The following is a 57,671-nucleotide window of genomic DNA, read 5'->3' as shown; positions in this document are numbered from 1 at the left end:
TGTCCGCATAGAGGCTGCCTTGGGTTCTTATCCAGCTATTGACGTACACATAATCACTGAGTGTACGGCCTATGGCCATTGCCTGAGTTTGCGCGGCAAAGACATCATGCAGTGTTACTCTTAGCCCTGTGACCTGATGGTCAGCCATTGAAAAAGCCGATTGCAACCTAGACATAGGCAGGTAAATCAATTGCTTATCAAGCGGCCCATGGCTGTTTAGCATGGCCACCACCCGACCTTGTATGCGGATCGGTGCAGACAGTCCTTTGCTTTTATTCGTCACATCACTCATTAGCAAAGTGATATCATCACCAATATTAACCGCCAGTTGTTTTGCTAGCTGCTGGCCGATAATAACCTCATTGCCTGCGAGTTGTGCTAAAGGTTTACCATCAATAAACTCATCGGCGATTGATACTTGGCTTTCAAACTCAGGCACAATCCCCCTAAGCTGAGCGGCGGCCAGTTCACCTCGATATTGCGCCATAGCATTGGCAGCAACAAAGGGCGCCGCGCTGGCTACCGCATCCTGCTCTGCCAGTTGCTGGCGTTTCGCTTGCCAGTTATCAATAGGGGTATCAGCGGCGACATACTCTACATGGGGCACCAAGGCTAGCAGCCGCTCTACCAACTGCTGCTGAAACCCATTAACCACCGAGAGCGCTAATATCAGTACCGCCACACCGAGGATAATGCCAAGACTGGAGCTTTTCGCCATAAAGCCCATAAATCCCGAGTGATGCTGAGATTTACGAAACCGCCGCGCAAGTTGGTAGCTTAGCTGTAGGGCATTCATTGTGCTTTGCCCACCACAGATTCATGAAGCACCCCTTCATCGAGTTCCACCTGGCGACTCAACTTCCCTGCTAACTCCAAATCATGGGTTACCACCACAAAGCTGGTTCCCAAATCTTGTTGTAACTGAGCAATAAGTTCATAAATACGCTGGGCATTATGTTTGTCTAAATTACCTGTGGGCTCATCGGCCAAGACTAAGGCAGGCTCGTTGACGATGGCCCGAGCAATAGCAACCCGTTGGCGCTCTCCGCCGGATAGCTTGGCGGGCTTGTGGCTCAAGCGGTGTGAGAGGCCAACGCGCTCAAGCATAGCTGCTGCCTTTTGCTGGGCTTGTTTAGCGTTGACCCCAGCGATGAGCAGTGGCATAGCGACATTTTCTAGTGCGGTAAACTCCATCAATAGGTGATGAAACTGATAAATAAAACCGAGGTGCTTGTTACGAAATTGGGCCTGTTGCTTACGGCTAAGCGCCGCAACATCGGTATCACAAATACGTAATTGGCCGCTACTTGGTACATCTAAGGTACCAAGAATATGCAGCAAAGTGCTTTTTCCAGACCCAGAGGCGCCAACAATGGCAACACTTTCGCCGCGCTCTAAAGATAAATCGATGCCTTTTAAAACAGTAATCTCTTCTGCTGCATCGGCATATGTTTTGATTAGGCTTTCACAGCGTAATACTGCATTACTCATATCGTAGAACCTCTGCCGGGCGGACCTGCGCCGCTTTTTTTGCTGGGTATAGCGTTGCTAAAAAGCTCATAAAAATTGCTCCGGCAACAATCGCTAATAAATTAATAGAGGATACCACCACCGGCAGCTCCTGCTGCCCTAGAAGCTGGATTCCTATACTCGCTAAAAGTGTATTCAAATTGCTCACCACCAACAGTGCCAATACGGCGCCGATAATGCTACCCACTACACCGTTGTACATACCCTGAACCATAAACACGCGAGCCACTTGGCGGTAGTTAAGCCCTAATGTCTGCAAAATAGCGACCTCGCCTTGTTTCTCTCGCACCATCATGGTCAACGACGAAACAATATTAAATACCGCCACCAATATAATCAGTCCTAGCAGTAGGCTCATGATACGCTTTTCCATTGCCACTGCTGAGAACAGGCTTCCCTGACTTTGCCGCCAATCGGTTATGCCTTCACGCTGGTCGATGGGGAGTTTACGTAGCACCTCATCCACTAAGAAAGGGTCCTTGAGCATCACTTCTAATGGCGCGTGCGCTTGCTCACGGATGCGCATCACGCGTTGTAATGATTCGCCGGAGGTAAATAAAGTATGCATATCAAGCTCAGACCCAGTGCGATAGATGGCGTTAATGGTAAACAATCGCTGTGCGGGAATACGCCCCATAGGGGTATAGGTCGAGACACTGGGAATAGTCACACGCAACGTGTCTCCCAAGCCGACCTGCAAAGAACGAGCAAGGTAACGGCTAATGGCGATCGTGTAGCGCTGGGCAAAAACCTGTCTACTATCGCCTACTTCAACATGTTCAGTGACATGCTCAGGAAGCGCTTCATAGGGAGCTTGCAGCAATACACCTTGGATATCGGCGCCGCTTTGCACAATCGCCTGCGCTTGATGGTAACGGTTGATAGCTTTGACCTCAGGCATTTGCTGCAACCTTGTTTGCAGTGCTTGTTGCTGCGCTTCATTGCGTTGCTGCATATCGATTTGCAGATGAGGGATCATCGATAACATTGAGCGTTTGAGGTTGTTTTCAAAGCCATCCATCACCGACATAACCGTAAACAAGGCGGTGATCCCTAAGGCGATGCCAGCGATGGAGAAAAACGACACAAAAGACACAAAGGCACTGCCTTTGGAGAGTCGCGAATATCGCAGGCCAATAAATAAACTGACAGGCTTATACATCAACAGGTTAACAGTCCAATTGCAAAGCGATGATGCTAACACAGGGGCCGGCGAATAGGTATCCCAACGCGCCCATCACCTGTGTTTGCATAGAGCTGGGCTTAAAAATTAGGCTTGAGCGTTTCACTGAGGTGATCGGCAAAGTAATCTAGCAAGGTTTTGGTGGCATTCGCCAAGTAAAGGTTAGCCGGGGTGACGGCCCAAATGGGCTCTTTGCGTATCGCAAATGGTTGCAGTACCTCATGCAAACGCCCCTGTTGTAAATCGCTGCGCACGTAGTAATCAGGTAGTTGCACCAATCCTAGCCCTTGCTTGGCGGCATCCGCTAGTGCCCAACCGCTATTACAACGCAGCCGGGTTTTACTGATTTTCACATGGCGCACCCGTTGTTGCTCAGCAAAGCGCCAATAATCCGAATGACCAACCAGGCAGTGATGATAGTTGAGTTCGCTTAAAGCATAAGGCTCACCCTGCTGCTCAAGGTATGAAGGTGCGCCACAAACCACCACAGCGCGGGCACCAATGCGTCGTGCAGTGAGGTTGGAGTCAGCCAGCTCACCGATACGGATGGCCAAGTCGATATGTTCTGATATCAAATCTAGAGATTGGTTACTGAGCATCATATTGACGCTCACTTTGGGGTATTTAGCCATAAATCGATGCACCAAAGGCATAATAAATTGCTCACCAAACATCACCGGTGCGGTAATTTTAAGTTGCCCACTGGGCTGCGCTTGTTGCTCTTTGAGAGCCCACTCCCCTTGCTCCAATACCGCTTGCGCCTTTTTAGCATGATGCAACAACAGCTCACCTTGCTGCGTTAGCACCACTTTACGTGTGCTGCGGATAAACAGCTGAGTATTGTAGTACTCCTCCAAAGCGCTTACCGAGCGGCTTATATGCGCCACGGATGTGCCTAGTTGTTTGGCTGCTTGGGTGAAAGAAGCCGCTTGCGCAGCAGCGACAAACTCGACCATACCTTGCCAGCGCATTATTACCTCTGTGTAAAAGTATATTAATCTGGGCCAAAAAGTATCATATTGTGTAATAATTTCACCACTTTTACATAAACGGGAACACAAAAATGGCCGAATTTATTAAATCAAAAGCTGCTGTAGCCTGGGGTCCAAAGCAACCACTTAAAATTGAAGAAGTGGATGTCATGATGCCTAAGGCCGGTGAGGTGCTGGTTAAAGTCCATGCATCTGGCGTATGCCACACTGACGCATTCACTCTTTCTGGTGAAGATCCAGAAGGCATATTCCCTGCCATTTTGGGCCATGAAGGAGGCGGTGTTGTTGAAGCCGTCGGCGAAGGAGTCACTAGTGTGGCGGTAGGCGATCATGTTATTCCACTTTATACGCCAGAGTGTGGTGAGTGTAAATTCTGTACTTCTGGCAAAACCAACCTATGCCAGAAAATTCGCGAAACTCAAGGTAAAGGCCTGATGCCAGATGGCACCACACGCTTTTATAAAGACGGTGAGCCAATTTATCACTACATGGGCACCTCTACCTTTTCGGAATACACGGTTTTACCGGAAATCTCATTAGCAAAAGTGAATAAAGAAGCGCCTTTGGAAGAAGTGTGTTTACTTGGTTGCGGCGTTACCACCGGGATGGGTGCGGTGCTCAATACTGCAAAAGTACAGCCGGGTGATACCGTCGCTATTTTTGGTCTCGGTGGCATTGGCTTGTCAGCCATCATTGGCGCGAAAATGGCTGGTGCGAGCCGTATTATCGGCATTGATATCAACGAGAGCAAATTCGCCCTGGCAGAAAAACTGGGTGCCACTGACTTGGTTAATTCCAATGATTACGACAAGCCTATCCAAGAGGTCATTGTCGAGATGACCGACGGCGGCGTTGATTTCTCATTTGAGTGTATTGGTAACGTCAATGTTATGCGCAGTGCTCTAGAGTGCTGTCATAAAGGCTGGGGTGAGTCCGTAGTCATTGGTGTTGCCGGTGCTGGACAAGAGATTTCTACCCGTCCTTTCCAATTGGTTACCGGTCGTGTGTGGCGCGGAAGTGCCTTTGGTGGCGTTAAGGGACGCTCAGAGTTACCAGAAATTGTAGAGCGTTACCTAAACAACGAATTCGCTCTCAATGATTTCATAACCCACACCATGGGCCTTGAGGATATCAACGAGGCGTTTGATCTGATGCATCAAGGCAAGAGCATTCGCAGCGTCATCCATTTTGATAAGTAGAGGGTACTATGAGCCTTGAACTGATCTCAAAGAACAAGGTTCACGGCGGTTGGCATAAACGCTACCGCCATGAATCTGCCGTCAACAACTGCACGATGACGTTCGCTATCTATTTACCACCCGGGGTGGATGAAAGTCAGCGCGCGCCGGTGCTGTATTGGCTTTCCGGTTTAACCTGCAGCGATGAGAACTTTATGCAAAAAGCAGCAGCATTCAAAAGTGCTGCTGAGCTTGGTCTTATTATCGTTGCCGCTGATACCAGCCCTCGTGGCGAGCAAGTTGCGGACGATAAAGAAGGTGCCTATGATTTCGGCCTGGGTGCTGGGTTTTACGTTAATGCCACGCAAGCACCTTATGATCAGCACTACCAGATGTATGATTATATCAATGAGGAACTACCGGCGCTTATTAACGAGCATTTCCCGGTCAGTGGTAAGCAAAGCATCAGCGGCCACTCCATGGGCGGTCACGGCGCGTTGGTATTAGGGCTGCGTAATAGCGATAAGTTTGCCAGTATCAGTGCCTTTGCACCGATAGCGAGCCCCACTCGGTGTCCTTGGGGTGAAAAAGCCTTAGCCGGCTATTTGGGCAATGATAAGCAGACATGGCGCGAATATGACAGTAGCTTATTACTGGCAGAGACCAACGCCGAGCAGTGTCCCCCGCTCCTGATCAGTCAGGGCTTGGCGGACGATTTCCTGCAACAGCAGCTTAAACCTGAGCTGCTACAAGCAAGCGCTGATGAAGCGGGCATTGCGCTTATTCTCGAGCAACATCCCGGTTACGATCATAGCTACTTCTTTATTAGCAGCTTTATTGATCAACATTTGCGTTTTCACGCCAAGCACTTAGCTTAATTCCAACCCCCTCCTGAGTGTCATTACTCGGGAGGGGGTTGCTGCGAGTCGTCAAGCAACTCTTGCGTAAAGGCGCGAATAAACCCCACAAGTTGCACAATAAAGATCAGTAAAAAAGGAATACCACCAATTACCGCAATATTGCGGTTAAGCGGTTCATCGGCAATAAGCAGTAATGCAAGGCTTATCACCGCCATCGCTGATGACCACAAAAAGAGTGAGGCGCGCGAGTGCACGCTTTCACAGAGCTGGCGGATCACCAGCAGCGCAGAATCGGCACTGGTGGCCACAAACACCATGAGTAATAGCAAACTTAGCCACGCCAATAGTTCACCAACGCCACCAAGTTGCGAGAAGAAAATAAACACACCTTGAGTGTAATCGGCGCTGATCACGGCAGCTAAATCCGCTTGGGTCTGGCTATCCAATGCCAGTGCTGAGCCCCCTAATACGCTGAACCACACTAAGCTGACCATAGTTGGGATGGTAGTCACACCGAGAATGTATTGCCATAGTGGTCGACCTCGAGATATACGCGCTAAAAACAGCCCTACAAAGGGCCCCCACGCCAACCACCAAAAATAGTAATTATAGGTCCAGGTTGAGGCCCAATCAGCATCTTTTAATTGCGAGTCAAACTGCCATGCACCTGAAACCACCAGCAACAGGTACTCTTTTAGACCATTCCACAAAGTGCTCAAAATAGGCGTTAGCGGCACCGTCAATATCACCAAAGCCATCATAATAAACGCTAGATAGACATTGAATTTACTGAGCACCTGAATACCACGGCGCAGCCCAAAACGAGCTGAAGTAACATACAACGCGGTGATCGCGAGCAGCATTAAGGCACCGACCCAATGTGCATTTAAACTCAAGCCGTAATGCTCAAGTTTAATGGTGACGCCATTTTTCAATAACATACTGGCATTGGCAATGGTGCCCACCACGCCAAAAAAGATGGCGATAATGGCAACAAAATAAATAACTCGTTTGATGCGTACTTTATGCTTTACTCCTAAGGAGCCCGGTAAGGCGTGTAATACCGGCGCACTGAGATCATCCGCGTTTTTTATCGCCCGCGTAACACCGCCTAGCATCAAACCAAATACCGCGTAAAGTGCCCATGCATGAAAGCCCCAGTTGAGCATAGTTAAGGCCATACTGGCGGCAACTGGCTCGGGATACATGCTGTGCTTAAGAGGCATTTGATGGCTGTGCAATACCGGCTCAGCGACGCCCCAAAACACCAACCCCGAGCCCATGCCTGCGGCAAACAGCATGGCCAACCAGCCGAAAGTGGAAAACTCTTTTTGGGCATCAGCCCCACCCATTTTCCTTCCCGCCAAGGGACTAAAGCACAACATCAACAAAGCGAGCAGGAGCGCGTTTACAAACAGGAAAAAGCCGCTGCCCAAGTAGGCAATAGCTGTTTGAATGGCAGGTTGAATTAACGTTTTTAGGCCCTGGGGCCATAACGCGGTGATCGCCGCAATAGCGACACACACCACCAGCGCTTTACGTTCTAGGGAGTTTTTCACTACGCACCGAGCAATAAAGACAAACGCGTATTTTAGCTACAGGCTGCGCCCGAGGCAATTGCTTTACCGTGATAAAGCAGGCCACCTGAGTGACCTGCTGGTATATTGCGCAAATCTCCAAGGATTATGGCAGCAGCCCATAATCAATGAACAATGGTTACGCTATTTCATATCTGCAAAAGGGTTTTCAATGTTAAGTTTCACCGAGTTTGTAAACCCGGGAATGCGCATTTGCTGCTGATCAAAGTGAATATCTTCCTCATCGATTAGGCTTTCACCAAAGCGATAGATGATGTTGAATTCACCTTGCTGTGCTTGTTGCCAGTAAATTTGCTGCTGAGCGAGGGTACTTTGCAAGCGCTTGTGGTGTTCGCTCATCGCCTGCTCTCCATGGCGTTTAGCCAACATCTTTTTGGTCAATTCGGGGCTTAGCACGGGCGCAGTAGCGTTGTTACCACCAAAGCCCTTCGAGTTAATAAAGGCAACGTCCTGCGCATCACAGTGACGATGGGTCAAACTGATATGTAAGCGGTCATCGTGCACATCATCAGCCACTTTATCGATGGTCGTGATCCCCGGCATGATGTTGGTATCAAACACCCCTAATGCAAAGGCGAGCTGATCGCCACTGGCTGGCGCGATGGTATGGCCCACATAGGCTTTCGGGGCTACGATAGGCCATTGCTCAATACCATAGGCGCTGGCAATACGGTCGTAAATAGCAGACTCAGTGACACGATTTTGCGGCGTACTTGAGCCATGGGCCAATACAAAGCTGCGCTGTGTTAAAGATTCATCGCCAACCATGGCTTGGGCTAAGGCCACAGATTTGGCCATGGTGATGTAATTACCCGGCCCTGGCGCAGTTATTGACTTTTTATACCCATCGGCATTTACAAATACCTCTGGCACACTGCCACGTATTTGCGCACCCAGCTCTAAGGCTAGGGCGTCATCCATAAGAATGGTGACTTGTGCCCCCTCACCTATGGTGAAACCGCAGTTGTCACCGAACGGGCGGGAAGTACGGCGATAATCTACTTCATCGGTGTTATCAAGCTTTTTCAAATTATCATCGTTGGCCAACGCACCCATATTCCCGAAGCCTTCAATAATCTCCGGCTCGATGGCACACTCACTTGAAGCAACAATAGCCACGCGCGTACGCCCAGCGGTAATATCATTCACCGCAGCGCGCAGATTATATAAAAACGTGGCACAGGCACCCGATGTGGTAAACGTCGTGCCGACACTGCCGGTTACGTAGGCATTGATAAAATCCGTCGACATGGTGTTTAAACCAAGCGCTAACTGCTTAGTACTGACGCGATCACCTTGTAAGCGGGAACGAAATAGACCGCCTAAGCCTTCGCTATTGACCTGCCCCGCAACCGAAGCGCTGTAAGTACCAATTTGATCGGGCGCTACAGCACTCATTACTTTTTGCCAATCAAGGCCACTGGAATGAATAGCATCACTGGCTGCAAAAATTGTCGCTTGCAGCCCCCGAGGCTGATAACGGCTGTTATATAACACCGACGGGTCAAAGCCCGTTGGCAATTGCCCCGCCGCTTTAATCGGGTTATCTCGGAAACTATCATGCTTAAAGGTAAATTCGCCGTTGATACGTACTTCAACTTGGCCTTTATCTAGCTCAGTTATTTGCCAGTTACTAGGCACTGGCGAAGGTAATTGCCGTGCTCGCGTGGTAAAGGTGATCGCTTGTTCGCTGTGACCAGTTAACTTTTGCTGCCAGTGAGTCGCATCCACATCGAAGTGCGTCGCCTCAATACGGCGAATAAGCGTACCCGATAAAATTTGTTCGCCAAGCTGGCTCTCAACATTGTCAAGAGTAATGGTATTTCCATCGCCATCAACTAATTGCTCTTCTTGCTTACTCACCAAATTCATAAGCGCAGCAAGACCAAGCAAGGTTTCTTGGCGCTGTTGCTGCCCTAAAGCATCGAGGACAACACGACGAAACCCTTGGTTAAACGAAGTACGGCCAGCGGCATTGATGCCACCCATAGCGACAATGACAGGTAATGCTTTCATAATAACTCTAAGACGTTAAGACTTTATATGCCTCTAGTGTAAGTGGAACTACACCAAGTCTTTGTGCTTTAATGGCCATATATTTATTAAAAATAGCCAAATTAAAGTGGTCGGAGCTTTGTATGTCCCCTTACAACGTCATGATTGCCCTCTATCCGCATATGCTGGCCACCAGCTTAACTTTGCCGTTTGAGATGCTTCAGGCTGGCTACGCTTATGCCAAGCGCCATGTGCCAAATTGCCGGGCACTGAGTATTGAGCTGCTTAGCCATAACCGAGAGCCGGTTACCGCACACAGCGGATTGCCGTTTTTTCCAGGCCGTAACTATGATGATATTTCGCATTGTGATTTATTGATTTTACCGAGCCTGTGGCGTAACCCCAGACCAGTATTGCGCCAACAAAATGCATTAGTAGCGGCATTACGGGCGATGAACTGCAAGCACACAGCCATGATAGGAGTGGGCACTGGCAATTGCTTTTTAGCGGAGGCTGGGTTGCTGGATGGTCACCCTGCCACCACGCACTGGCATTATGCTGCGCAGTTCAAACGTGACTACCCCAAGGTTGATCTAAAACCGGAATACTTCATCACTCAAGCCGAAGGGCTATACAGTGTTGCCAGCCTTAACGCACTCGCAGATGTGATTGTTCATCTATTAGAAAGCCTCTACGGTCGCGCATGTGCTTTACATGTGCAGCGTAACTTCTCACATGAGGTCCGTAAGCCCTATGAACAGCAGCGTTATCTAGAGGGGATGAATGAACGTCACCCTGATGAGCTGATAGCGCAAATCCAATTTTGGATGAAAAACAACTTAAGCGCTGAGCTGAGTATTACAGAACTTGCAAGCTCCTTTGATATTTCTCAGCGCAGCCTCACCCGGCGTTTTAAACAGGCCGCAGGCCTCAGCCCCAAGCAATATTGGCGTAAACTGAAAATTCAAAGTGCTCAAGAGCTGCTCGCCAGCTCGAACTTAACGATTAACGACATCGCAATGGAGTTAGGCTTTAGTAATCAAGCCCTTCTTAATCGCCTATTTCGTCAAGAGCTGGGGCAAAGCCCCAGTGAGTATCGAGCCTTGGTGCGCAAAAAGCTGTTCGACAGCAGTGGCTGAGACATTGTTACGAACGCCCGTTAAATTCATCCCGAGGCAAAAACTCTAACACCGTCGCATTGATACAATAGCGCGCCTTGCCATCAGGCCCCTCATTGGGAAACACATGACCCAGATGAATGCCCGACGACTTAGAGCGGATCTCAATGCGCTGCATACCGAAGCTATTGTCTTGATGACGAGTCACTTGCCCTGCCACCGGCTGAGTGAAAGACAACCAACCGGTGCCGGAATTGAAGCGGTCGCGAGTATCGAACAGTGGTGCCCCTGATAGTTTATCAACAAACACTCCGTCCGGCGTGTTTTTGAACACCTCATATTGCTTACAAAATCGGCTGTCTGTCCCTTTGGCGAATGCTACCCGGTACGCTTCTGAATCACCCAGTTTAAAGGCGCCGAGTGCTTTGTAGAATAACTCAGGTGGCATATAACCTTGGTGCGCAGCTACTTCTTGGCCATTTTCTATAAATAAAATGGTGGGGGTGGCGTAAGTCTCGGAAGTAATGGTGAGGCCTTGAAGCTGCGAGGCGTAACGTAAATGTACGTCAATCGTGCCCTGATAACTTGCCAACACCTCTTGTTTAAACTTTTCACAATAAGGGCAATAGTTTGGTGAGTCTAAAACGACAATGTGTTTGCCCTCAAGCAGCTGAGTGTTGTCTTGGTGCTCTGTCTCCTTGGCGTTAAACACCACGCCGGTGGAGTGATCCGGACAGTATCCATTGGGATTCTTACGCAAGTAGTCTTGATGATAGCGCTCAGCCATATGGAATTTATCCAGCGGTTTGATGACCGTGGCTATCTTACCGTAACCCGCCTCGCTCAATAATGCTTGGTATTGTGCTTTTACTCGCTGCGCAAGTTCAGTTTGTTCGTTGCTGTAAGTGAGTATGGTCGAGCGATATTGCGTACCTCGGTCATTCCCTTGGCGATTGACTTGGGTGGGGTCATGTTGCTCAAAATAAAACTGTAAAATACGCTCTAATGAGATGGCATTGGCAGTAAAGGTCACTCTAACCACCTCAGCATAGTTGTTCTCATCATAGCGCCGCTTAGCAGCAATGATATTTTTGTATGTCGGTTTGAAACCACGCCCATCGGCATAGCCTGACTGAGCATCGAGCACTCCGGGGAGAGCTTCAAAGCGTTTTTCAACCCCCCAGAAGCACCCTGCTCCGAGCACGACGCGTTCTTTCGCGACACTCATTTGTGCGTCATTGTTGTCTGTGCCCATGGCTGCTGTGCTGGTCACGAGAAAAATAAGAAGAAAAAACAACTTGTTAAACATGCTAGCCTCATTAAACTAAATGATCATAGAAGCCCTGTAAGTACGTAGAGTGAATACAACGGTACCGCCAGACCTATGCTATTGCTTTACGCAGTAGCGTGTCTTTTAGTTGACCGTTCACACCAATAAATTTATTCATTGAGTACACGCATGAAAGACAAACTGACCAAAGAAGCCATATATGAACGCCTCGCCAACGTCGAAGATGCACGCGCTTGTAAAGCCATCGACGAAAATGCCTGCAAAGTGGTGCCCGGCAATTACTTAACCTTGCTACTGGCACAAATTCTCAGCAAGTTTGCTGATGCGCTGCTCAACCCTAAAGTCACCCTGCCTTGGTTGATGCAAAGTTTGCAGGTTCCCAGTGCACTGATCGCGTGGCTGGTGCCTATTCGCGAGTCAGGCTCATTATTACCGCAGTTAGCAATTGCCGACTTTATTCGTACTTTAGCGGTGCGCAAGTGGGTGTGGGTGCTAGGTGCCATAGTGCAAAGTCTTTGTATATTTGCCATGGTCGCAGTGGGGTTAACCTTGCAAGGCACCACAGCGGGGCTTGCTATCATCGCTTTGCTGGTGGTGTTTTCCTTAGCGCGCGGGTTTAATTCCGTCGCTGCGAAAGATGTACTGGGCAAGGTCATCCCCAAGCAGCAACGGGGCAGTTTATCGGGTTTTGCGGCAAGTGCAGCTGGGCTTGCGACCATTACCTTTGGCCTAGGTTTATGGTTTTATCAACAGCAAGGGGATAAATCAGCGGTACTCATTGCCTTAACCTGTGGTGCCCTTGTATGGCTAATGGCCGCCCTCACCTATGGTCGTATTCGTGAATACAGCGGCGCTACAGAAGGAGGTCGAAATGGCCTTCGCCATGCACTGGGCAAGCTCACTTTACTTAAGACTGACAAACAATTTGCGCACTTTGTGCTAACCCGAGCATTGCTATTGTGTTCAGCGTTAAGCGCCCCTTTTTATATTGTGTTGGCCAGTGAACAGCAGTTCGACTTTTCATTACTTGCTTTATTTATGGGAATTTCCGGCGTCGCCAGCTTAATCTCTGCACCCACTTGGGGACGTCTCAGTGATTTATCCAGTAAGCATGTGCTCGTCTTAGGTGCCACCTTAGTTAGCATCAATGGTTTTGCCGTTTATCTGGTCGCGACCTATTACCCTGGTTTGTTGAGTCATATTGCCTTTTTGCCAGCAATGTATCTGGTATTAACCATTGCCCACCAAGGCGTGCGTTTAGGACGCAAAACCTACGTGGTTGATATGGCAGAGGGCAATAAACGTACAGATTATGTGGCGGTAAGCAACACGGTTATAGGGGTCTGTTTATTGGCGTTTGGCAGTTTGGGCTTGTTAAGCCACTGGCTCAACAATGCTGAACTAATTTTAATTTACAGCATTCTCGGCATTGCAGGGGCTATTAGCGCTTTGATGTTGCCACGGGTTTAACTTTATCGCACGCGGTACTTAATTATCCGCATTTATGCTAATTTGCTAGCACAATAACAACAACTCAGTGAGGAGTTTATGGCCACAGCGAGACCTGATCCGCGCTTTTATCATATTGATACCCATACCTTGGTACTCGATTGCAGTGCCATAGACAGCATTGAGCATCAACACAAGCAGCGCATGGTCAATCACTTGGCCAACACATATATAAATCAAGGCTGTTGTATTGATGTCGTCAGCGCCCATCAATGTTTGACTCTGTATTGTGCTCAAGGCACTGATGTTGTGCAGTTGCAACAGCAATTACTAACAGCGTGGCATCAGCTTGACGAAACGACACTCAGTCACGCACACCACGACATCCCCGTGCACTATGGGGGCGAATACGGTATTGATTTAGAAGCCGTAGCTGAGGCCAGCAAGATGAGCGTCAAGGAAGTCATAGAGCTACACAGCAGCGCCTTGTACGAGGTCGATTTTCTTGGCTTTCAACCTGGCTTCGCTTATATCAGTGGGCTCCCCAAAGCACTGCATTTACCGCGCCTAGACACGCCCCGTACTGAGGTGAAAAAAGGCACCGTCGCCATCGCTCACGATAAAACCGCCATTTATCCTGCGCAATCCCCGGGGGGATGGAACCTGATTGGCTACACTGATCTGTGTTTATTCGACAAACATAATACCCCCCCTGCTTTATTTGCACCCGGTGATACTATTCGCTTTGTGGAGGTAGACCATGATTGAAGTGATAAAAAGCGGCCCACAGCTAAGTATTCAGGATTTGGGGCGATTCAATTATCGCCATTTGGGTGTATCGCAAGCAGGCGCTGCCGACAGTGATGCCCTGCGTATTGCCAACCGATTGGTGGGGAACCCAGATAATACGCCAGCGCTTGAAGTGACCTTAGGCATGGCGCAGCTAAAATTTTGCAGTAGCCAGTGCTTTTCACTCAGTGGCGCCGACATGAGTGCTAATCTCAATGGTGCCCGAGTTGACCCAGGCTGGAGTTATCAAGCACAGCCTGGTGACATACTGACTTTCGCTTCCAGCGCACTGAACCTGCGCTGTTACCTTGCTTTTGCCGGAGGCATTGTCGCCACTGCGGAACTGGGTAGCTACAGCACCGATATCATGGCCGGTTTGGGCGCCAATCACGGTCGTGCACTCAGTGCGGGTGAGCGAATAGCCATCCACCCTAGCAACTTTCACCCGCAGGGTTTTGGGGCCCGCTTACCGACCCGCCAAGGGCCTATTCATTTTATCCCGGAACAACGCGATCATGGTTTAACCGCATCAATAAAAAGCGCTTTTATTGAAGGCCGTTGGCAAGTTGCACCGCAAAGTAACCGCATGGGATTGCGGCTGCATTGGCCACAGCATGAGCGCCTAAGCCACTACCTCGGGATCGCCAGCACAGCGGTGAGCCCCGGTACCATCCAATTACCTGGCAATGGCGAGCCCATTGTGTTGCTTAATGATTGTCAGACAACGGGCGGCTACCCTATTCTCGGTCACGTGATCAGTGCAGACTTGCCCCGCTTAGGGCAGGCTCGTGCCGGCGCTGAGTTGCAGTTCGAGGCCGTGAGCCTAGCACAAGCAGAAGCGATCAATGCAGCCCACCAGCATGAACTTAACCGCCTTGAGATTGCCATGCGGGGGCGCCAACACGCTCACTAAGGTATCGCGCTTTGGTTTTCGACACAGTGCACCCCTCACCCTATCTAAGGCGCACCACTTTGGTGCGTCGTGGTTACAGCTATCGACCGAAAATGTGCTAAAGCTGTTGCTTTTTTCCCGCAACAAACTCACTCCGACCTATCATGGTGCATAACAGCTTTTTTATGACTTATTTCAGTGCATTAAATTTGCATTAAAGAGGTAAATTGCGGTGTGACTTGGCAAAATTTTTCTGATACAACAAAGGTGAAGTAACAGGAATGAGGAAAAACCATGTGTTCAATCTTTGCCGTGCTGGATATAAAATCTGGCGCACAAAAGCTGCGCGAGCAAGCCATAGATATGTCCAAGCTATTACGTCATCGGGGCCCCGATTGGTCTGGTGTTTACAGTAGCGATAATGCCATTTTGGTGCATGAACGACTGGCTATCGTCGGTGTTCAAAGCGGTGCCCAACCTTTGTATAACGCCGATCGAAGTCATGTTTTGGCAGTCAACGGCGAAATTTATAACCACCAACAGCTCGCTGAGACGCTAACAATCGATTTTGACTTTCAAACGCAAAGCGATTGCGAGGTGATCTTAGCCTTGTACGAACAACAAGGCAGTGACTTTTTAGATGACTTAAACGGTATCTTTGCCTTTTGTTTGTACGATGAGCGCAAAAATAAATACCTGATTGGCCGCGATCATATCGGTATCGTGCCCCTTTACACTGGTCGCGATGAGCAAGGCAATTTTTATGTTGCCAGTGAGCTCAAAGCACTGTCCCCTATTTGCAATCATATTGAAGAATTCCCTCCGGGCCACTACCTTGACAGTGATATCGGAGAGTATCGCCCTTACTATCAACGCGATTGGCAGCATTTTGACAACGTCAAGGATAACCCTGCAGAAGCCAAAGCCGTACGTGAAGGTTTGGAAGCAGCGGTAAAGCGCCAGTTAATGTGTGATGTTCCCTACGGCGTATTGCTATCTGGCGGGCTGGACTCGTCGGTGATCTCGGCAATAACACAAAAATTTGCTAGTAAACGCATAGAAGACAATGACGCCAGTGATGCATGGTGGCCTCGCCTACATTCATTCTCCATTGGTCTAGAAGGGTCGCCCGACTTAGCTGCCGCAGAGCAAGTTGCCAAACAAATAGGCACCATTCATCACCCCATCCACTTTACCGTGCAACAAGGCATTGATGCCTTAAAAGAAGTGATCTATCACTTAGAGACCTATGATGTCACCACAGTACGCGCGTCCACGCCCATGTACCTAATGGCTCGGCAAATTAAAGCCATGGGCATAAAAATGGTGCTCTCCGGAGAAGGCGCCGATGAGCTATTTGGTGGCTATTTGTATTTTCATAAAGCCCCCAATGCGCAAGAGTTCCATGAAGAGCTTAATCGTAAAGTCTCTAAATTGCATATGTTCGACTGCCTGCGAGCGAATAAATCAATGGCAGCATGGGGGGTGGAAGCCAGAGTGCCGTTTTTGGATAAAGAATTTGTCGATACTGCCATGCGCATTAACCCTGAGGCGAAAATGTGTAAAGACGGGAAAATAGAAAAACACATTATTCGCCAAGCCTTCGAAGGCTATTTACCCGACGATGTGCTGTGGCGACAAAAAGAGCAGTTCTCCGACGGCGTTGGCTATAGTTGGATAGACTCACTGAAGGACTATGTCGATACCCAGGTCAGTGATATTGATATGGCCAATGCCCACTATCGTTTCCCACTAAACACGCCACAAACCAAAGAGGCGTATTTCTATCGCAGTATTTTCAGTCAACACTTCCCAGGAGAAGCGCCAACCCGGTGTGTGCCTCATGGCAAATCCGTGGCCTGTTCAACCCCTGAGGCTTTAGCTTGGGACGCATCTTTTGCCGATAACGCTGACCCGTCAGGTCGAGCAGCCAACACTCACCAAGCGGCCTATGCAACGCCCAAAGCATAGGCTGTATCCGGCAAAATCAAAGCTTGCGCTGCGCTTGAGTAAACGCTTTGGCTGCAGCGCCCTTTACTTTGCCAAGGTATTCAGTCAGCTATCGGGCCGGGGAGCCAACCCCAGTTGGGTGTTTGATGGGCCACGCTTACAAGCCCATCACTGCCGTCATATTTCAATGCGCTTAGCGCCTGTGATGTGCACCTTTGTGGCTAACCACGCTCGTTCACAAGTGATCCAATGGTGGCAAAATGGCCATGCTGTGCGCCGCTGCGGTCACGGCACTCTCGCTCACATTGCGTGCAGCGCCAATGGCAAATCAATGTGCTCCAAAACAGAGCCTCTTAGCGGCGGACTCGCTGTCAATTCTCAAGCGATGTTAACCTTTGACGCGCTTGAAGCAAGCCCTTGCAATGACAACAGCTTATCAAAAATCGTAAACCTGCCTTTGACCTTCACTGGCAGCGAACCTTTTGGCTATGATTTCATGCAATGCGACAGCGACGATCTTCGTTTCCTTGAAGTGGATTTAGAGCACCTTGCTACGCGCCGCAACGCGCTGATCGTCATCAATAAGCCGAGTCACCTTCAACGACATTGGCAATGTCGCTACTTTGCGCCGCAATTCGGTAACCCGGAGGACTTGGCAACCGCATCTGCCCTCGCTGTGATAGCGCCCTGGCTGCACCGTCATTATGGTCTTAATAGCGCAGTCATCCACCAGGGTTCGAGTCGCCTAAACTATAAGTTATCGGGTCAATATGTGCGTATTTTTGCCAAGGTATTAGCGCTGCGGCTTCACTAAGCACAGCGCAAAATCCCCTTGCGAATCGCACCAACTATCTACCAAGGTCAATCCGGCATTGCCAATCAAAGAACTAAAGCTCGCTAACGTGTACTTATGCGAATTTTCGGTATGAATGGACTCTCCTGCACGAAGCGTAAAACGATGATCTCGCACACTGATGCAGGTGTCTTGATTCGCCACCAAATGCATTTCAACGCGGTGTTGTTCACTGTTGAAGCGGGCCTCATGGCGAAAGTGCTCTAAGCACAGATGTGCGCCTAACTCGCGCGCAATACGCGTCAGTAGATTACGATTAAACGCAGCGGTCACCCCTTCTTTATCATCATAGGCGGCCAATAACCGTGGTGTCGCTTTAATTAAATCAATACCAATGAGCACACGGCCGTTGTGACCACACAGAGTACGTAAATTATGCAGCACTTCAATTGCATGGATGGGGGAAAAGTTGCCTAAGGTTGAGCCTGGGAAAAACACCACATTATTGCTGCCATTCAGGCCATGCTGTTGCACTAACGCCTTGATAGTCGGGCCATGGGTAAAGTCACCATGCAGTGGGTGGATGTTCACGTGGGCAAAGCGCTGGCGCAAACGCTGCTGAGTATACAGCAACATTTCTGTGGAAATTTCCAGTGGTATAAAGCCATTTACGTCAGGCATGTTATCCAGTAAATACGCGACTTTCTGGCCCGAGCCGCAGCCGGGTTCGATCACGGTTGCCTGTGTCGGCAAGTGCGCGACGATGCCCTGCGCATACTGTGCCAGCAAGGCCAATTCTGTGCGCGTAAGATAGTACTCTTGCAGCGCCGTGATCTGCTCAAACAATTGCGCACCAAAGTCGTCGTACAGGTATTTGCATGGCAGCGTTTTTTGACTTCGCGATAGGCCATCAATAACGTCATCCAAAAAGCTCTGACGGCAGGTGAATGGCAATGCATGGTTACTCATAGATTCTGTCCTTGGCGAGGCGAATGCCACTACACATCCACCGTTGATGGGGGTAAAAAAAGTTGCGATACGTTAATCGCGTATGCTGCTTGGGGGTGAAATACGACCCACCTCTGAGCACCTGCTGATTCACCATAAACTTTCCGTTATATTCCCCGGCATCGCCCGCAAATGGCCGAAACCCAGGGTATGGCTGATAGCTACTTAAAGTCCACTGCCAAGCGCAGTCATCAATTTGCGCGATATCACAATGACCTGCTTGAGCTTGCTCCATGGCCCACTCCCACTCAAACTCACTTGGCAACCGCGCACCTTTAAATTGGGCGAAGGCACTGGCTTCATAAAAGCTGATGTGACGCACTGGTGCATTCATCGCAAGCGGGATTAACCCTTGGGGGGTGAATTCATACCAATTGTTATTCTGGTAGCGCCAATACAGCGGCGCTTTTATCTGCTGGCGCTGTAACCAACTAAAGCCATCACTGTGCCAAAACTCGCTGCGCTGATAGCCATCTGCGTCGATAAAGGCCAGATAGTCTGCGTTGGTGACAAGATGTGATGCAATGGAAAACTCATTAATATAGACGCGGTGACGGGGCCGCTCATTGTCAAAACTAAAGCCCGCTTGCGCCCCTATTTGCGCATCTGTGTTAGCAAAATCCAGCCACTGTCTGGGTTGCTCGTTCGAGGGACACACTAAGTGTTCGTCTAAAGTCGGGAACAGCGGATTAACACTGAAGTTATAAAGCATATCCATACGCATTAACTCTTGGTGCTGCTGCTCGTGCGCAATCCCTAAATTGACCCACTCTGCGCACTCATCGCTATCATGCTCAAGGGCGGCAACAACGTGGTTATCAACCCAGTGGCGATAATCCATCACTTGGCGCAATGAAGGACGAGATAATACGCCCCGTTGAGGGCGTGAGAACTGCTCACCGATACCTTGATAATAGGAATTGAACAGCACCTTGAAATCAGGATGCAAAGGCGCAGAAATAATCTTTTTTGGCGCAAGTAAAAATGTTTCAAAGAACCAACTGGTGTGCGCCAAGTGCCATTTCATTGGGCTCACATCAGCCATTGCTTGAATTTGACAATCTTCAGCACTGAGGTTTGCCACCAAGGCTTCGCTGTTTTCACGACACTGGCGGTACTGCTCTATCAACGCTTGGGTTGTTTTGGTCACGACACGGACACCTCAAATTATTGTTGTTGTGTTTGAGCTTGGTTCCTAAAGCCTAGACGAGCCTCAGTAATTTTCCATTCCCTTGTTTGTAATCGATTATTTACACATCAGTTGTGAACTTAGCAGCAAAAAGTTGCACCGAGGTGGCAGCTAAGAGACACTTTTGTGGCACTAAAATAACAACTAGGAACTCTTGATTATGCGTTTTCGCTCTCTAAGCGCCCTTGCGCTCGCTGTTGCTGCCTCACCGGCACTGGCAGACGAAGGTATGTGGCAACCTCACCAGCTTCCGGAATTGGAATCTGTGTTAAAGCAAAAAGGGTTAGAAATAGACCCTAAGAACATCTCTAAGCTCACCGAATTCCCGATGAATGCAGTTATCAGCTTAGGGGGGTGTACAGCCTCATTTGTGTCGCCTAAAGGTTTAGTCGTCACCAACCATCACTGTGCGTACGGCTCCATTCAATATAATTCCAGTGCCGATAACAATATTCTGGAAAACGGCTTTTTAGCGAAAAAGCCTGAACAGGAATTACCTGCCGCCCCAGGCTCTCGAGTGTATGTAACCGAGCAAGTCACTAATGTCACTGACAAGGTGAACGCCCAGTTAAACGATGATATGGATGGTAATACACGCTACAAAGCCATCGAAAAAGCAGAAAAATCGCTGGTGGCTGAATGTGAAAAAGACGTCGGTTACCGCTGTAACGTCTATACCTTCCATGGTGGATTGGAATATTACCTGATTAAAGCACTGGAAATTAAAGATGTGCGTTTGGTTTATAACCCAGCCATGGGCGTCGGTAAATATGGCGGTGATATTGATAACTGGATGTGGCCACGGCACACCGGCGACTATTCATTTTACCGTGCCTACGTCAGTAAAGACGGTCAACCTGCAGAGTACAGTGAAGATAATGTGCCGTTCACTCCAGATTCTTACCTGAAAGTCAGTGCCAAAGGCGTTAAAGAGGGTGATTTTGTGATGGTTACCGGCTACCCGGGGCGCACCAACCGTTACCGCACTGCCTCCGAAGTGGCACACCAATTTACCCATGTGTACCCTACTGCTAAAGCCTATCGTGAGCAAAGCATTGATATCATAAAGGCGCAGGCTCCGGAAGGCTCACAAGCACGTATAGCCTACGAGAGTACTTTGGCTGGACTGGCTAATTATGCGAAAAACTATGGTGGCATGATTGACTCCTATCAAAACACTGATATGCAAACACGCAAAGATGCTTTGGCGCAAAAACTTGCGACTTGGATCAAGGCGGACAGCGCGCGTCAGTCGCGCTACGGCGATACCCTTACCCAGCTCAATGAGCTGGTAAAGCAATCGCAAGCAACCAGTGAGCTGGACTTGATTTTAGGCTACATGGGCCGCAGTGCCATGCTCTCTAGTGCGCAGCGTTTATACCGCCTAGCCAATGAGAAGCAATTGCCTGATGCTGAGCGTGAACCTGGCTACCAACAGCGCGATCAAGCTCGTTTTGAAGCGCGCATGACCAGCCTATCTCGTCGTTACGACGACACCGTCGATAGCGCCATCCTCGCCCACTTTATCGACCTTTATGCACAACTGCCGCAAGCGCAGCGTATTGCATCTTTAGATAAAGCCTTAGGGATTGATAAGGGTTATGATAGCGAGGCCATGCGCCAGCGCATCGACTCTTGGTATGCTAAGACCGAGCTTAACGAACAGCAAGCTCGTATCGATTGGATGAACAAATCAGTATCAGAGTTCAAACAAAGCGACGATCCGTTTTTGGCCATCGCTGTAGCCACCTATGATGATATGCGCAGCCGAGAAAAGGCGAAAAAGGCGCTCAGCGGTGAACTGGCTAAAGTACGTCCCCAATATATGGCGGCCATTATTGCCTTTTACCAAGAGCAAGGGTTACCCGTCTATGCTGATGCTAATAGCACCTTACGTGTGACTTATGGCACAGTGAAAGGCTACTCGCCTAAAGACACACTGACCTATACGCCATTTACAACCTTAGAGGGCATCGCGCAAAAGTACACTGGCGAAGCGCCTTTTGATGCACCGAAAAAGCAAATGCAGCTAATTGCCGACAAACAATATGGTGAATACCAAATGTCGTCGCTTGGCTCAGTGCCGGTCAACTTTCTAAGCACCGTTGATACCACAGGTGGTAACTCAGGCTCACCGACGTTAAATGGTAAAGCTGAATTAGTCGGCCTGCTGTTTGACGGTGTAAGTGAGAGTATTATCGGTGATTGGGACTATGATCCTAACCTCAACCGCTCCATTCATGTAGACACTCGCTATATGCTGTGGGTCATGGAGCATGTGGATAACGCCGATAACCTACTTGCTGAAATGGATATCGTTCGATAATTTGCAGTGAAATTATTTTTACTCATAAGCGCCTTCGGGCGCTTTTTTGATCGCCCCTTGAAACATCCCCGTAATGTATAAGATTCAAGCTGTTAGACAATTGGTGATTTACATTTACATTTTTGCTTCTAAACTAGTGTAAGTGATATGGGGCCTATTTTAGTTAGTCTACAAACCACCTTTCTGTGCGCTGGCACGCAGGGTAACTCACATAGGTCTAAGCTCTAAGGGCATTATGACAATAACTAGAGGTATGCATGAGTGAACATCATGATAAGTATAGTATAGAAAATACCGACTACACCGTCGGCCAGGACAACGTGCAAAAATGGGGATTTGATGTCCATAACCCTGTTTTTGGCGTGAGTGCTGGCCTTATTTTGGTGTTTTTAATCGCCATTTTAGTGACCGACCCGGCCACCGCCAAAGGGGCGCTAGATGGTATCAAATGGGATATTATCGGCAACTTTGACGCCTTGTTTATGTGGGCGGCAAACATTTTTGTCATCTTCTGTTTAGCATTAATTGTCTCTCCTTACGGAAATATCCGCTTAGGTGGTGAAAGCGCCAGACCAACTCACTCACGTATTTCTTGGTTAGCGATGTTATTTGCAGCCGGTATGGGGATTGGCTTGATGTTTTGGGGCGTTGCAGAGCCGGTTGCCTATTTCACAGGCTGGTATGAAACTCCCCTTGGTGTTGAAGCAAACACACCTGAAGCAGCGAAGGTCGCTATGGGGGCAACCATGTTCCATTGGGGTTTACACCCTTGGGCTATCTATGCAGTTGTCGCGTTATCTTTAGCTTTCTTCGCCTACAACAAGGGCTTACCTCTCTCTATTCGCTCTATTTTCTACCCGTTACTGGGCGATCGCGCTTGGGGCTGGCCTGGTCACATCATTGATATTTTAGCTGTTCTTGCAACTTTATTCGGTCTTGCTACCTCACTGGGTTTAGGCGCTCAACAAGCCTCCGCAGGGATTAACCATGTGTTTGGCAGCGACGGCGATATTGGCATGCAAGTGGCCGTTATCGCGGGCGTCACCTTGTTAGCCATTGTCTCAGTAGTGCGCGGTATCGATGGCGGCGTAAAACTGCTCAGTAACGTCAATATGGCCATTGCCTTTGCATTACTGGTGTTCGTTGGTTTGGTGGGCTTTGCCGCAGCAATGGGCAATGTGCCTAATACCATTATGGGGTATGTTGAAAACATTATTCCACTTAGTAATCCGCACGGTCGCGAAGACGAAGCCTGGCTCCATGGTTGGACTGTGTTCTACTGGGCATGGTGGATTTCTTGGTCACCGTTCGTTGGCATGTTCATCGCGCGTGTATCCGAAGGCCGTACAATTCGTGAATTCTTAACAGCGGTACTGCTGATCCCGACGCTCGTAACCGTATTGTGGATGTCTATCTACGGTGGTATTGCTATTGAACAAGTTATTGATGGGGTTGGTACCTTAGGTGAGAAAGGCTTGACGGAAGTTCCTCTGGCGATGTTCCAGATGTTTGAACAACTGCCTATGGCAAGTGTCCTTTCTTTTATCGCCATTGTTTTAGTATTGGTATTTTTCATCACCTCATCTGACTCTGGCTCTTTGGTTATCGACTCGATTACCGCTGGCGGTAAAGTAGATGCACCTGTTCCTCAGCGTATATTCTGGGCAACCGTGGAAGGCGCCATTGCCGCTGCACTGCTATGGATTGGTGGTACTGAGGCCATAGAGGCGCTGCAAGCCGGCGCTATATCCACAGGCCTCCCCTTTACCATTGTGCTACTGCTAATGTGTGTAAGCTTAATTTTAGGCCTGCGCACCGAGCCTCGCCCTGGTAAATAGTTAACCTTAACCTAAGTAAAACGCCGCAATATTGCGGCGTTTTTTGTATCTAGGGTGTCACTTCCATAACTGCGACAGCGGTGTGTCAGGGCGATAATGATAACGCAACTGCGCTTGCAGTAATTCGGCGGTCGCAAGAGCATCTGTCAATGCGTTATGACCCTGATAGGCCGGCAGGTTATAGCGCAGCCGAGTGTCCCCCAAGCGCAAAGAGCCAATCTTATCTTTAAATAGCCGACCTAATAAGCCACGACGTGCTAGTAGCGCTTGGTGCTCAACATCCATGGTATCAATCAACGCAAACTCGATCCCCTCACCTATGCGCCGCTCTAATGCATTAAAGAAAAACGGCCGCTCAATCGCATGGTAATGAACCACGGCTACATGCCCGGCGAGAGCCTCAAGTACAGGCTCTAATACGGCGGTTAAATCCGGAGCATTGGCAATTTCAGAATGAGTTATACCATGAATAACAATGGACGATTCTGCTAGCTGCTGGCTTGGCTTGACCAACCAATGCCCCGATCGTTGGCAATAAATGCGATGCCAACTAAACGGCACCACACCAATGCTGACAATATCATCGTTGCGAGCATCTAAACCTGTGGTTTCAAAATCTAAAGCCGCAAAGGGCACATGTTCTAAAGGGGTATCTCCAGCGGGGATACCAGCTTGATAAAACTGCCTCAGTTGCGGCGACTGGCATTGCTTCGCTAGTGCTTGATAGCGTGATGGCCAATCAAGCAAAGACGCTTTGTTAGCCATTACTTCAACCCTGCGCCGTTTTGATAACGGAATTTTAAGAAGCTTTGTGCTTTTTCTAAAATCGCAAAAGCCTCTTTGAGGTTTCGTTGCTCGAAAGGCGACAGCAAATGCGGGTCTAGGTGATTGTCCGGTGCTTCGCCTTGCTCTATTTGCCATGCTTGGTGACGAATACGGGTCATGGCAATGTATTCAAGTGCATCGCGCAGATCCTGTGCCTTGCCCTCAGGCAATAACTTGGCTTCAATAATATCTTCTAGGCGTTCAAAAGAGTTTTGCTTACGCGAGCTGACCGCTAAGGCATGGACCCGCACCACGTCAGTCAACGGCGCTGTACCACGGCGTTTAAGGTTAATTGAGCGCTTGTGTTCACCATCATGTTCGAGTACGAACCCTTTAAAGAACCCCAGTGGCGGAGTTCTATTTCGCGCATTAGAGGCGATGTTGGCAAGGAAGCGACGGTTTGCTTTGGCTTCTTTAGCAATAAAGGATTTTAGTGCGTCGGCCCATTTAGTTTTGCCCCACACGCCATCGAGGTCAAAAAAGATAGAGCAATGCAATAGCGCCTGAGGTTTAGGCTCGGCTATCCACGAGGCAAATGTGTCTCGCCACTGCGAGCGTGTAAGGCGCCATTTTTTAAACGATGCCATAATTTCACCGTCGCAATAGCTGTACCCGCACGCAGCGAGCCCATCACAAACAAAGTCCGCTAGCGCTTGAAAGTACTCGTCATGCTGCGCTTCATCAAAGCTGTCATCGAGAATAATGGCATTGTCTTGGTCCGTCACTATCAATTGTTCATCTCGCGCCATTGAACCTAAGGCGATAAAACAATAAGGGATAGGAGGAGGTCCTAGCTTTTCTTCTGCTAATGCTAACAGCCGCTGTTTAAACGTACGACCAATCACCGCCATAGCTGTGCCTATCATGTGTGAATTGGCATCTTCATTAACCATACGCACAAATACAGAGGGTAATTGCCGAGCATAATGAGTGAGGTCTTCAACGCTTTGCTGCGCAAGGATACCGCGCACTAACAATAGGCTACTTTGCGATTCATAGCGCAAAATATCAGAAAGTGAAATGACACCGATGGGCCGACGTTTATGCAAAACCGGCAAATGGTGCAAGTTATCACGCAGCATCGCTAAAACGGCTTCAAAGACATAGTCATTGGCGTCTAACAGCGTAAGGTTAGTCGACATAACTTGCTCAGCAGCAATAGCTAAAGACTGCCCCTGCGCCACAACCTTAGTGCGTATATCGCGGTCTGTAATAATACCCACGACTTGCCCATCATCTTCTTCTGGGTCATCGCTAAGAGGCTTGTTGGCATCAGTGACCAACACACTGGATACGCTCTCTTGGGTCATCAAAGCCGCAACCTCCTGCACACTGGCAGTGGTGCTGACAGTAACCACATCACGATGTAGTAAAACCTTGAGTTTAGCGGTAGTCAAATCATTACTATCAGCTTGCTCAACAACGGCTTGGTGCAAACGAACATTGCCATCTGCTTCAAAATAATCCGCAAATGGCTCAAATTTATCGCAATAGTCACTAAATAGCTCAACACTAATGCAATACACCAGGGTGTCTTCCATTGCTTTGACGGGAAAGCGCACTTTGCGGTTCATCAATAAGCCCATTTGGCCAAAGATGCCGCCTTCGTCCATACGGTTGTACAAGTCCCCATTGCGCCGATACGACTCCACTGAGCCACTGCGGATCACGTACAAATCGGAAATGTCATCGCCATAATTGAGAATGTCAGAGCCGGCGCGGAAATACGCTACCTCGACCTGTTGAGCAAGATTATTAAGGGCATCTTCGGGGAGATCGTCAAAGGGTGGATGGGCACTCAAAAATTGTGCAATTTCGATTTGCTCAGCTTGCATAGTGCTGCCTTTAAAGGTGCTAATATACTGAGCTTAATACAAAATTGCTGAAAAAAAAATGTCCGCACCGGGTGCGGACATTTATTTATTAATGCGCTTGTTCTAATTCCTGCGCCAGTTGTTTGCTTTCATCACCTCGGGGCGAGGTGAAACGCGCCAGTCCTAAGTAAATCACCGGAGTGAGGAATAAAGTAAACAGCACCGCTAACGCCAGACCACCGAAAACCACCCAACCGATGGCGTTACGTGCTTCCGCCCCTGCGCCGGTGGATAAAATCAGCGGTAAGGCCCCCAGTAAGGTGGACACTAAGGTCATCGCAATGGGACGTAAACGCACCAGCGCAGCGCGCTCAACCGCCTCTCGCACAGGGTGTCCCCGGTCACGCAGTTGGTCGGCAAATTCCACCAACAAGATTGCGTTTTTAGCAATCAAGCCAATCAGCATCACTAAACCAATCTGCGAATAGATATTCAGCGATGTACCGGTTAGATACAGTGCTAAAATCGCCGACGTGATACCGAAAGGTACTGTGATCATCACCACCACAGCACTATTAACACTTTCGAATTGCGCCGCAAGAACCAGTAACACAATGACAAAGGCCAATACATAGGTCATCAGTACTTCATTGGCCGTTTCTTCAAAGGTCAATGCCTCGCCTTTGAATGCCAAAGTGATGCCACTGGGCAAGTGCTGCTGCGATAAATCTCGCAACTGATCAACGAGCTGCGCCATTGGCATTTCCGGTGGCAACTCCATATCCATTTCTATGGCGCGGCGCTGCGCATGGCGCTCCAGCTCTGCAGCCACCCCTTCTTCGCTGATATTAGCAACAGAGCTCAACGGCACCAATTGACCATTGCTGGCGCCAACATACAGGTTTGCTAGGTCGTTAGGAGAATTGATAGTACGATTTTGTGCTTGCAGCATAATCGGGATAGATTGGTCACCGACATTTAAATCCGCCACGTCGTCGCCATTGATGGCTGCGCGTAAGGTGATGGCAATGTCACTTAGATCAACACCCAGCTCTTGTGCCCGACGGCGGTCGATATTAACTCGCAGCTGCGGCTGCGACGGCTGATAAGAAATGCGTACTGGCGCCACTTGTGGGATAGCCTTTTCCACTTCAGCGGCGAATTGTTGGGCAGCAATAAAAATTTGCTCATAATCTTGGCCCAATAATGCCAGCTCGACCCCACCCCCTTGACCGCGCAAATTCAAACTATTAGAACCAAATGCGCGCGCAGGTGCGCCGGGTATATCGCCTAATGGCCCGCGAATTTTGTTAATAATTTCCTGTTGGCTAAAATGACGCTCATCCCAATGCTTTAATGGCACAGTGATAAAAGTAATATTCGGATCCCACTGCCCAACCACGGTATAGATAGATTCTATTTCGCCACTTTCGACGTAGGGCAACAGTATGTCTTCCATTTCCTTGGCTTGGCGGTCCATAAAGTTGAGACCGACGCCATCAGGTCCACGAGCAAAAATACGGATTTTACCCCTGTCTTCACTCGGTAAAAGCTCATTTTCTAATTGCGAATAAAGTGCCCCCGACGCCACAGCCACCAAAGCACAGGCAATTAACGTAAGCCAAGCATGGTTCAGTACTTTGTGAATACACCACTTGTAAACGTTCGCCAGCGCATGCCCTACTTTACCAAACACATGTTTGCCGCCGCTTTTTAGTTTTAGTTTCGATGTCAAAGCAGGCACTAAAGACAACGCCACAAAGCTGGATATAATCACTGCCCCAGCTAATACACCCCCAAATTCACGAAATAATTTTCCTGCGGTAGAGGGTAAAAATGCGATGGGTACGAAAACAGCGGCTAACACGGCGGTTGTCGCCACCACCGCAAAGAACACCTCGCGCGTTCCCACTACAGCAGCCGCACGACGCCCAAGGCCTAAGCTTCGTTGGCGCTGAATATTTTCACTGACAACAATGGCATCATCAACTATCAACCCGGTCGCTAATACCAAGGCCAGCAAGGTCAAAATATTAATAGAAAAGCCCAGTGCCCAAATCAGCGCTAACGACCCCACCAGCGCCACAGGGATGGCGAAGGCCGGAACTAAGGTGGCACGCCATGAACCAATAAACACCCATAAAGTAATGACCACCAAAATGACGGTGAGCACCAAAGAGTTTAACACCTCATCCACTGAGCTGCGGATAAACTGTGCATCATCTGAAGTCAGCGTGAAAGTCATCTCAGGGAAGCGCTCACGCATTTGAGTTAATAGCGATAGCACTTCATCAGAAATTTCGATGGTATTAGACTGGGCTTGGCGGATCACTTCCATGCCTATTACAGGCTGGCCATCTAAGCGCACCATGGAGCGTGGGTCGGCCGGGCCAAAATAGACCGCTGCGATATCGGCAATGCGGGTATCATCGCCGACGATAATATCCCCCACTTGCTCGGCCGTGACCGAGGTGGCATCGGCGCGCACGATTAATTGCTGATCATTCGATTTTAAACTCCCCGCCGGCACATCAAAGGGCGCTTGGCGCAGGGCATCAGCAACATCGGGGACAGTCAGGTTAAAGCTGCTCAGTTTAAGTGGGTCGATACGCACTCGCAGCACCCGCTCTCGATCGCCATTGAGGCGCACATCAGCGACACCGGGAATGGTCAGAAATTGCGGTGCTAAATCAGTCTCAACTCGCTCTGTTAGCGCTTCCAGTGACAACGCCTCACTGCTGACCGTCAATGACACCACCGCCTCGGCGTCATTATCGGCTTTGATTATTGAGACACGCTCGACCTCTTCAGGGAGTTCGCGTTGAACCCGTGCCACCGATTCTCGCGTTTCGTTGGCGGCATCATCGAGGTTCACGCCTGGGCGAAATTCGACTACGATTCGAGAACTGCCTTCCTCACTTTGCGCGCGAATCGACTTCACGCCGCTTACGCGGGCTACCGCGCCCTCAAGCTTGCTCGTCACTTCCGTATCGACCGTTTCTGGAGAGCCACCAGGGAAAGACGCTGACACAGTAATACGAGGGCGGTCGACATCGGGTAGCTCACGCACTTCAACGCCTGCAATAGCGGCAATGCCGGCAATAATAATGAGTAAGTTGAGTACCACAATGAGGACCGGCCGGCGAATCGCCATCGACGGCAAGTCTTGGATATGGGCAGATGTTTGCTCGCTCATCACTTACTCCTTGCGTGCCAATGCAGGTTGTTCAAAGCGCACACTTTGCTGAGGTCGTAAGCTTTGTACCCCTTCGACTATGAGGTAATCACCGGCATTTAAATCACCGCTTACAAGCAAACGCCCGGATAACCGTTGTGCTATTTTTACATCGACGCGAGTGGCCTTGTTATCGACGCTTTTCCACACATACGGGCCCGTTGCCCCCCATAAAAGAGCGGCTTCAGGGACAACCGAATAAGCCTGCCCTTGCATGTTTAGATTGACACGAAAACCCATGCCCGGGATAAACTGCTCATTGTCGTTGGCTATTTTTGCTTTGACACGAATAGTGCGGTTTTGCGCATCGATTCGCGAGTCCATATAAGCGATATCGGCACTGAGCTGTTTTTGCGTGTGCCAAGGCACTACGGTGACACTGGCACCACCGCGCAGCATAGGCACAGCCGCTTCTGGGGCTTTAAAGTTGATGTACAACGCACTGATATCATCAATACTCGCAATCGCGGTTTGCTCGGTGATGCGATCGCCAACTTCCACGTCGGTCAGCCCCATTACACCACTGAAAGGAGCGCGCACTTGACGGTCTTGCAACTCTGCTTTTGCCACTTGCAGCGCCACTTTGGCTAAGTCTCGCTGCGTCAGCGCGTCGTCACGTTCGCTTTTAGGGATAGCGCCTTTAGCGAAGCTGTCTTCTAAGCGTTTTAATGTTCGCTCTGCATCGGCTAATTGTATTTGCGCTTCTTGAAGCGCCGCGCTTTGTAAGCGTGAATCAAGCTCCAATAGCAAGTCGCCAGCCTGCACTTCATCCCCAGGCTGAAAATACACACCGGTGACGCGATCACCCACTGCTGGGTAAAGCACAACCGAGCGAATCGCCTCCGTACTGCCGACCGCCTGAACTTGCTGCTGTGCTCGCTCTTGGCTCACGGCATTGACGACCACACGCTTGCCCTCAGCGGCCAGCGCATTGCTAGATACTATGAAACTACAAATTAATGCACAAAATACCTGCTTCAAGGAACTCCACCTTCATTATTGTTGTTGGCCACAACCATTGGCCGCTTTAAATTAATACTCTGTGTACGTAGTGTAACAGCTCTGTGATCAGCCTTGACGCTAAGCTCGATCAGTGACCACTGTAATGCGACTAATCGCTTCCCCTTTTTGGGAAATACAATACATAGCGTTATTTAATCACATAGAGCTGCGGACTCATGCTGACTTTGCATATCTTTACTTTGTGGATAATCAAGGGATGGTTGTTAGGCTCAACGCCAAGTGGATGCTGAAATAGGCGCAGCTTTGAGCCAATAACTTAGCTCAAAGCACGTCCTCTTTTGTCACTGGCTTTTGCGCCGCTATCTCCTGCGCTTGTTGCTTATCTTGTGCATCTGCGTTTATTCCCTGCTGCTGGCGGCCCTGCTGCGGGGAGAAAGTAAGTGAAGCGTATAATGGGAAATGATCTGAGCCAATATTAGGCAGTGGCCGAATCTCATTTAAGGTGAAATGGCGAGAGTGAAATAAGTGGTCCAACGGCCAGCGCACCAAGGGGTAATCAGCATGAAAGGTATTAAATAACCCTCGACCTATACGCGGGTCTAAAAGGCCACTGACTTTTCTAAATAACCGTGTAGTACGCGACCAAGCCACATCGTTTAGGTCGCCGGTTATAAGCGTCGGTATCGATTGCTCAGCCACACGTCGAGCCACCACCAATAATTCAGCATCACGGGGAGTAGAATGGCTATTTTCAGTGGGACTCGGTGGCGCTGGATGAAGGAAATGCACCCGCACTTTGTTCCCTGAGCGCAGTACCAAGTCGCCATGAATAGATGGCACATCATCCTCGACTAAATAACGTATTTCACTGTTTTCTATGGCTAAGCGCGAATAAACATGCATACCATAGAGGTTATCCAACGGACACTTTATACTGTACGGCCTTTGCGCTAACAACACATCCAGTTGGTCCTGCCACCATTGGTCAGACTCCAAAGTGATCACCACGTCCGGGTTATGTTCATGAATAAGCGCAAGCAGAGCTTTGCTATTGCGGTTGGTCATGAGAACGTTAGAAACCAAAATACTTAGGCTGTTGTCACTATCTTGGCTCTGACAACTATGCACTTCTTTACGCCACACTGGCGTATACGGTAACACCCACCATAATTGCCATAGCAAGCAACCGAGCGTCGCAGTGACCATGAGCCAGGATGCAATGCTTGCAAAAGAAAGAAAGTATGCTTGCAGTATTAGTAAAAGAGTCGCCATGGCCGCAAACTGTAAACGCGGGAAATCAAAACCCCGAACACTCCAATGACCGATAGGTAATAGGGGTAAACAGGTCGCTAAAACGAGAAACAAAGTGACTGCCCCAAGCGCCTCAAACATGGCCTTTCCTTCTAATTGTTTTAATTCGGCTTTGCGCCCTGCACAGCTTTTTATAAAAGCACATAAGCTTATGAAAAAAAAGTGTGTTGTATATAGTTGATGGTGATAGGTAGGTCGTTGTGGTCGTCACGACGATAAAGACTGCTCACTGATTAATAGGCTCTTTACTTTATGTGCTTTTTCAAAATGATCGAGCCGATGGGTGTGAATCCACCAAGTAGCCGCCTCCATCAGCAGCTCTGGGTCATCATTTTTATTTTTGAAAAAAGCGTAGAAAGATAACCCTACCTGCTCCCCTTTGCGCGCGATTTGTTGCTCGCATTTAGCTATCATTGTGCTGCGTAGTGTCGCTCTCATCATCCTTGCTCTTTAAAACGAAAAAGGAAGTGTTCAACACTTCCTTTTCGGTGGCTAATTATTTGCTAGCAGCGCGTTGCTGCTCTTTGAGCTTTTGCTTTTGCTCTTTGCGCTTTTGTAACATTTCTTGGGCCTCATGGCCAATATGACCCTCACCACGCTGCTTCGCCAAATCGATTTGCTTTTGGCGCTCTGCAAAACGTTGGCGCTGCTCCTCGCTCAAACTGTCATGACAGTGATGACAAGACACACCCTGCATGTACTGCGGCTTTTGCTTATCGTCTTCGGTAATAGGCATACGACAGGCATGACATTGGTCGTATTGACCCTTGTTTAGGTCATGATCCACAGCAACACGGTTGTCGAATACAAAGCACTCACCTTCCCACATGGTTTCTTCCTTAGGCACTTCTTCTAAGTACTTAAGAATACCGCCTTCAAGGTGGTAGACCTCTTCAAACCCCTGCTCTTTCATATAAGCTGTGGATTTTTCGCAGCGAATGCCGCCAGTACAGAACATGGCTACTTTTTTGTGCTTTTTAGGGTCAAGGTTTTGTTCGGCCCAATTTGGAAATTCGCGGAACGTTTTCGTTTGCGGATCAACGGCATTTTTAAAGGTACCAATTTCTATCTCGTAATCGTTACGGGTATCCACCAACACCACTTCAGGGTCGCTTATCAACGCGTTCCAATCCTTGGGTTTCACATAGGTGCCCACCACTTCTCGTGGGTCAATACCTTCAACACCCATGGTGACTATTTCTTTTTTCAGCTTCACTTTGGTGCGGTAGAAAGGACATTCATCGTCAAAAGACTCTTTGGTAACGATATTAGCGAGGTTAGGTTGCTTATCAAGCCACCCAAGTAAGGCATCAATCCCTTCGCGTTTACCCGCGACCGTACCGTTGATACCCTCTTTGGCAAGCAGTAACGTACCACGTACGTCATTAGCAAGCATGACATCTAAAAGAGGTTGGCGAAGTTGTTCGAAATCAGGCAGCGCAACAAACTTATACAGCGCGCACACGACGTATTGATCAGACATAGTAACTGTTACCTTCAGTGCTTTTAAAACGAAACCGAATCGTAAATCCGGCGCAATGGTCGGCGTATTTTACTGATTGTGGTGAAAAACGCAAAATTCACTGCCAGTGAACTGTCTCATTACGTTATAATAGCGATGGATAAACTGTAATTTTGGAGAGTTAATTTGCAATTTAGTGATTTGGGTATCGATTCTCGACTGTGTGGGCAACTAACGCATCAAGGTATTACCACGCCCACCGATATCCAAGCGCAGGCCATACCCTTGGCACTCGCTGGCCATGACTTATTTGCGCAATCAAAAACCGGATCAGGTAAGACGCTTGCCTTCTTGTTGCCTGCAGTACAACGGGTTATGAAGCAGCGGGCCCTATCAAAGCGCGACCCCCGTGTAGTAATTGTCACCCCGACTCGCGAGTTAGCGTCGCAAGTATACTCACAGCTACGTTTACTGATAGCCGGAACGGCGCTGTCGGGAACAAAAGTGATTGGCGGTGAAAACTTTAATGACCAAGTTAAGGCGCTGCGCAAGAATCCACATTTTGTGGTTGGCACGCCAGGGCGAATTGCCGACCACCTTGACGGCCGCTCATTACAATTAGGCGGCCTGGAATTGCTCATTTTTGATGAAGCTGACCGCATCCTTGACCTCGGTTTTACCGAGCAAGTTGAGCGTATCAATGCGGCCGCAGATCATCGTCTGCGCCAAAGCCTTTTGTTTTCAGCTACTTTGGAGCACGCTCAGGTCGGAGCGCTCTCGCGTAACCTATTACGCAACCCTAAGGGCGTGACCATTAGTGCCGCCACTGATGAGCATAGCGATATCTCACAGCATCTGTACTTAGCGGATCACCTCGACCATAAAGAGGCCCTGCTCGATCACTTTATTGCCCAAGAGAATGTTGGTCAGTGTATTATTTTTACCGCCACACGAGATGATACCGAGCGCTTGTGTAACAAGCTCACGGCGCAAGGCTTTAAGGCCGTCGCTCTCGCAGGCACGCTGGCGCAAAGCAAACGACTGGATATTATGGATGCCTTTAGCCGTGGGCTATACCAAGTGTTGGTTACCACCGACGTGGCGTCACGGGGCCTCGATTTACTTAACGTCACCCATGTAATCAATTTTGACTTGCCAAAACATGCGGAAGAATACATTCACCGTATTGGTCGTACTGGCCGCGCGGGCTTTAAAGGTCATGCCATTTCATTAGTGGGGCCGAAAGATTGGCAAAGCTACCTGGCGATAAACCAATTTATGCGCCGTCCTTTGCCGTTCAGTGAAGTGGAGGGGCTAGTCGGCAAGTTTAAAGGCTTTACTCGTCCAAAACCGCCAGCGAATACAAAGAAAAAGCCCCAGGATAAAACGAAGCCAGCAACATCTAAAAAACCTCTTGCTAAGCGCAAGAAAAGTAAACCCATGCAGGTAAAAGTGGCGCAACCCGCACCGTTTGACCCGAACAGCATGGGCGTAAAACGCAAGCCTAAAAAAAATAACGACACAGAGAGCGAATAATGAGTGAATTAGGTCAATGGCAAACGCTGTTTGTTGAGGAAGTCGCAGGCGAAGGCGCGTATTTGCGAAGCACCGAACTCGGTGAAGTATTTTTACCTGCCTCTGAGCTGCCCGATGATTTACAACAAGGTGATAGCTTAGGCGTATTTGTCTATTTAGATAGTATGGGCCACGCCACCGCAACTCGAAAAAAACCATTAGCGCAAGTGGGCGATTTTGCTTTTTTACAAGTTAAACAAGTCAACAAAACCGGCGCCTTTTTAGATTGGGGTCTGGATAAAGACTTGTTGGTACCCTTTAACGAACAAAAACCCCGAATGCGAGAGGGAAATAGTTATTTAGTAAAGCTCTACCTGGACAATGCCTCCAAACGTATTTGTGCATCCAGTAACCTCAATAAATTTGTCGGTCACGCAAAGCCTCGTTACCAGCTCAACGATGCCGTTGACATCATGGTGGCTGCTAAAACCGACTTAGGCTACAAAGTGATTGTCGATGATAGCCATTGGGGACTTATTTTTCATAATCGCGTACATCGCCCGCTGTACGTTGGTCAACAGCTTAACGCGTTCGTCTTGCAGTGCCGCGAAGATGACAAACTTGATATTGTCTTAGAAAAGCAAGGAATAGCAAAGCTAGACCCGCTTAAAGAGCAAATACTGCAAGCGTTAAAAGACGGTGGTGGCGTGTTGCCGCTTGGAGATAAGTCTGCGCCGGAGGCCATAAAGCGCCAGTTTGGCACCTCAAAAGCGAACTTTAAAAAGGCTATTGGTGGTCTGTTTAAAGATCAACTTATTGATATCGAGGCCACACGAATCACATTAAAAACGCGACCTTAAGTCGCGTTTTTACGTAGATTAGTAGGATTGATAACGAAGGTCATCATAAGGCAGTGCGCAGCGTACATAACGCTTAGAATAATCAAGCAACTCTGAGCGATTACTAATACTCAACGGAGCAAGCCGAAAGATACGCCCTTCACACTCTACACGTTTAATATCATGGCCTTCCATACAATTACCCACTGAACGCCCAGACTCCAACAGCATTGCTTCATTGTTGGCGCAAATCGCATAGACACGTTTTGCCAGTGCCTCTTTCAGAGCAAATAGATCCACATCTTGGTATTCTACCTGCTCAATCAACAGCGCCAGTGCGCGCGCATTACTTTCTGCGGTGCTCTGGCGATGATAATAGTAACCTGCGGCCACGATGAGGGCTATCAGCAGAATGTATTTCACCTTAGTCTCCTAGACTCTCATTAATCTCAGTTAATACCGCAACTGGATCAGCAGCTTGCGTGATTGGACGACCAATAACCAGATAGTCGCTGCCGCTCGCGACGGCTCGCTCTGGTGTCATTATACGCTTTTGGTCCCCGGCATCGCTTCCTGCTGGGCGGATCCCCGGTGTCACGAGTGTAAACTCTGACCCCAACTGTGATTTTAATAACTGCGCTTCTTGCGCTGAACAAACTACACCATCAAGACCAGCCTGCTGTGCAAGCTTGGCTAGATACAATACTTGTTCTTGTGGGGATTTATCAATACCTAATTGTTTTAATTGTATTTCATCCATACTGGTAAGGACGGTCACCGCAATCAGTAACGGCGCTTTGTCACCGAAAGGAGTCAATGCTGCTTTCGCCTTTTCCATCATTGCCACACCACCACTGGCATGAACATTAACCATCCATACCCCTAATTTTGCAGCCGCAGTCACCGCTTTAGCAACAGTGTTAGGAATATCATGGAATTTCAAATCGAGAAATACATCGAAGCCCAAATCCACCAATTGTTTGACAAAATCGGGACCAAACAACGTAAACATTTCTTTGCCTACCTTTAAGCGGCAAGTGCTAGGTGATAATTGCTTTACAAAAGCTAAGGCTTTGTCTTGGTCGTCATAATCTAAGGCGATCAATACTTTTTTAGAATCAACAGAGCTCATTTTTTTCCTGTTTAAAAACCATCAAGCCCACGGCTTGGCTGTATAGACTCCCAGTGTCGACATGAAGGACATAACCAGTAATGGCTATGGCTTTCAAAACCACAATGCTGACATTGATAGTCTGCCTTGGTGTCTATATATGATTGGATCAGTTTATCTATGGGGTTTAATGCCTCATCGAGTTGGGCATTTTGACCAGCCAATAATTGTAACAGAAAACGAAAGCCACGGATATTCGGCTGTTTCTTCAAGCTTTTGGTGAGAAACTCCATAGCCGCTTGGTTTTCGCCTCGTGTTAATAAATGCTGGCAATAATGAATTTTAAGAAGGACACCGCCTTGCTCTACCAGCTCACTCAACAATTGCTCGAACTGTTGCTGTAAATTCAAATGACGATAGGCGTTGGCTAGCTTATCAATCACTAACGGTGAGCAGCGGGTAAATTGAGTGACTAAGTCACGCCAATAGTGAATTGCTTGCACATAGTCTTCCCGTTGATAAGCCTGTAAGCCCAGTTCATATAAGGGGCGAATACTCGGCTCGCCTACTCCTAAGGCTTGTGACATCAACTCTGTTTGCTGACTGTTAAGGGCTGCCTCACAGTAAAAATTCGCAATCGCAATACGTTGTTGGCTGTGAATGAATAAATGGGCATGACGCTGGTATAACTCAACGCCTTTTTGCCATTCTCGCGTTTGTGAGTATAAGGTGATCAGCGGCTCAATGGCCTGCTGACGCTTCCCCTTAACAAGGATAAGTAGGTGCTCTTCTGCGCTATCAAGCAATCCAGCCAAGATATAGTCCTGTGCCAACTCTAAGCGACTTTCAGTGAGCTGATCTTGATTTAAGTTAGGGTGCTCAAGTAATAACTCATGAATCTTGATGGCGCGGTCAAGCTCGCCGCGCTTGCGAAACAGTGCCGCTAAGGTCAAGTAGTGCTCGACCGAGTCCGCAGAGACCTCGAGTAACTGAATGAGGTGTTCAAGGCCTTGATCCTCTTCCCTATCAAGCAGGTACTTAAGGCCTTTACTGTATTCGGCGGTGATTTTGCGATTATGTTGATGGGCTTGGTTTTTGGCACTGTTTTTACCCATTATCCAGCCGTAGCCCGCAGCTACAGGCAAGAGTAAAAACAACAGTTCAAGCATGGCTAACCGTCTTTTTCAGTGGCAGGCTCAGGGCCTATGTCATTGTTGGAATCACGGGCTAGCTTGGTATTGCGTCGCTGCAAGCGGTAGTTTTGCCACTTTAACTTGGAAAACACACGGAAACTTACAAAGCAACCGACTAATAGGCCTATAACAAAACACACGCTGATAAGGGCAGCAAGTGGTAATTGAGCGCTAGCAATAAGATAATTTACTTGAACAGACTGTGGATTTTGCGAACCCAATACGAAGGCAATAAAAACACACAGTACAAAAAGAACGATTTTTACAACCTTCACTCGGTAACGACTCCGTTGTTATTATTGTATGCTCTCGTTAACGCGATCGCGCAATTCTTTGCCTGGTTTAAAATGAGGGACATATTTACCGTCTAGTTCAACGGTTTCGCCGGTTTTTGGGTTTCGGCCTGTACGTGGTGCACGGTAATGAAGGGAAAAGCTACCAAAGCCGCGAATTTCGATGCGCTCGGCGCTAGAGAGCGAGCCGGCCATCTGTTCTAGAATTTCTTTTACGGCATTTTCAACATCACGTGCTTGGATGTGTGAGTGTTGTTCTGCAAGCTGTTCTATTAACTCTGACTTGGTCATAATGTTTCCTCAAGTGCTTACAAAAGGAAGGGCTTGCGCCCTTCCTAGACTCGACTAAAGCTTAGTCTTTTTGTGCATTTTTAAATGCAGCAGCCATAGCGTTTTCGAACTGAGGCTCATCTGCCTTCAGTTTCTCAAGCGCTTCTTTCTCTTCAGCTTCGTAAATCGCTTTTACAGAAAGGCTGATAGCGCGGTTCTTACGATCTACGCCAACAAACTTCGCTTCGATTTCGTCGCCTTCAGAAGCAACTGCAGTTGCATCTTCTACACGCTCTTGAGCGATGTCTGCTACACGGATGTAACCTTCAACGCCTTCAGCAAGCTCAACTGTTGCACCTTTAGCATCAACAGCTGTCACTTTACCTTTAACAATAGCACCTTTTTTGTTTGCGTCTAGGTAGTTATTGAAAGGATCCGCTTCGATTTGCTTAACGCCTAGAGAGATACGCTCACGCTCTGGGTCAACTTGAAGAACGATAGCTGTGATCTCGTCACCTTTCTTGTATTCACGTACAGCTTCTTCGCCAGGCGTGTTCCAAGAAATATCAGATAGGTGTACAAGACCGTCGATGCCGCCTTCAAGACCGATGAAGATACCGAAGTCAGTGATTGACTTGATCTTACCAGTAACTTGGTCGCCTTTGTTGTTAAGACGCGCAAATTCCTGCCAAGGGTTCGCTTTACACTGCTTAAGACCTAGAGAAATACGACGACGCTCTTCGTCGATCTCTAGTACCATTACTTCAACAGTATCACCTAGTGATACTACTTTAGATGGGTGGATGTTCTTGTTAGTCCAATCCATCTCAGAAACGTGTACTAGACCTTCTACGCCTTCTTCGATTTCAACGAAGCAACCGTAGTCAGTTAGGTTAGTTACACGACCAGTTAGCTTAGCGCCTTCTGGGTAACGGTTAGCAATTTCTTGCCATGGATCTTCGCCAAGCTGCTTAAGACCTAGAGAAACACGTGTTTTCTCTTTGTCGAACTTAAGTACTTTAACGTTGATTTCGTCGCCAACATTTACGATTTCTGAAGGGTGCTTAACACGCTTCCACGCCATGTCAGTGATGTGTAGTAGACCGTCTACACCACCTAGATCTACGAACGCACCGTAATCGGTAAGGTTCTTAACGATACCTTTAACTTCTTGACCTTCAACAAGGTTAGCAAGTAGCTCTTCACGTTCAGCTGAGTTTTCAGACTCAATAACAGCACGACGTGAAACAACAACGTTGTTGCGCTTCTGGTCAAGCTTGATTACTTTGAACTCTAGCTCTTTACCTTCAAGGTGAGTGGTGTCACGTACTGGACGAACATCAACAAGTGAACCAGGTAGGAAGGCACGGATTGAATCTACTTCAACAGTGAAGCCGCCTTTAACCTTGCCATTGATAACACCAGTAACTGTTTCGTTTTCTTCACACGCTTTTTCAAGGCGAATCCACGCTTCGTGGCGCTTCGCTTTTTCACGAGAAAGAATAGTTTCACCGAAGCCGTCTTCGATAGCGTCTAGTGCTACATCTACTTCGTCACCAACGGCAACTTCTAGTTCACCAGCAGTATTTTTGAACTGCTCTGCAGGAATGGCACTTTCTGACTTTAGGCCAGCATCTACAAGAACGATGTTGTTCTCGATAGAGATTACGGTACCTTTTACGATTGAGCCCTGTTGAGCTTCAAAATCCTGTAGGCTTTCTTCAAATAACTGCGCAAAATTTTCTGACATACTTAATACGTCTCTATAAGTTAAATTCTCCACATCGCGTCACTGCTCAGCGGGGTTATTAGTAAAACATCAGCATCCTGCCAATGTGAAATTAATTAGTCTTTTATACTCGTATGCGGGAGTTTGCCGGCTAAGACCGCATCTTCTAGGATCTTGTTAACCTGAGCGAACACCTGTTCGGCATTGAGCTGCGTTGTATCAACAGTGATAGCATCATCCGCTGGCACAAGGGGTGCCACGCTGCGATTCATATCACGTTCGTCACGTGCTTTAATGTCCTCGAGTAGACCACCTAGTGTAACATCCAGGCCACGCTCCTTCAACTCTTTAAAACGGCGCTCGGCGCGCTCTTCGGCACTGGCAGTGAGGTAAATCTTCACCTCGGCATCGGGGAACACCACCGTACCCATATCTCTACCATCGGCGATTAAGCCGTTTTCGCTGCGAAATGCGCGCTGACGGCGCAGTAATGCTTCGCGTACACGCGGCAGCGCGGCAACTTTAGACGCCGCAGCGCCGACTTCTTCGTTGCGAATGCCATGGGTGACTTCTTCACCCTCAAGGATAATCTTGCTCGAGTCGGTCTCGTTATCAAACTCGAATTGCACATCTAAATTCGCCGCCAGAGGAACAAGGGCCTCTTCGCTATCTAGGGCTATTTGGTGGTGTAACGCCGCGAGCGCTAACACCCGGTAAATTGCACCACTATCAAGCACGTCCCAGCCTAATTTTTGTGCAAGTAAGCGACACACCGTACCCTTGCCTGAGCCACTTGGCCCATCAATGGTGATCACCGGCATTGATGCCTGCATTCAAACCTCCTGCATGCACAGCAAACATTAAAATCGGCGGTATTATACGCGAACTTTTCTGCAAATTCGCGTCATTACAGTAGTTTTTTAATATTGTTTTGTAACAGATCAAGTATCAGCCTGCTTGCGAAAAAGCGTAAACAGGCTGCAAAGGCTAGTACTGACTGACGTGTGACAGTGTATCAAAATAGGTAGGGAAAGTTTTCGCGGTGCAATTCGGGTCGTTAATAGTGACAGGCCACCCGCCCACAGCAACCAATGAAAAGCACATCGCGATACGATGGTCGTTATAAGTATCGATAGCGACATCATTAAGTTCTGTTACCGGGGTGATTTCGATATAGTCTTCGCCCTCTATGACCTCAGCACCCAACTTCTTCAACTCGGTTGCCATTGCATGTAACCGGTCGGTTTCTTTGACTCGCCAATTATAGATATTACGAATTGCCGTTTTGCCCTTTGCAAACAGTGCGACTGTTGCCAGGGTCATTGCTGCATCAGGGATCGCATTGGCGTCAATGTCCACGCCTTTGAGTGTACCTTTGCGCACAACCAACTTGGTATCATACCAATCAATGTCAGCCCCCACCTGCTGCATGACCTTCGCAAAGCCGATATCTCCTTGTACACTTTGCGAGCCAACACCATGAATGGTGATTTCACCGCCAGCAATGGCTGCCGCCGCAACAAAGTAAGATGCTGAGGAAGCGTCGCCTTCAACCATAATGCGTCCAGGGCTTTGGTATGTTTGTCCGCCTTTGACATAGAAGCGTTGATAATTGTCATGTTCAACATGGACACCAAATTTCGCCATCACCCCAAGGGTGATATCTATATAGGGCTTAGAGACCAACTCACCTTTAATGCTGATGTTGGTATCCCCCTGAAACAGCGGAGCGGCCATCAATAAAGCGGTCAGAAACTGACTGGAAATACTGCCATCAATGCTTACTTCGCCCCCGCTGAGCCCTTGACCGTGAATCACCAACGGCGGATAGTGGCGCTGTTTGCTGTAGTGAATATCGGCTCCCAGTGACTGTAGCGCATCCACCAAGTGGCCAATCGGACGCTCTTCCATGCGCGGCTCGCCTGTCAGTGTGAAAGAGCCCGAAGTTGCTGCTAACACCGCAGTCAGAGGTCGAAATGCGGTGCCCGCGTTACCGAGAAACAAAGCATCATCTGGGGTATCCAGTTCACCGCCCCGCCCGTGCACCACAGCCTGCGTTTTATCATCGCTCAATTCAACCTTAACCCCTAAGGCCGAGAGCGCTGCAAGCATATGACGAATATCATCGCTATCGAGCAGGTTGGTCACTGTGGTGTTGCCCTGTGCAAGCGCTGCCAGCAATAAGATGCGGTTAGAAAGACTTTTTGAACCTGGGAGGGTGACCTCGCCATTGACGCCTTTGATTGGCGCTAATCGTAATGACTCCATCACCCATGCTCCTTGGCAAACTCATCCATAAAGGTCACGAGCGCCTCAATACCGGCAACGGGCATGGCGTTGTAGATGCTCGCACGCATGCCGCCAACAAAACGATGCCCTTCTAACGCCAGTAAGCCCGCCTGTTTAGATAGTGCTAAGAAGCGCTCGTTATGGCGCTCGTCGTTCAACCAAAATGGTACATTCATCAATGAGCGGCAGGCTTTGTCCACTTTATTATTGTAAAACGAGGAGCTATCGATGTAATCGTACAAGATGGCCGCTTTATTTTTGTTATGGCGCTGCATAGCTGGCACACCACCGTGCTCCTCGAGGTATTTAAATACTTCATCAGCCAGATACCAAGCGAAGGTCGGCGGCGTGTTATACATACTGCCTTGCTTGGCCTCCACCGCGTAATCCAATATTCCTGGGCGCGGCAAACCTTGGCGTTCAAGCAGCGTCTTACGAACAATCACAATAGCAAGCCCTGAAGGACCAATATTTTTTTGCGCACCGGCGTAAATAACATCAAAGTCATCAACATTGATTTCCCGCGATAGAATCATCGACGACATATCGGCCACGATGGGCGCACTAGGGTGGCGAGGCACGTCAAATAATTCAACACCATCAATGGTTTCATTAGGGCAATAATGAATGTAGCTGGCTTTTTCAGGCAATGGCCATTGCGCCACCGGGGTTACGCCAAACTGACCATCACGGTCATCACGTACGTTCAGTTCAACCACATCGGTGTACTTACGCGCTTCTGTCGCCGCGCCGTCAGACCAAATACCGGTATTAACATACACCGCTGGTGCATCGTCCAAATGCAGATTCATTGGCACAGCGGCAAATTGACCACGACCGCCACCATGCATAAAGAGCACGGCAAAGTCATCACTAATGTTCATTAACCGGCGCAAACGCGCCTCGCACTGTTGCGCCATGGTTAAAAACGGCTCGGCTCGGTGACTCACTTCCATCACCGAGACTCCAAGATTTTGCCAATCCAAAAATTCACTCTGTGCCTTTTTCATAACCTCGGGTGGCAACATGGCAGGGCCTGCACAAAAGTTGTATACGCTCATTACTTCTATTTCCTCATTCCATATGCGTATGGATAACACCTAGGACGCTATGCACCACGATTAAGTGCTCGAAAGGTATTATCAACAAATAAAAAAAGCGGCCGAAGCCGCTTTCATATACTAAGAGATTTACTCAGGCGTGTCATCGCCTGCAGTGGGTGCCTGTGAATTTTCTGGCACCTCATTTTGCTCTATGTCGACTAGGTCTTCATCATCGATTTCTTCGATACGTTGTAACCCAACCACAGCCTCACCGTCAATGGTGCGGATCAAAATGACCCCCTGGGTGTTACGACCAACGCGAGACACTTCATTAACACGAGTACGTACTAAGGTACCGCGATTAGAAATGATCATGATTTCATCATTGTCATCGACTTGCACCGCACCAACTACAGGGCCATTGCGCTCGCTCACTTTAATTGAGACCACGCCTTGTGTCGCTCGACTCTTAGCAGGATACTCTTCTAATGGTGTGCGTTTACCATAGCCATTCTCAGTCACGGTCAGGATAGCGCCATCCCCTTGCGGTACAATTAACGATACCACTTTGACGTCGTCTGGCATCTTGATGCCACGAACACCTGTCGCAGTGCGGCCCATAGGACGCAGAGCGAGCAGTTCTTCGCCCGTTTCAGGGTCACGTTTAACTTCACCCGTTTCAGCGTCGCGTTGTTTCTCATTGAAACGCACTACTTTGCCGTGCTCGGTAAATAGCATGATGTCGTCTTCACCAGTGGTGATACGTGCACCGATTAAGCTATCCCCTTCGTTCAGGTTAATCGCGATGATGCCGCTGGCGCGTTGACGGCTGTAGGCCGTCAGTGGCGTTTTCTTAACAACACCGCTGGCGGTCGCCATGACAATAAACTTGTCTTCTTCGTATTCACGCACAGGTAATATCGTGGTGATACGTTCATCAGCTTCGAGCGGTAGCAAGTTAACAATCGGCTTACCACGCGCTGCACGGCTGGCAAGTGGCAACTGATAGACTTTCAGCCAATACAAACGCCCTGCGCTGGAGAAGCATAAAATGGTGTCGTGGGTATTGGCAACCAGTAAGCGCTCGATGAAATCTTCATCTTTCATCTTCGTTGCCGACTTACCCTTACCGCCTCGACGCTGGGCCTCATAATCACTCAAAGGCTGGTACTTAACATAGCCTTCATGGGACAAGGTCACCACCACATCTTCTTCGTTGATTAAATCTTCCAAGCTGATGTCGTGCGCCGCAGCACTGATTTCAGTACGACGTTCATCGCCATAGGTGTCTTTAATCAATACTAACTCGTCACGGATCACTTCCATCAAACGCTCAGGTGAACCGAGGATATGTAACAACTCAGCGATAAGCTCAAGTAGCTCTTGGTATTCATCAAGGATTTTACCGTGCTCTAGACCTGTCAGCTTATGTAAGCGCAGCTCCAAAATAGCCTGAGCTTGGGGCTCTGATAGATAGTATTGACCATCGCGAATACCTAGGCCATCAGCAAGCCAGTCTGGGCGCGCAGCATCATCACCGGCTTTTTCCAGCATGGCTTTTACATTGCCGAGCTCCCACGGGCGAGATACTAACGCTTCTTTCGCCTCGGCCGGTGTTGGCGACTTACGGATCAGCTCAATGACCGGGTCGATATTCGCCAAAGCAATAGCAAGGCCTTCAAGGGTGTGTGCACGGTCACGGGCTTTACGTAAATCGTATACAGTACGGCGAGTGACCACTTCACGACGATGCAGAATAAAGGCTTCAAGCATCTCTTTGAGGTTGAAACAGCGTGGCTGATTGCCATCTAGGGCAACCATGTTCATGCCAAACACTGTTTGCATTTGCGTTTGTGCGTACAGGTTATTGAGGATGACTTCGCCGACTTCGCCGCGTTTTACCTCGATAACAATGCGCATACCGTCTTTATCAGACTCATCACGCAGCGCACTGATCCCCTCAATCTTCTTGTCTTTAACCAGTTCGGCGATTTTTTCAATCAAGCGCGCTTTGTTAACCTGGTATGGGATTTCATGGACAACAATGGTTTCGCGACCGGTTTTTTCATCCACTTCGACATCGGCACGAGCGCGAATATAAATCTTACCACGGCCTGTTTTATAGGCCTGCTCAATGCCCTTTTTGCCATTGATAATAGCTGCAGTAGGGAAATCAGGGCCAGGAATGTAGTCCATCAATTCTTCAATCGTGGTTTCCGGCTCTTTAATAAGCGCCAAACAACCATTGATCACTTCGGTGAGGTTATGCGGCGGTATGTTAGTCGCCATACCGACGGCAATACCCGAAGAACCATTGACGAGTAAGTTAGGCACTTTGGTCGGCAACACATCTGGGATTTGCTCGGTGCCGTCGTAGTTCGGCACAAAGTCTACAGTTTCTTTTTCTAAATCAGCCAGTAGCTCTTGTGATAGCTTCGCCATACGTACTTCGGTGTAACGCATCGCCGCCGCTGAGTCACCATCTACCGAGCCAAAGTTACCTTGACCATCAACAAGCATGTAACGCAAGGAGAATGGCTGTGCCATACGAACGATGGTGTCGTACACTGCACTGTCGCCATGGGGGTGGTATTTACCGATTACATCACCGACTACACGAGCCGATTTCTTATAGGGTTTATTCCAGTCATTGCGGAGTTCATTCATGGCAAACAACACACGACGGTGAACAGGCTTAAGCCCATCACGCACATCGGGAAGCGCACGCCCTACAATTACACTCATAGCGTAATCGAGGTAGGAATTTTTTAACTCATCTTCAATATTAACCGGAAGGACTTCGTTGGCGAGATCAGTCATTGATTCCACTTTCCTTCTTCATTGACAGCCTCCGTTCCCGACAAAGTGAAGGAGAATCAGCGACTGTCATTTGTCGTTATTATCTGCGTTCATGCTATCACATTATTTTTGATTTTACAGGCGCTAAATCTTTGCGATTTGCGAAAATCCCCCCGTATAATGGCCTCATAAACACGAGGAAGTTTTATATGACCGAACATCAAAATGTAGACCACAGTGAAATAGCTAAATTTGAGGCCATTGCCGAACGTTGGTGGGATTTCGACGGCGAATTCAAACCACTACACGATATCAACCCTCTGCGACTGGATTTCATCGCCCAGCACGCACAAGGGCTGGCGCAAAAGCAGGCCGTGGATATAGGCTGCGGAGGTGGAATTTTAGCTGAAAGCATGGCCAAACTTGGCGCCCAAGTCACGGGCATTGATATGGGCCAAGAGCCACTCAATGTAGCGAAGCTGCACGCGCTGGAGTCTGGGGTAAAAGTGGATTATCAGTTAAGCACTGCCGAAGCATTTAGCGAACACCACAGTGAACAGTTTGATGTGGTCACTTGTATGGAAATGCTTGAACATGTGCCTGAACCCGAGTCGGTTATTGCCGCCGCCGCCCGCCTCGCTAAACCAGGAGCAAATGTGTATTTCTCTACGCTCAATAAAACCACTAAAGCCTATTTATTGGCAATACTGGGGGCGGAGAAGGTGCTAAAAATGGTTCCTGAAGGCACGCACGACCATAGTAAGTTTATTCGCCCCTCGCAACTTATAGCATGGGCTGAGCAACAAGGGCTCAAAGTGCGTCACAGCGCCGGCTTAAGTTATAACCCGCTGACAAAACAATTTACCCTTAACAACGACGTTAGCGTTAACTATATATTGCACTTCGAAAAATTACTGTGATCGAAAATGATCCGCACATTGTATTGGCAAATTCGCGGATGACGAATACACTATATCTGGTGGCTTGTTAATTTTTGAACACCAGATATAGTGATTTGAAATGATCGTCACGAATACAATTTAAGCGTATTGATGATAAAAAAATCAGTCGCTATCGGTACAAAAATTTCGTTTAAATTGTTTTTTTTGGCGTTGATTTTCATCTAAATACAGCTTTAAAAATGCTATAAGGTTAACGATCACTAACCCCTTGTAGTTATCCACAGATTGTCAAGGTATGCGCCTCTTGCAAAAGCATCGCTACCCCACTATCTTGTGAGTCGCTGTGATGAAAACACCATATATAGTGTTTAAATCTTGGCCAATTAGGCCGTGCTTTAATCTGCTGTACTCATAAATAGGTGATAGCGAAGCACTATCCTGGCAGTAAAGTAACATCCGCTGGTGTAAATACGGGCGGCAACACGTATTTCTCAGCCGTGCGCTAAGACAACTAATTATAAATACGGGCAATAACTATGAACCAACAGCTATCTGTTAGTAAACGCGACGGACGTAAGGAAGCGCTGGATTTAGATAAAATCCATCGCGTTATTACTTGGGCGGCAGAAGGTCTGAATAATGTATCTGTCTCACAAGTTGAACTTAAGTCCCATATTCAGTTCTATGACGGTATCCGCACCGAAGACATTCATGAGACAATCATTAAGTCAGCAGCAGATCTGATCTCAAAAGACACTCCTGACTATCAGTTTTTGGCAGCTCGCCTTGCCATCTTTCATCTAAGAAAGAAGGCTTATGGCCAATTTGAGCCACCGAAGCTGTATGACCACGTAGTTAAGCTCGTTGAAGATAAACGCTACGATCAACATTTACTCACTGATTACACTCAGTCTGAGTTCGAGCAAATGGATGCCTTTATTGATCATAGCCGAGACTTAAACTTCAGCTACGCCGCAGTAAAGCAATTGGAAGGCAAATACCTAGTTCAAAACCGTGTTACTGGCGACATTTACGAGAGCGCGCAATTTTTATATGTATTAGTGGCTGCCAGCTTATTCTCTGAATACCCAAAAGAAACGCGTCTTGACTATGTTAAGCGCTTTTACGATGCCGTTTCTACATTCAAAATTTCGTTGCCAACACCGATTATGTCGGGTGTGCGCACACCGACTCGTCAATTTAGCTCATGCGTACTGATTGAGTGTGACGATAGCCTAGATTCCATTAACGCGACTTCTTCTGCAATCGTTAAATACGTATCACAGCGAGCCGGTATTGGTATTAACGCTGGACGCATTCGTGCCCTAGGCAGCCCAATTCGTAACGGTGAAGCCTACCATACAGGTTGTATCCCATTTTATAAGCACTTCCAAACGGCAGTAAAAAGCTGTTCTCAAGGTGGGGTGCGCGGCGGCGCAGCCACACTCTTCTACCCACTGTGGCACTTGGAAGTGGAAAACCTGCTGGTCTTGAAGAATAACCGAGGTGTCGATGACAACCGGGTACGCCATCTAGATTATGGTGTGCAGTTTAATAAGCTGATGTATACCCGACTCATTAAAGACGGCCACATTACCTTATTCAGTCCATCGGATGTACCAGGCTTGTACGATGCCTTTTTCGAAGACCAAGAAAAGTTCGAACAGCTATATGTGCAGTACGAACAAGACGACAGTATTCGCAAAAAGCGTATCAAGGCCATTGAGCTGTTTTCGATGTTTTTGCAAGAGCGTGCCAGCACTGGGCGCATCTATCTGCAGAACGTGGATCATTGTAATACTCACAGCCCGTTCGATGCGAAAGTCGCGCCTATTCGCCAATCTAATTTATGTTTAGAAATCGCGTTGCCGACTAAGCCGATGAATAATGTTATGGACGAAGAAGGCGAAATTGCCTTGTGTACGCTATCGGCATTTAACCTCGGTGCTATTAATTCACTCGACGAGCTCGAAGAGCTGGCCGAACTAGGTGTCCGCGCCCTTGATAGCCTGTTGGATTACCAAGAGTACCCTGTTCCTGCTGCGTATAACGCCACCATGGGCCGCCGTACTTTGGGTATTGGCGTCATTAACTTTGCCTATTACTTAGCTAAAAATGGCAAACGTTATTCCGACGGCAGTGCCAACGCGTTAACACACAAAACTTTTGAGGCGATTCAATATTACTTAATGAAAGCGTCAAATGAGTTAGCGAAAGAAAAAGGCGCTTGTCCTAAGTTTAACGAAACAACCTATGCTCAAGGCATTATGCCTATCGATACTTATAAGAAGGATCTCGATAGTGTATGTGACGAGCCGTTACACCTTGATTGGGATGGACTACGCGAAAGCATTAAAACCCATGGTATGCGTAACTCGACGCTTTCAGCATTAATGCCTTCAGAGACATCATCGCAGATTTCTAATGCCACTAATGGCATCGAGCCACCGCGTGGGCACATCAGCGTTAAAGCATCTAAAGACGGTATTTTGAAGCAGGTAGTGCCTGAATATGAGCGTTTGAAAGAGCAGTACGAGTTACTTTGGGATATCCCTTCTAACGATGGCTACCTGCAACTTGTTGGCATTATGCAGAAATTCGTTGACCAAACGATTTCAGCCAATACCAACTATGATCCAAACAAGTTCGAAGGCGGTAAAGTACCTATGAAGTTACTGCTTAAAGACTTACTGACCGCGTACAAGCTTGGTGTCAAAACGTTGTACTACCATAACACTCGTGATGGTGCAGCTGACTCGCAAGACGAGCTTAAGCCAGAACAAGCCGATGACGGCTGTGAAGGCGGCGCGTGTAAAATATAATTACAGCATGCGGCTGTGTACAGCCGCATTCCTTTGTTGTTCTACCAAGTAGATTGAGACCCCACGACTATGTCATACACCACTTTTAGCCGTAATCATAACGACCAATTAAAAGAACCGATGTTTTTTGGGCAAACGGTGAATGTGTCACGTTACGACCAGCAGAAGTACCCTATTTTTGAGAAGTTAATTGAAAAGCAACTGTCTTTCTTTTGGCGCCCGGAAGAAGTGGATGTCAGCAAAGACCGTGTTGATTTTCAATCATTGCCCGATCATGAACGTCACATTTTCTTGAGCAACCTGAAATACCAAACCCTGCTAGACAGTGTTCAAGGGCGCTCACCCAACGTTGCCTTGCTACCTATCGTGTCGCTGCCCGAGTTGGAAACCTGGATAGAAACATGGGCGTTCAGTGAGACCATCCACAGTCGCTCATACACTCATATCATTCGCAATGTAACGCAATCCCCTGAGCTTATTTTTGATGACATTGTCACCAATGACAAAATCAATGAACGTGCCGACGCGGTGACTCGTTACTATGATGACTTAATTCACTTAACATCAATTTATAACCTGTACGGCGAAGGTCAGCACACCATCAACGGCGATGTCATTGATGTGAGCCTGTACGAGCTTAAGAAACGTTTGTATTTAGCGATGATGTCGGTAAATATTCTCGAAGCCATTCGCTTCTATGTGTCGTTTGCATGCTCGTTTGCGTTTGCAGAGCGTGAACTGATGGAAGGCAATGCGAAAATCATTAAGCTTATCGCTCGTGATGAAGCCTTGCACCTCTCTGGTACGCAGCACATGCTCAATATTATGCAAGAAGGTAAGGACGACCCGCAAATGGCAGAGGTAGCAGCCGAGTGCCGCGAACAAGCCATTGCGATGTTTGTCGATGCAGCGCAACAAGAAAAAGAGTGGGCTGAATATCTCTTCAAAGATGGCTCTATGATAGGGCTCAACAAAGACATTCTCTGTCAGTACGTTGAGTACATTACCAATGTGCGTATGAGCGCGGTGGGCTTGCCAACTCAATTTGAAACTCAAAGCAATCCAATCCCATGGATCAATGCTTGGTTGGTATCTGATAACGTGCAAGTTGCTCCGCAGGAAGCGGAAATCAGCTCTTACTTAGTTGGTCAAATCGATTCGCAAGTGGATGCTAACGACTTTGGTGACTTTGACCTTTAATATAAGTGGGGCCCCTTTGGGCCCCTACTCTTCCTAATCGTGTCTAACAAACCCGCTACAATCACACTTAATGGCCAAGCCCTGCTTCACCCAGAGCAGAGCCCCAGCTTGTTACATAGCCTAGAAAGCCAAGGTGTCGATGCGCCATATCAATGCCGTGAAGGTTTTTGCGGTGCTTGTCGAGCCAAGCTATGTCAAGGCAGCGTGGTGTATCGCCACGAGCCGCTTGCTTTTATTCGTGATGGTGAAATATTACTGTGTTGCTCCACCCCTGAAGGTGACATTACAATAAGTTTTGACGACTAGAACCAACTCACCTGCAGTGCTGAACGAACAAATACATCATTGGCAGTAATACTGATTTCATCACTGTCAACACTCACATGCCATGCCAAAGAGCGCGCCAACATGGCCTCTAAGCGCGCAATAAAAGCGTTTTCGATAGCAATTAGCTCAACTCGCTGATGTGCTAGTAACCAGTGCTGTAGCTCACTATCAACAGGCAGTACGGTGATCACATACAATTGTTGAGCCTCGTGATACAGCTTATTTAAGACCTTAATATCACCTGTGAACACTTCGATAACCAGCTCATAATCATCGAAATTATTTTTGGCATAAACATCACGCTGTGGTTTCTCACGAGCGTCACATAACGTAAGGTCATGGCGATAAGCAAATAAGCAAAATCCAAGCAGTCGTAGGATAAAGTGATGTAGGGATTCGTTATCTCGCCGCGCGGTTGTAAAATGCTCATTCAATTGGCAGTGATGAACGTTATCATTAATTGTAAAGTGTGCTTTAAACACCCTTCCTTTATCGCTCATAAGTCCCGCTTCCTGATCCTTGATACTTAGTAAGTATAGAGCAAGGCGCTGGGTAACAACGAATAAACTCGAGGTTATAGTATAACATTGTTGAGTTTATTGATTTGCTAATGTTATATTATAGCCAATGTCAGTAACTGGAAGTATTCTTATGTTCAAACCTGCGCCTCTTTCTCTCACTATTGCCGCGCTACTGAGTGCGCCCAATGCGCTCGCGGGCACTGTGACCGGAACCGTTATCGACCCTCAACAACAACCCATCGAAAACGTTATTGTCCACTACCATGGTAAACAGCAAAGCGTTCGTACCAATGCCAATGGTGAGTTTTCAATCACCCTAGATGCAGCGGGCGAGCTACATTTCAGTAAAGACGACTATATTGATAAGCGCGTGGCGGTCAACGAGCAAGACCAAACGGTTCAAGTCAACCTCACCCCCTCCGCAATTGAAACCGTTGTTGTTTACGCTTCGGGACTGGATAAAAATAACCTCGACATGGTATCGCCAGTATCTGTACTGAGCGGCGATGCACTGCGTGATAGCGCGCAACCAACATTGGGTGAGACTCTCAAAGGGATCCCAGGCATTAACGCCAGTTATTTCGGTCCTGTTGCATCGAGCCCTATCATTCGTGGTTTAGATGGCCCACGTGTAAAGATCACTCAAAATGGTTTAGACAGCAGTGATGCCTCTCGCGTCGGTCCGGATCATGCTGTGACCACCGAGTCTATTGCTGCTGAGCAAATAGAAGTACTTCGTGGCCCAGCTACGTTGTTGTATGGCTCTGGTGCTATCGGTGGTGTAGTGAACGTCGTTGATAACCGTATCCCCACCGATCGTATTGAGGGTTACGAAGGAGCGGCTGAATACAGCCATGATACCGTATCGACTACCAACACCTATGCGGGTAAGTTTGCAGCGGGTCACGATGGCTTTAATGTCCATGTCGATGGCACTGACCGTGTTGGTCATGATTATGAGACTCCACGTTTTTACACCCAAGAGCATGAGGGCGAATTAGAGGCTCACGATAAAGTGGATAATACCTTTATCGATAGTGCCACGGTTAATTTAGGCACCAGTTACGTTGCTGATCATTGGACCCTTGGTTTGTCTTATGGCCGTATTGAGAGCGACTACGGAATTCCAGCCCACTCTCATGACCATCACGATCATGAAGAGCACGGACACGATGAACATGGCCATGAAGAGCATGGACACGAAGATGAGCATGACGGTCACGATGAACATGCCGGCGAAGAGCAAGCCCACAATGTATTTGCGCGCGTTGAGCAAGACCGCTGGCAAGCGTTAGCAAGTTACTCATTCCACGACAGTATCATAGAAACACTGAGCGTTCGCGCAGGTTACACAGACTACCGACACGCTGAAGTGGAAGAACAGACAATCGGTACCTTATTCGAAAATACCACCCATGAAGCACGCATCAATGCCAAGCATCGCGTTGGTCAATGGCACGGTACATTGGGCTATCACTACACTGACTCTGACTATGCAGCTTCGGGTGCCGAAGCCTTTACACCTGCGACAGAAACGCAAGTACACGCCCTGTACTTGCTGGAAGAGCGTGAATTTGGTGACTGGACATTAGAGCTTGGTGCTCGCGTCGAAGATTACAGTTTGTCCAGCGATATAGCTGGTACATCAGAGCATGAAGATGAACATGACAATCATGACCATGAACAAGCGCATCATGATGAGCACCTCGAAGACCCAGAGCTAATCGCTTACGAGTATGATGAAACAAACATGAGTTTTTCATTAGGTGGGATTTGGCAGTACCAAGAAGGTTACAGTTTAGCTGTCAGTTTATCTCATTCTGAGCGTGCTCCACTGACGGCTGAGCTGCTATCTAACGGTGAGCATATCGCAACATCAACGTACGAGTTAGGTCTTGCTTATGATATAGAAGACGGTGAGGCGCACTTTAACGGCCAAAATGTGCAACAAGAAGTGGCAAATAACATCGATGTCAGCTGGCGTAAATACATCGGTGATTTTGGCGTTAACCTAAGTGTGTTCTATAACGACGTTGAAAACTTCTATTACCAACAAGATACTGGCTTGGTATATGAGCATGATGAAGGCTTCATTGCTGCACAGCTTGGCGATGAAGACGCCATGACAGTGTATCAATATCAGTCCCAAGACGCCGAACTTTATGGCTTCGAGTTAGATATGCACTACCAAATTAGCCAGCAATGGCGTATTAAGGGCTTTGCCGACTCGGTCAGCGCAAAACTCGATAACGGTGAGTATATTCCTCGTATTCCTGCCGCCAAGCTTGGCACCCAGCTTGATTACACGCTACAAAATTGGGACTTAGCACTTAAGGCCACGCACTATCTTGAACAAGATGATATTGCTGCCTCTGAAACGGTCACCGACGCTTATACCTTAGTTGATTTCACCGTTGACTATAACTTCGCCGTGGGGTCGTTTGATGGCGTGGCTTACATGCAATTAAATAACCTGACTGATGAGCTTGGCTTTGTTCATAGCTCCTTTATAAAAGAGCAAGCTCCGTTACCTGGGCGTAATCTGCGTCTCGGTATTCGCGCTTACTTCTAATTCGGTTAGACATAAAAAAGCCCGCATTTGCGGGCTTTTCTATGTTTGTAACCTTAACCGTGTTTACGGCGCCAGCCTAGCAGTGGTAACGCCAATAAAGCGAGCCAACCTAGACTTCCACTTTGACGCTCGTAGGTTTCTGCAGCCTCAGGTGGGCACTCTTCAACCTCACCGCCGGCGATAGGAGTGAGTTTCACTGGTTTGGCTACACTCTCGTATAGCGTCTCACCATCACTATCGACCTCCACTTCACCGAAAGAATTCAACTTAGGTTCGGTTTTAGTTGCAACACCATAAATGATGTTGTCATCATCAATGGCTGTTGCTTCGGCGAAGGTATACGGATAATTGCTTTCACCATCAACGTCGTAGCATGGCAACAAATCGTTAATATTAGCGATTTTGTCATCACCTAAGGTGTAGATGAAGCCTTCACGACGACGACTGCCTGAGTTAACAACATCGACTTCACCTTCTCCGACAATGACGCCCTGCTCGTTTATGTCACGGCCCACTGAGCTTGAACTGGTAAAGTAGTCTGTCGGGAACACTGTGGTGCCCGTTTCAATGTTATGGTAGAAGAACTTAGTCGTGCGTCGCCCTTCGATGTTTTTGGTGGCATAGCCGGTGACGATGCCATTATCAGTAATCGCCGTTGCCTTACCAGAGTACCAATCATCTTCTTGGTCGATGATTTCTAGTACTTCACCATCTATAAACAGGGCTGGCAGGGTATTAATGCGATTATCGTTGTTATTATCACGGATATGTGAATAACCAACGGCAACTCCTTGTGCATTAACGGCCAACGCCGTAGATACGAATGCACTGTTTTCGTCTTCTTCAATGCTCAACCCTAAACCAAGGTTCTTTGTATCAACCACATTTAAATCTGCATCCAAGGTCCACAACGTGGCTCGGCGGTCATACAAACCGTTGCGGGTATTGCTGGCGCTGCGATTTTCGATTTCCCAAACGCACACCGCAACCGGCTCATCTTCACCGTCGCAGCGATCGTCATAGTTATCTTGGCGATCTTCAGGCACGCCAGTTGAGCTATCACCAACCACATAGTAACCGCCATCAGGGCGCATAACGATATCATTCGCTGTCCCTTGACCGCCGTATAAATCGCTGATCACTGGCAAGGTGACTACCGTGCCGTCGACACCTACAACCACCCCGCGAGAGCGAAAATCGCGCACAAAATAGGTTTGCGCCTCATCATCGCCACTCGGCGTGAATTCTATTTGTTCATAAGGTGCTGATGACCACCCTGCGCGCACCCCATCTTCACTGATAGCGTTATATAAGTTGGCGACGCTGCGCGTCAAACCGTCGTAATGATTGCTTTGCTCGTCTAATAACACCTGCTCTGTTGCTGGGCTCGGTGTAAAGTTTACAGCCACGCTATCAGCAATTTTCTGCCAGTTGGCATCGCTGTTAACACTAGATGTTGATAGGAAGCTGAGCATAAAACGATGCGCATCAGCGTTGAGGTTACCTGCTTCGATATCGTCCAAGGTAAAGGTAATTTCTTTATCAATGGCTTCGAACTGACTACGCTCCCAATCATCGTATGCGTTGGTGATCTGGCTATCGCTAAAGTCTATGTAACTAACATCGATTGGAAGATTGTATACGCCACGAGCTTGGCCAATAACCTCGCCATTATTATTAGCATCAGTAACGTAATGGTGTTTCGCAATATCTAAGGTACTCAGCTCCTCCACCTGATAAACGGCACCATGGACATGGGCGCTCAAGCCGGTAAGAATGCTCAATGCGACTAAGGATTTTTTCATGTTCTTCCCTACTACTGATTTTGTAATTCTTCGAGTTCTTCCCAACGGGCGAACGCAGCTTCAAGCTTCGACTCAAGCTCGGCCAATTGGTTCAATTTAGCGCTGGTAGTTTCGTTATCTTGCTTAAAAAAGTCACTACTATTGACCTCTTGTTGCAATGTGTCAATAGCTTGCTCAAACTGTTCCACCTGCTCAGGTAAGGTTTCGAGTTCGCGCTTATGCTTATAAGACAGCTTATTACTGGATTTAGGCTTGCTAGTTTTGCTCTGCGCTTGTTGCTGCTCGGCCTCGGCACTGGCTTTACGCTGCGCCTCTAGTGCCGCCAACTGCTGGGCGCGATAAGCTTCATAATCGCTGTAACCGCCCACCACTTCGGTGATTTTACCATTGCCGTCAAATCCCCATACGCTGGAGCAGGTGTTATCGATAAACTCCCGGTCGTGACTAACAATCAACACCGTGCCTTGATATTGGTTAACAATATCTTCTAATAGCTCGAGTGTTTCAATATCAAGGTCGTTAGTCGGCTCATCGAGTACCAATACATTCGATGGCTGCAAGAAAATTTTCGCTAGTAACAGGCGGTTCTTTTCTCCCCCAGAGATGGCCTTCACTGGCGTGCGAGCGCGCTTAGGGGGGAATAGAAAGTCTTGCAAGTAACCCAGGACATGGCGTGAGCGCCCGCCTACATTGACTTCCTGCTTACCGTCCGCGACGTTGTCTTGCACGCTTGCCTCTTCATCAAGCTTGGCACGGTATTGGTCAAAATAAGCTATCTCTAAATTAACGCCTTGTTTAAGTTGTCCTTTGGTGCTTTGCAACTGCCCAAACAGTAGCTTCAACAAGGTCGTT

Annotated in this window: 46 protein-coding genes (2 of these 46 running past the window's edge); 17 read left to right on the top strand and 29 right to left on the bottom strand. The window is 48.2% G+C overall.

From position 1 onward, the window contains the following. From MHM94_RS04415 to MHM94_RS04400, 4 genes are all read right to left on the bottom strand, one after another. On the bottom strand, positions 1–796 hold the 5' portion of the coding sequence (locus tag MHM94_RS04415; RefSeq protein ID WP_022944158.1) for a lipoprotein-releasing ABC transporter permease subunit. The gene continues 446 nt to the left of window position 1, outside the view; the window shows 796 of its 1,242 coding nt (coding positions 1–796); the start codon lies at positions 794–796; the stop codon falls past the left edge of the window. After that, complete coding sequence (lolD, locus tag MHM94_RS04410; RefSeq protein WP_235419050.1) at positions 793–1,491, bottom strand: lipoprotein-releasing ABC transporter ATP-binding protein LolD; 699 nt, start codon at positions 1,489–1,491, stop codon at positions 793–795. Before lolD ends, MHM94_RS04415 begins: the two co-directional genes overlap by 4 nt. Next, entirely contained in the window at positions 1,484–2,692 is a 1,209-nt protein-coding gene (locus tag MHM94_RS04405) for a lipoprotein-releasing ABC transporter permease subunit (RefSeq protein WP_235419051.1), read from the bottom strand. The genes lolD and MHM94_RS04405 overlap by 8 nt, the downstream gene beginning before the upstream one ends. 101 nt (positions 2,693–2,793) lie before the next feature. Continuing rightward, positions 2,794–3,687, bottom strand: coding sequence for a LysR substrate-binding domain-containing protein (locus MHM94_RS04400; protein WP_026110998.1), 894 nt, complete (start codon positions 3,685–3,687; stop codon positions 2,794–2,796). 89 nt (positions 3,688–3,776) lie between these two features. Between MHM94_RS04400 and MHM94_RS04395 the strand changes: the two genes are divergently transcribed. Further along, a complete protein-coding gene (locus tag MHM94_RS04395; protein WP_053911303.1) occupies positions 3,777–4,904 on the top strand; it encodes an S-(hydroxymethyl)glutathione dehydrogenase/class III alcohol dehydrogenase in 1,128 nt (375 codons plus the stop codon). 8 nt (positions 4,905–4,912) lie between these two features. Further along, positions 4,913–5,761 (top strand): S-formylglutathione hydrolase, encoded by an 849-nt coding sequence (fghA, locus tag MHM94_RS04390; RefSeq protein ID WP_152440704.1) that lies wholly within the window; start codon positions 4,913–4,915, stop codon positions 5,759–5,761. A gap of 23 nt (positions 5,762–5,784) precedes the next feature. On the opposite strand, the gene MHM94_RS04385 is transcribed toward fghA, so the two are convergent. Next, complete coding sequence (locus MHM94_RS04385) at positions 5,785–7,302, bottom strand: BCCT family transporter (RefSeq protein ID WP_235419052.1); 1,518 nt, start codon at positions 7,300–7,302, stop codon at positions 5,785–5,787. A 162-nt stretch (positions 7,303–7,464) separates the two neighbouring features. Beyond that, positions 7,465–9,357 carry a beta-ketoacyl synthase gene (locus MHM94_RS04380; protein ID WP_235419053.1) on the bottom strand — a complete coding sequence of 631 codons (1,893 nt, stop codon included), beginning with the start codon at positions 9,355–9,357 and terminating at the stop codon, positions 7,465–7,467. Between the two features lie 122 nt (positions 9,358–9,479). Here MHM94_RS04380 and MHM94_RS04375 point away from each other — a divergent pair, with 122 nt between their 5' ends. Further along, positions 9,480–10,475: a helix-turn-helix domain-containing protein gene (locus MHM94_RS04375; protein WP_235419054.1), complete on the top strand. Its 996-nt coding sequence runs from the start codon at positions 9,480–9,482 to the stop codon at positions 10,473–10,475. A 7-nt stretch (positions 10,476–10,482) separates the two neighbouring features. Here MHM94_RS04375 and msrA read toward each other — a convergent pair whose 3' ends face one another. After that, complete coding sequence (msrA, locus tag MHM94_RS04370) at positions 10,483–11,709, bottom strand: peptide-methionine (S)-S-oxide reductase MsrA (RefSeq protein WP_235419150.1); 1,227 nt, start codon at positions 11,707–11,709, stop codon at positions 10,483–10,485. A 204-nt stretch (positions 11,710–11,913) separates the two neighbouring features. Here msrA and MHM94_RS04365 point away from each other — a divergent pair, with 204 nt between their 5' ends. The 5 genes from MHM94_RS04365 to MHM94_RS04345 all read left to right on the top strand — a co-directional run bounded on the left by MHM94_RS04365 (position 11,914) and on the right by MHM94_RS04345 (position 17,639). After that, the gene (locus tag MHM94_RS04365) at positions 11,914–13,215 is read left to right on the top strand and encodes an MFS transporter (RefSeq protein ID WP_235419055.1); all 1,302 of its coding nucleotides are present in this window, start codon (positions 11,914–11,916) and stop codon (positions 13,213–13,215) included. A 78-nt stretch (positions 13,216–13,293) separates the two neighbouring features. Further along, positions 13,294–13,962: a 5-oxoprolinase subunit PxpB gene (gene pxpB / locus MHM94_RS04360; protein ID WP_152440698.1), complete on the top strand. Its 669-nt coding sequence runs from the start codon at positions 13,294–13,296 to the stop codon at positions 13,960–13,962. Continuing rightward, complete coding sequence (locus MHM94_RS04355; RefSeq protein ID WP_235419056.1) at positions 13,955–14,896, top strand: biotin-dependent carboxyltransferase family protein; 942 nt, start codon at positions 13,955–13,957, stop codon at positions 14,894–14,896. Before pxpB ends, MHM94_RS04355 begins: the two co-directional genes overlap by 8 nt. A 273-nt stretch (positions 14,897–15,169) precedes the next feature. Beyond that, a complete protein-coding gene (gene asnB / locus MHM94_RS04350; RefSeq protein WP_151172824.1) occupies positions 15,170–16,846 on the top strand; it encodes an asparagine synthase B in 1,677 nt (558 codons plus the stop codon). Then, positions 16,827–17,639, top strand: a complete 813-nt coding sequence (locus MHM94_RS04345) for a PhzF family phenazine biosynthesis protein (protein WP_235419057.1) — start codon at positions 16,827–16,829, stop codon at positions 17,637–17,639. Before asnB ends, MHM94_RS04345 begins: the two co-directional genes overlap by 20 nt. Here the strand turns inward: MHM94_RS04345 and egtD are convergent. Together egtD and egtB are read right to left on the bottom strand one after the other, a co-directional pair. Beyond that, on the bottom strand, positions 17,619–18,587 hold the full coding sequence (gene egtD / locus MHM94_RS04340) for an L-histidine N(alpha)-methyltransferase (RefSeq protein WP_235419058.1): 969 nt from the start codon (positions 18,585–18,587) through the stop codon (positions 17,619–17,621). The genes MHM94_RS04345 and egtD overlap by 21 nt on opposite strands. Then, on the bottom strand, positions 18,580–19,776 hold the full coding sequence (egtB, locus tag MHM94_RS04335) for an ergothioneine biosynthesis protein EgtB (RefSeq protein ID WP_235419059.1): 1,197 nt from the start codon (positions 19,774–19,776) through the stop codon (positions 18,580–18,582). The genes egtD and egtB overlap by 8 nt, the downstream gene beginning before the upstream one ends. Before the next feature lie 199 nt (positions 19,777–19,975). Here egtB and MHM94_RS04330 point away from each other — a divergent pair, with 199 nt between their 5' ends. After that, positions 19,976–22,141, top strand: coding sequence for a S46 family peptidase (locus tag MHM94_RS04330; protein WP_235419060.1), 2,166 nt, complete (start codon positions 19,976–19,978; stop codon positions 22,139–22,141). Positions 22,142–22,398: 257 nt separating this feature from the next. Then, complete coding sequence (locus MHM94_RS04325) at positions 22,399–23,979, top strand: BCCT family transporter (RefSeq protein ID WP_022943851.1); 1,581 nt, start codon at positions 22,399–22,401, stop codon at positions 23,977–23,979. A 57-nt stretch (positions 23,980–24,036) separates the two neighbouring features. On the opposite strand, the gene MHM94_RS04320 is transcribed toward MHM94_RS04325, so the two are convergent. From MHM94_RS04320 to MHM94_RS04290, 7 genes are all read right to left on the bottom strand, one after another. Beyond that, positions 24,037–24,744 carry a 3'-5' exonuclease gene (locus tag MHM94_RS04320; protein ID WP_045978740.1) on the bottom strand — a complete coding sequence of 236 codons (708 nt, stop codon included), beginning with the start codon at positions 24,742–24,744 and terminating at the stop codon, positions 24,037–24,039. Continuing rightward, the gene (locus tag MHM94_RS04315; RefSeq protein ID WP_138508406.1) at positions 24,744–26,639 is read right to left on the bottom strand and encodes a DUF294 nucleotidyltransferase-like domain-containing protein; all 1,896 of its coding nucleotides are present in this window, start codon (positions 26,637–26,639) and stop codon (positions 24,744–24,746) included. Before MHM94_RS04315 ends, MHM94_RS04320 begins: the two co-directional genes overlap by 1 nt. An 88-nt stretch (positions 26,640–26,727) precedes the next feature. After that, complete coding sequence (locus MHM94_RS04310) at positions 26,728–29,814, bottom strand: efflux RND transporter permease subunit (RefSeq protein WP_235419061.1); 3,087 nt, start codon at positions 29,812–29,814, stop codon at positions 26,728–26,730. Between the two features lie 3 nt (positions 29,815–29,817). After that, the gene (locus MHM94_RS04305; protein WP_022943847.1) at positions 29,818–30,834 is read right to left on the bottom strand and encodes an efflux RND transporter periplasmic adaptor subunit; all 1,017 of its coding nucleotides are present in this window, start codon (positions 30,832–30,834) and stop codon (positions 29,818–29,820) included. Between the two features lie 303 nt (positions 30,835–31,137). Beyond that, entirely contained in the window at positions 31,138–32,208 is a 1,071-nt protein-coding gene (locus tag MHM94_RS04300) for an endonuclease/exonuclease/phosphatase family protein (RefSeq protein WP_235419062.1), read from the bottom strand. A gap of 126 nt (positions 32,209–32,334) precedes the next feature. After that, complete coding sequence (locus MHM94_RS04295) at positions 32,335–32,565, bottom strand: DUF6500 family protein (protein WP_045978864.1); 231 nt, start codon at positions 32,563–32,565, stop codon at positions 32,335–32,337. A gap of 58 nt (positions 32,566–32,623) precedes the next feature. Next, positions 32,624–33,610 (bottom strand): rhodanese-related sulfurtransferase, encoded by a 987-nt coding sequence (locus MHM94_RS04290; protein WP_022943844.1) that lies wholly within the window; start codon positions 33,608–33,610, stop codon positions 32,624–32,626. Between the two features lie 165 nt (positions 33,611–33,775). Between MHM94_RS04290 and MHM94_RS04285 the strand changes: the two genes are divergently transcribed. Together MHM94_RS04285 and MHM94_RS04280 are read left to right on the top strand one after the other, a co-directional pair. Continuing rightward, a complete protein-coding gene (locus MHM94_RS04285; RefSeq protein WP_235419063.1) occupies positions 33,776–35,125 on the top strand; it encodes a DEAD/DEAH box helicase in 1,350 nt (449 codons plus the stop codon). Next, positions 35,125–35,964: a S1-like domain-containing RNA-binding protein gene (locus MHM94_RS04280; RefSeq protein ID WP_045978735.1), complete on the top strand. Its 840-nt coding sequence runs from the start codon at positions 35,125–35,127 to the stop codon at positions 35,962–35,964. Before MHM94_RS04285 ends, MHM94_RS04280 begins: the two co-directional genes overlap by 1 nt. An 18-nt stretch (positions 35,965–35,982) precedes the next feature. Here the strand turns inward: MHM94_RS04280 and MHM94_RS04275 are convergent, their stop codons facing one another. From MHM94_RS04275 to gyrA, 10 genes are all read right to left on the bottom strand, one after another. Continuing rightward, positions 35,983–36,366 (bottom strand): hypothetical protein, encoded by a 384-nt coding sequence (locus MHM94_RS04275; protein ID WP_022943841.1) that lies wholly within the window; start codon positions 36,364–36,366, stop codon positions 35,983–35,985. 1 nt (position 36,367) lies between these two features. Then, complete coding sequence (gene pyrF / locus MHM94_RS04270) at positions 36,368–37,075, bottom strand: orotidine-5'-phosphate decarboxylase (protein ID WP_022943840.1); 708 nt, start codon at positions 37,073–37,075, stop codon at positions 36,368–36,370. A gap of 11 nt (positions 37,076–37,086) precedes the next feature. After that, on the bottom strand, positions 37,087–38,223 hold the full coding sequence (gene lapB, locus MHM94_RS04265) for a lipopolysaccharide assembly protein LapB (protein WP_022943839.1): 1,137 nt from the start codon (positions 38,221–38,223) through the stop codon (positions 37,087–37,089). A 2-nt stretch (positions 38,224–38,225) separates the two neighbouring features. Continuing rightward, entirely contained in the window at positions 38,226–38,522 is a 297-nt protein-coding gene (locus tag MHM94_RS04260; protein ID WP_045978733.1) for a LapA family protein, read from the bottom strand. A 21-nt stretch (positions 38,523–38,543) separates the two neighbouring features. Then, positions 38,544–38,831, bottom strand: a complete 288-nt coding sequence (gene ihfB / locus MHM94_RS04255; RefSeq protein WP_022943837.1) for an integration host factor subunit beta — start codon at positions 38,829–38,831, stop codon at positions 38,544–38,546. Positions 38,832–38,892: 61 nt separating this feature from the next. Then, positions 38,893–40,560, bottom strand: a complete 1,668-nt coding sequence (gene rpsA, locus MHM94_RS04250; RefSeq protein WP_022943836.1) for a 30S ribosomal protein S1 — start codon at positions 40,558–40,560, stop codon at positions 38,893–38,895. Between the two features lie 95 nt (positions 40,561–40,655). Then, on the bottom strand, positions 40,656–41,372 hold the full coding sequence (gene cmk / locus MHM94_RS04245) for a (d)CMP kinase (protein WP_045978732.1): 717 nt from the start codon (positions 41,370–41,372) through the stop codon (positions 40,656–40,658). A gap of 154 nt (positions 41,373–41,526) precedes the next feature. Continuing rightward, complete coding sequence (gene aroA, locus MHM94_RS04240) at positions 41,527–42,807, bottom strand: 3-phosphoshikimate 1-carboxyvinyltransferase (protein ID WP_235419064.1); 1,281 nt, start codon at positions 42,805–42,807, stop codon at positions 41,527–41,529. Then, a complete protein-coding gene (serC, locus tag MHM94_RS04235; RefSeq protein WP_045978730.1) occupies positions 42,807–43,889 on the bottom strand; it encodes a 3-phosphoserine/phosphohydroxythreonine transaminase in 1,083 nt (360 codons plus the stop codon). Before serC ends, aroA begins: the two co-directional genes overlap by 1 nt. A gap of 129 nt (positions 43,890–44,018) precedes the next feature. Further along, complete coding sequence (gene gyrA, locus MHM94_RS04230; protein ID WP_022943832.1) at positions 44,019–46,691, bottom strand: DNA gyrase subunit A; 2,673 nt, start codon at positions 46,689–46,691, stop codon at positions 44,019–44,021. 188 nt (positions 46,692–46,879) lie between these two features. Between gyrA and ubiG the strand changes: the two genes are divergently transcribed. From ubiG to yfaE, 4 genes are all read left to right on the top strand, one after another. Further along, the gene (ubiG, locus tag MHM94_RS04225; RefSeq protein ID WP_151172837.1) at positions 46,880–47,590 is read left to right on the top strand and encodes a bifunctional 2-polyprenyl-6-hydroxyphenol methylase/3-demethylubiquinol 3-O-methyltransferase UbiG; all 711 of its coding nucleotides are present in this window, start codon (positions 46,880–46,882) and stop codon (positions 47,588–47,590) included. A 518-nt stretch (positions 47,591–48,108) separates the two neighbouring features. After that, positions 48,109–50,394, top strand: a complete 2,286-nt coding sequence (gene nrdA, locus MHM94_RS04220) for a class 1a ribonucleoside-diphosphate reductase subunit alpha (protein WP_022943829.1) — start codon at positions 48,109–48,111, stop codon at positions 50,392–50,394. 69 nt (positions 50,395–50,463) lie between these two features. Continuing rightward, a complete protein-coding gene (nrdB, locus tag MHM94_RS04215) occupies positions 50,464–51,594 on the top strand; it encodes a class Ia ribonucleoside-diphosphate reductase subunit beta (protein WP_045978727.1) in 1,131 nt (376 codons plus the stop codon). Between the two features lie 60 nt (positions 51,595–51,654). After that, positions 51,655–51,900, top strand: coding sequence for a class I ribonucleotide reductase maintenance protein YfaE (yfaE, locus tag MHM94_RS04210; protein ID WP_272946256.1), 246 nt, complete (start codon positions 51,655–51,657; stop codon positions 51,898–51,900). On the opposite strand, the gene MHM94_RS04205 is transcribed toward yfaE, so the two are convergent. Further along, complete coding sequence (locus tag MHM94_RS04205; RefSeq protein ID WP_235419065.1) at positions 51,897–52,421, bottom strand: YaeQ family protein; 525 nt, start codon at positions 52,419–52,421, stop codon at positions 51,897–51,899. The genes yfaE and MHM94_RS04205 overlap by 4 nt on opposite strands. Positions 52,422–52,572: 151 nt before the next feature. Between MHM94_RS04205 and MHM94_RS04200 the strand changes: the two genes are divergently transcribed. Next, a complete protein-coding gene (locus tag MHM94_RS04200; protein WP_235419066.1) occupies positions 52,573–55,014 on the top strand; it encodes a TonB-dependent receptor in 2,442 nt (813 codons plus the stop codon). 53 nt (positions 55,015–55,067) lie between these two features. Here MHM94_RS04200 and MHM94_RS04195 read toward each other — a convergent pair whose 3' ends face one another. Continuing rightward, positions 55,068–56,819 (bottom strand): DUF3466 family protein, encoded by a 1,752-nt coding sequence (locus tag MHM94_RS04195; protein WP_235419067.1) that lies wholly within the window; start codon positions 56,817–56,819, stop codon positions 55,068–55,070. 11 nt (positions 56,820–56,830) lie between these two features. Next, positions 56,831–57,671, bottom strand: the 3' end of a protein-coding gene (locus MHM94_RS04190) for an ABC transporter ATP-binding protein (protein WP_235419068.1). It continues 1,076 nt past the right edge of the window; 841 of the gene's 1,917 nt are visible here — the last part of the coding sequence; its start codon lies off the right edge, out of view; its stop codon occupies positions 56,831–56,833.

It is taken from the genome of Pseudoalteromonas sp. CNAT2-18.1, assembly GCF_022347865.1.
GTDB lineage: Bacteria > Pseudomonadota > Gammaproteobacteria > Enterobacterales > Alteromonadaceae > Pseudoalteromonas > Pseudoalteromonas ruthenica.
This window is presented reverse-complemented; position numbering and strand designations above follow the sequence as displayed.

Excerpts from the sequence above, each read along its gene's own strand:
- aroA (WP_235419064.1), bottom strand. The coding sequence starts at position 42,807 with ATGGAGTCATTACGATTAGCGCCAATCAAAGGCGTCAATGGCGAGGTC.
- MHM94_RS04315 (WP_138508406.1), bottom strand. The coding sequence starts at position 26,639 with ATGCAAGCTGAGCAAATCGAAATTGCACAATTTTTGAGTGCCCATCCA.
- lolD (WP_235419050.1), bottom strand. The coding sequence starts at position 1,491 with ATGAGTAATGCAGTATTACGCTGTGAAAGCCTAATCAAAACATATGCC.
- MHM94_RS04290 (WP_022943844.1), bottom strand. The coding sequence starts at position 33,610 with ATGTCTGATCAATACGTCGTGTGCGCGCTGTATAAGTTTGTTGCGCTG.
- gyrA (WP_022943832.1), bottom strand. The coding sequence starts at position 46,691 with ATGACTGATCTCGCCAACGAAGTCCTTCCGGTTAATATTGAAGATGAG.
- MHM94_RS04380 (WP_235419053.1), bottom strand. The coding sequence starts at position 9,357 with ATGAAAGCATTACCTGTCATTGTCGCTATGGGTGGCATCAATGCCGCT.
- ubiG (WP_151172837.1), top strand. The coding sequence starts at position 46,880 with ATGACCGAACATCAAAATGTAGACCACAGTGAAATAGCTAAATTTGAG.
- asnB (WP_151172824.1), top strand. The coding sequence starts at position 15,170 with ATGTGTTCAATCTTTGCCGTGCTGGATATAAAATCTGGCGCACAAAAG.
- pxpB (WP_152440698.1), top strand. The coding sequence starts at position 13,294 with ATGGCCACAGCGAGACCTGATCCGCGCTTTTATCATATTGATACCCAT.
- MHM94_RS04375 (WP_235419054.1), top strand. The coding sequence starts at position 9,480 with ATGTCCCCTTACAACGTCATGATTGCCCTCTATCCGCATATGCTGGCC.
- cmk (WP_045978732.1), bottom strand. The coding sequence starts at position 41,372 with ATGCAGGCATCAATGCCGGTGATCACCATTGATGGGCCAAGTGGCTCA.
- MHM94_RS04310 (WP_235419061.1), bottom strand. The coding sequence starts at position 29,814 with ATGAGCGAGCAAACATCTGCCCATATCCAAGACTTGCCGTCGATGGCG.
- MHM94_RS04395 (WP_053911303.1), top strand. The coding sequence starts at position 3,777 with ATGGCCGAATTTATTAAATCAAAAGCTGCTGTAGCCTGGGGTCCAAAG.
- msrA (WP_235419150.1), bottom strand. The coding sequence starts at position 11,709 with ATGGGCACAGACAACAATGACGCACAAATGAGTGTCGCGAAAGAACGC.
- pyrF (WP_022943840.1), bottom strand. The coding sequence starts at position 37,075 with ATGAGCTCTGTTGATTCTAAAAAAGTATTGATCGCCTTAGATTATGAC.
- nrdB (WP_045978727.1), top strand. The coding sequence starts at position 50,464 with ATGTCATACACCACTTTTAGCCGTAATCATAACGACCAATTAAAAGAA.
- MHM94_RS04365 (WP_235419055.1), top strand. The coding sequence starts at position 11,914 with ATGAAAGACAAACTGACCAAAGAAGCCATATATGAACGCCTCGCCAAC.
- MHM94_RS04355 (WP_235419056.1), top strand. The coding sequence starts at position 13,955 with ATGATTGAAGTGATAAAAAGCGGCCCACAGCTAAGTATTCAGGATTTG.
- MHM94_RS04405 (WP_235419051.1), bottom strand. The coding sequence starts at position 2,692 with ATGTATAAGCCTGTCAGTTTATTTATTGGCCTGCGATATTCGCGACTC.
- MHM94_RS04345 (WP_235419057.1), top strand. The coding sequence starts at position 16,827 with ATGCAACGCCCAAAGCATAGGCTGTATCCGGCAAAATCAAAGCTTGCG.
- nrdA (WP_022943829.1), top strand. The coding sequence starts at position 48,109 with ATGAACCAACAGCTATCTGTTAGTAAACGCGACGGACGTAAGGAAGCG.
- ihfB (WP_022943837.1), bottom strand. The coding sequence starts at position 38,831 with ATGACCAAGTCAGAGTTAATAGAACAGCTTGCAGAACAACACTCACAC.
- fghA (WP_152440704.1), top strand. The coding sequence starts at position 4,913 with ATGAGCCTTGAACTGATCTCAAAGAACAAGGTTCACGGCGGTTGGCAT.
- MHM94_RS04205 (WP_235419065.1), bottom strand. The coding sequence starts at position 52,421 with ATGAGCGATAAAGGAAGGGTGTTTAAAGCACACTTTACAATTAATGAT.
- MHM94_RS04325 (WP_022943851.1), top strand. The coding sequence starts at position 22,399 with ATGAGTGAACATCATGATAAGTATAGTATAGAAAATACCGACTACACC.
- MHM94_RS04300 (WP_235419062.1), bottom strand. The coding sequence starts at position 32,208 with ATGTTTGAGGCGCTTGGGGCAGTCACTTTGTTTCTCGTTTTAGCGACC.
- rpsA (WP_022943836.1), bottom strand. The coding sequence starts at position 40,560 with ATGTCAGAAAATTTTGCGCAGTTATTTGAAGAAAGCCTACAGGATTTT.
- serC (WP_045978730.1), bottom strand. The coding sequence starts at position 43,889 with ATGAGCGTATACAACTTTTGTGCAGGCCCTGCCATGTTGCCACCCGAG.
- MHM94_RS04195 (WP_235419067.1), bottom strand. The coding sequence starts at position 56,819 with ATGAAAAAATCCTTAGTCGCATTGAGCATTCTTACCGGCTTGAGCGCC.
- egtD (WP_235419058.1), bottom strand. The coding sequence starts at position 18,587 with ATGAGTAACCATGCATTGCCATTCACCTGCCGTCAGAGCTTTTTGGAT.
- MHM94_RS04280 (WP_045978735.1), top strand. The coding sequence starts at position 35,125 with ATGAGTGAATTAGGTCAATGGCAAACGCTGTTTGTTGAGGAAGTCGCA.
- MHM94_RS04330 (WP_235419060.1), top strand. The coding sequence starts at position 19,976 with ATGCGTTTTCGCTCTCTAAGCGCCCTTGCGCTCGCTGTTGCTGCCTCA.
- MHM94_RS04295 (WP_045978864.1), bottom strand. The coding sequence starts at position 32,565 with ATGAGAGCGACACTACGCAGCACAATGATAGCTAAATGCGAGCAACAA.
- lapB (WP_022943839.1), bottom strand. The coding sequence starts at position 38,223 with ATGCTTGAACTGTTGTTTTTACTCTTGCCTGTAGCTGCGGGCTACGGC.
- MHM94_RS04200 (WP_235419066.1), top strand. The coding sequence starts at position 52,573 with ATGTTCAAACCTGCGCCTCTTTCTCTCACTATTGCCGCGCTACTGAGT.
- MHM94_RS04320 (WP_045978740.1), bottom strand. The coding sequence starts at position 24,744 with ATGGCTAACAAAGCGTCTTTGCTTGATTGGCCATCACGCTATCAAGCA.